62 protein-coding genes and 1 pseudogene (1 of these 63 cut by a window edge) are annotated in these 53765 nt (G+C 64.0%); 26 read left to right on the top strand and 37 right to left on the bottom strand.

Annotated features, from left to right (window positions below; translation table 11 throughout):
* Together hmpA and EEB18_RS02180 are read left to right on the top strand one after the other, a co-directional pair.
* Window positions 1–957 carry the 3' portion of an NO-inducible flavohemoprotein gene (hmpA, locus tag EEB18_RS02185; RefSeq protein WP_187140831.1) on the top strand. The gene continues 255 nt to the left of window position 1, outside the view, so only the last 957 of its 1212 coding nucleotides appear in the window; its start codon lies beyond the left edge, outside the window; its stop codon occupies window positions 955–957.
* A 56-nt stretch (window positions 958–1013) separates the two neighbouring features.
* On the top strand, window positions 1014–1256 hold the full coding sequence (locus tag EEB18_RS02180; protein ID WP_187140832.1) for a hypothetical protein: 243 nt from the start codon (window positions 1014–1016) through the stop codon (window positions 1254–1256).
* A 312-nt stretch (window positions 1257–1568) separates the two neighbouring features.
* On the opposite strand, the gene EEB18_RS02175 is transcribed toward EEB18_RS02180, so the two are convergent.
* Complete coding sequence (locus EEB18_RS02175) at window positions 1569–2015, bottom strand: hypothetical protein (RefSeq protein WP_238586604.1); 447 nt, start codon at window positions 2013–2015, stop codon at window positions 1569–1571.
* Between the two features lie 6 nt (window positions 2016–2021).
* On the opposite strand from EEB18_RS02175, the gene EEB18_RS02170 reads away from it, so the two are divergent.
* Window positions 2022–2141, top strand: a complete 120-nt coding sequence (locus tag EEB18_RS02170) for a DUF1993 domain-containing protein (RefSeq protein WP_238586605.1) — start codon at window positions 2022–2024, stop codon at window positions 2139–2141.
* 7 nt (window positions 2142–2148) lie between these two features.
* Here EEB18_RS02170 and EEB18_RS02165 read toward each other — a convergent pair whose 3' ends face one another.
* The 4 genes and pseudogenes from EEB18_RS02165 to groEL all read right to left on the bottom strand — a co-directional run.
* Entirely contained in the window at window positions 2149–2496 is a 348-nt protein-coding gene (locus tag EEB18_RS02165) for a response regulator (RefSeq protein ID WP_083435721.1), read from the bottom strand.
* 76 nt (window positions 2497–2572) lie between these two features.
* Window positions 2573–3814, bottom strand: coding sequence for a tryptophan synthase subunit beta (trpB, locus tag EEB18_RS02160; RefSeq protein WP_062183733.1), 1242 nt, complete (start codon window positions 3812–3814; stop codon window positions 2573–2575).
* Window positions 3815–3929: 115 nt separating this feature from the next.
* Window positions 3930–4529 carry a GTP cyclohydrolase I FolE gene (folE, locus tag EEB18_RS02155; protein ID WP_187140833.1) on the bottom strand — a complete coding sequence of 200 codons (600 nt, stop codon included), beginning with the start codon at window positions 4527–4529 and terminating at the stop codon, window positions 3930–3932.
* A 281-nt stretch (window positions 4530–4810) separates the two neighbouring features.
* Window positions 4811–4975: pseudogene (gene groEL, locus EEB18_RS02150) on the bottom strand (chaperonin GroEL); the annotation flags it as partial.
* 182 nt (window positions 4976–5157) lie between these two features.
* Here groEL and hemH point away from each other — a divergent pair.
* A complete protein-coding gene (gene hemH / locus EEB18_RS02145; RefSeq protein ID WP_262408070.1) occupies window positions 5158–6147 on the top strand; it encodes a ferrochelatase in 990 nt (329 codons plus the stop codon).
* Window positions 6148–6207: 60 nt separating this feature from the next.
* Here hemH and EEB18_RS02140 read toward each other — a convergent pair whose 3' ends face one another.
* Window positions 6208–6762, bottom strand: a complete 555-nt coding sequence (locus tag EEB18_RS02140; protein ID WP_171013724.1) for a fasciclin domain-containing protein — start codon at window positions 6760–6762, stop codon at window positions 6208–6210.
* 218 nt (window positions 6763–6980) lie between these two features.
* On the opposite strand from EEB18_RS02140, the gene EEB18_RS02135 reads away from it, so the two are divergent.
* A complete protein-coding gene (locus EEB18_RS02135) occupies window positions 6981–7403 on the top strand; it encodes a nuclear transport factor 2 family protein (protein ID WP_187140834.1) in 423 nt (140 codons plus the stop codon).
* The gene (locus EEB18_RS02130) at window positions 7400–7738 is read left to right on the top strand and encodes a putative quinol monooxygenase (RefSeq protein ID WP_056350178.1); all 339 of its coding nucleotides are present in this window, start codon (window positions 7400–7402) and stop codon (window positions 7736–7738) included. The genes EEB18_RS02135 and EEB18_RS02130 overlap by 4 nt, the downstream gene beginning before the upstream one ends.
* 17 nt (window positions 7739–7755) lie before the next feature.
* On the opposite strand, the gene EEB18_RS02125 is transcribed toward EEB18_RS02130, so the two are convergent.
* The 3 genes from EEB18_RS02125 to EEB18_RS02115 all read right to left on the bottom strand — a co-directional run bounded on the left by EEB18_RS02125 (window position 7756) and on the right by EEB18_RS02115 (window position 11891).
* Window positions 7756–9129: a cryptochrome/photolyase family protein gene (locus EEB18_RS02125; protein ID WP_187140835.1), complete on the bottom strand. Its 1374-nt coding sequence runs from the start codon at window positions 9127–9129 to the stop codon at window positions 7756–7758.
* A 258-nt stretch (window positions 9130–9387) separates the two neighbouring features.
* Window positions 9388–10950, bottom strand: coding sequence for a phytoene desaturase (locus EEB18_RS02120; protein ID WP_082545158.1), 1563 nt, complete (start codon window positions 10948–10950; stop codon window positions 9388–9390).
* A complete protein-coding gene (locus tag EEB18_RS02115; RefSeq protein ID WP_056350182.1) occupies window positions 10947–11891 on the bottom strand; it encodes an NAD(P)/FAD-dependent oxidoreductase in 945 nt (314 codons plus the stop codon). The genes EEB18_RS02120 and EEB18_RS02115 overlap by 4 nt, the downstream gene beginning before the upstream one ends.
* A 201-nt stretch (window positions 11892–12092) precedes the next feature.
* Here EEB18_RS02115 and EEB18_RS02110 point away from each other — a divergent pair, with 201 nt between their 5' ends.
* Both EEB18_RS02110 and EEB18_RS02105 read left to right on the top strand, forming a co-directional pair.
* Window positions 12093–12680: a PAS domain-containing protein gene (locus EEB18_RS02110; protein WP_056350184.1), complete on the top strand. Its 588-nt coding sequence runs from the start codon at window positions 12093–12095 to the stop codon at window positions 12678–12680.
* Between the two features lie 100 nt (window positions 12681–12780).
* The gene (locus EEB18_RS02105) at window positions 12781–13506 is read left to right on the top strand and encodes an SDR family NAD(P)-dependent oxidoreductase (RefSeq protein ID WP_056350186.1); all 726 of its coding nucleotides are present in this window, start codon (window positions 12781–12783) and stop codon (window positions 13504–13506) included.
* Between the two features lie 251 nt (window positions 13507–13757).
* On the opposite strand, the gene EEB18_RS02100 is transcribed toward EEB18_RS02105, so the two are convergent.
* Window positions 13758–16265: a PAS domain-containing sensor histidine kinase gene (locus EEB18_RS02100; RefSeq protein ID WP_187140836.1), complete on the bottom strand. Its 2508-nt coding sequence runs from the start codon at window positions 16263–16265 to the stop codon at window positions 13758–13760.
* A gap of 172 nt (window positions 16266–16437) precedes the next feature.
* On the opposite strand from EEB18_RS02100, the gene EEB18_RS02095 reads away from it, so the two are divergent.
* The gene (locus EEB18_RS02095) at window positions 16438–18135 is read left to right on the top strand and encodes a histidine kinase famiy protein (protein WP_187140837.1); all 1698 of its coding nucleotides are present in this window, start codon (window positions 16438–16440) and stop codon (window positions 18133–18135) included.
* Between the two features lie 429 nt (window positions 18136–18564).
* On the opposite strand, the gene EEB18_RS02090 is transcribed toward EEB18_RS02095, so the two are convergent.
* Window positions 18565–19011, bottom strand: coding sequence for a carboxymuconolactone decarboxylase family protein (locus tag EEB18_RS02090; protein WP_056350192.1), 447 nt, complete (start codon window positions 19009–19011; stop codon window positions 18565–18567).
* A 566-nt stretch (window positions 19012–19577) separates the two neighbouring features.
* On the opposite strand from EEB18_RS02090, the gene EEB18_RS02085 reads away from it, so the two are divergent.
* Window positions 19578–19952, top strand: a complete 375-nt coding sequence (locus EEB18_RS02085; RefSeq protein ID WP_056350194.1) for a glycine zipper 2TM domain-containing protein — start codon at window positions 19578–19580, stop codon at window positions 19950–19952.
* Window positions 19953–20041: 89 nt separating this feature from the next.
* Here EEB18_RS02085 and EEB18_RS02080 read toward each other — a convergent pair whose 3' ends face one another.
* The gene (locus EEB18_RS02080; protein ID WP_056350196.1) at window positions 20042–20323 is read right to left on the bottom strand and encodes a DUF1153 domain-containing protein; all 282 of its coding nucleotides are present in this window, start codon (window positions 20321–20323) and stop codon (window positions 20042–20044) included.
* Window positions 20324–20590: 267 nt separating this feature from the next.
* Here EEB18_RS02080 and EEB18_RS02075 point away from each other — a divergent pair, with 267 nt between their 5' ends.
* The 4 genes from EEB18_RS02075 to EEB18_RS02055 all read left to right on the top strand — a co-directional run bounded on the left by EEB18_RS02075 (window position 20591) and on the right by EEB18_RS02055 (window position 25341).
* Complete coding sequence (locus EEB18_RS02075; RefSeq protein ID WP_187669061.1) at window positions 20591–21019, top strand: hypothetical protein; 429 nt, start codon at window positions 20591–20593, stop codon at window positions 21017–21019.
* Between the two features lie 211 nt (window positions 21020–21230).
* Window positions 21231–22355, top strand: a complete 1125-nt coding sequence (locus EEB18_RS22640; protein ID WP_235535727.1) for a hypothetical protein — start codon at window positions 21231–21233, stop codon at window positions 22353–22355.
* 160 nt (window positions 22356–22515) lie between these two features.
* Window positions 22516–24495 (top strand): hypothetical protein, encoded by a 1980-nt coding sequence (locus EEB18_RS02060; protein ID WP_187669060.1) that lies wholly within the window; start codon window positions 22516–22518, stop codon window positions 24493–24495.
* A gap of 180 nt (window positions 24496–24675) precedes the next feature.
* On the top strand, window positions 24676–25341 hold the full coding sequence (locus tag EEB18_RS02055; RefSeq protein ID WP_187140840.1) for a CHAT domain-containing protein: 666 nt from the start codon (window positions 24676–24678) through the stop codon (window positions 25339–25341).
* Window positions 25342–25527: 186 nt separating this feature from the next.
* Here EEB18_RS02055 and EEB18_RS02050 read toward each other — a convergent pair whose 3' ends face one another.
* From EEB18_RS02050 to EEB18_RS02035, 4 genes are all read right to left on the bottom strand, one after another.
* Window positions 25528–25995 carry a hypothetical protein gene (locus tag EEB18_RS02050; protein ID WP_187669059.1) on the bottom strand — a complete coding sequence of 156 codons (468 nt, stop codon included), beginning with the start codon at window positions 25993–25995 and terminating at the stop codon, window positions 25528–25530.
* A gap of 245 nt (window positions 25996–26240) precedes the next feature.
* The gene (locus EEB18_RS02045; protein ID WP_056350205.1) at window positions 26241–26849 is read right to left on the bottom strand and encodes a flavodoxin family protein; all 609 of its coding nucleotides are present in this window, start codon (window positions 26847–26849) and stop codon (window positions 26241–26243) included.
* Between the two features lie 207 nt (window positions 26850–27056).
* Window positions 27057–27848: a BON domain-containing protein gene (locus tag EEB18_RS02040; RefSeq protein WP_082545162.1), complete on the bottom strand. Its 792-nt coding sequence runs from the start codon at window positions 27846–27848 to the stop codon at window positions 27057–27059.
* A gap of 205 nt (window positions 27849–28053) precedes the next feature.
* On the bottom strand, window positions 28054–28977 hold the full coding sequence (locus EEB18_RS02035) for an ATP-grasp fold amidoligase family protein (protein WP_187140841.1): 924 nt from the start codon (window positions 28975–28977) through the stop codon (window positions 28054–28056).
* 588 nt (window positions 28978–29565) lie between these two features.
* On the opposite strand from EEB18_RS02035, the gene EEB18_RS02030 reads away from it, so the two are divergent.
* The 3 genes from EEB18_RS02030 (at window position 29566) to EEB18_RS02020 (ending at window position 31083) form a co-directional block, all read left to right on the top strand.
* Entirely contained in the window at window positions 29566–30384 is an 819-nt protein-coding gene (locus EEB18_RS02030) for a type 1 glutamine amidotransferase domain-containing protein (protein WP_316248983.1), read from the top strand.
* A gap of 153 nt (window positions 30385–30537) precedes the next feature.
* Window positions 30538–30711, top strand: coding sequence for a hypothetical protein (locus EEB18_RS02025; protein WP_187140842.1), 174 nt, complete (start codon window positions 30538–30540; stop codon window positions 30709–30711).
* A 168-nt stretch (window positions 30712–30879) separates the two neighbouring features.
* On the top strand, window positions 30880–31083 hold the full coding sequence (locus EEB18_RS02020) for a hypothetical protein (protein WP_054727962.1): 204 nt from the start codon (window positions 30880–30882) through the stop codon (window positions 31081–31083).
* A gap of 65 nt (window positions 31084–31148) precedes the next feature.
* Here EEB18_RS02020 and EEB18_RS02015 read toward each other — a convergent pair whose 3' ends face one another.
* The 3 genes from EEB18_RS02015 to groES all read right to left on the bottom strand — a co-directional run bounded on the left by EEB18_RS02015 (window position 31149) and on the right by groES (window position 33383).
* The gene (locus EEB18_RS02015) at window positions 31149–31331 is read right to left on the bottom strand and encodes a hypothetical protein (RefSeq protein WP_187140843.1); all 183 of its coding nucleotides are present in this window, start codon (window positions 31329–31331) and stop codon (window positions 31149–31151) included.
* 72 nt (window positions 31332–31403) lie between these two features.
* On the bottom strand, window positions 31404–33023 hold the full coding sequence (groL, locus tag EEB18_RS02010; RefSeq protein ID WP_187140844.1) for a chaperonin GroEL: 1620 nt from the start codon (window positions 33021–33023) through the stop codon (window positions 31404–31406).
* Between the two features lie 45 nt (window positions 33024–33068).
* On the bottom strand, window positions 33069–33383 hold the full coding sequence (gene groES / locus EEB18_RS02005) for a co-chaperone GroES (protein ID WP_187140845.1): 315 nt from the start codon (window positions 33381–33383) through the stop codon (window positions 33069–33071).
* Between the two features lie 260 nt (window positions 33384–33643).
* Between groES and EEB18_RS22635 the strand changes: the two genes are divergently transcribed.
* Together EEB18_RS22635 and EEB18_RS02000 are read left to right on the top strand one after the other, a co-directional pair.
* A complete protein-coding gene (locus tag EEB18_RS22635) occupies window positions 33644–33871 on the top strand; it encodes a hypothetical protein (protein WP_056350214.1) in 228 nt (75 codons plus the stop codon).
* A complete protein-coding gene (locus EEB18_RS02000; protein WP_056350216.1) occupies window positions 33868–34137 on the top strand; it encodes an usg protein in 270 nt (89 codons plus the stop codon). The genes EEB18_RS22635 and EEB18_RS02000 overlap by 4 nt, the downstream gene beginning before the upstream one ends.
* Window positions 34138–34227: 90 nt before the next feature.
* Here the strand turns inward: EEB18_RS02000 and EEB18_RS01995 are convergent, their stop codons facing one another.
* Complete coding sequence (locus EEB18_RS01995; protein ID WP_056350218.1) at window positions 34228–34707, bottom strand: Hsp20 family protein; 480 nt, start codon at window positions 34705–34707, stop codon at window positions 34228–34230.
* A gap of 227 nt (window positions 34708–34934) precedes the next feature.
* The gene (locus tag EEB18_RS01990) at window positions 34935–35120 is read right to left on the bottom strand and encodes a YdcH family protein (RefSeq protein ID WP_054733396.1); all 186 of its coding nucleotides are present in this window, start codon (window positions 35118–35120) and stop codon (window positions 34935–34937) included.
* A gap of 269 nt (window positions 35121–35389) precedes the next feature.
* Here EEB18_RS01990 and EEB18_RS01985 point away from each other — a divergent pair, with 269 nt between their 5' ends.
* Entirely contained in the window at window positions 35390–36343 is a 954-nt protein-coding gene (locus tag EEB18_RS01985) for a class I mannose-6-phosphate isomerase (RefSeq protein ID WP_262408069.1), read from the top strand.
* 130 nt (window positions 36344–36473) lie between these two features.
* Here EEB18_RS01985 and asd read toward each other — a convergent pair whose 3' ends face one another.
* The gene (asd, locus tag EEB18_RS01980; protein WP_262408068.1) at window positions 36474–37196 is read right to left on the bottom strand and encodes an archaetidylserine decarboxylase; all 723 of its coding nucleotides are present in this window, start codon (window positions 37194–37196) and stop codon (window positions 36474–36476) included.
* Window positions 37197–37497: 301 nt separating this feature from the next.
* Window positions 37498–38376, bottom strand: a complete 879-nt coding sequence (locus EEB18_RS01975) for a GNAT family N-acetyltransferase (protein ID WP_187140846.1) — start codon at window positions 38374–38376, stop codon at window positions 37498–37500.
* Between the two features lie 123 nt (window positions 38377–38499).
* Here EEB18_RS01975 and EEB18_RS01970 point away from each other — a divergent pair, with 123 nt between their 5' ends.
* On the top strand, window positions 38500–38742 hold the full coding sequence (locus EEB18_RS01970) for a KTSC domain-containing protein (protein WP_235535728.1): 243 nt from the start codon (window positions 38500–38502) through the stop codon (window positions 38740–38742).
* Between the two features lie 38 nt (window positions 38743–38780).
* Here the strand turns inward: EEB18_RS01970 and EEB18_RS01965 are convergent, their stop codons facing one another.
* The 4 genes from EEB18_RS01965 to ligD all read right to left on the bottom strand — a co-directional run bounded on the left by EEB18_RS01965 (window position 38781) and on the right by ligD (window position 42906).
* A complete protein-coding gene (locus EEB18_RS01965; protein ID WP_054727942.1) occupies window positions 38781–39665 on the bottom strand; it encodes a Ku protein in 885 nt (294 codons plus the stop codon).
* A 183-nt stretch (window positions 39666–39848) separates the two neighbouring features.
* Window positions 39849–40226, bottom strand: coding sequence for a hypothetical protein (locus tag EEB18_RS01960; protein WP_187140847.1), 378 nt, complete (start codon window positions 40224–40226; stop codon window positions 39849–39851).
* Window positions 40223–41026 carry an exodeoxyribonuclease III gene (xth, locus tag EEB18_RS01955; RefSeq protein ID WP_187140848.1) on the bottom strand — a complete coding sequence of 268 codons (804 nt, stop codon included), beginning with the start codon at window positions 41024–41026 and terminating at the stop codon, window positions 40223–40225. Before xth ends, EEB18_RS01960 begins: the two co-directional genes overlap by 4 nt.
* Window positions 41023–42906 carry a DNA ligase D gene (gene ligD, locus EEB18_RS01950; protein ID WP_187140849.1) on the bottom strand — a complete coding sequence of 628 codons (1884 nt, stop codon included), beginning with the start codon at window positions 42904–42906 and terminating at the stop codon, window positions 41023–41025. The genes xth and ligD overlap by 4 nt, the downstream gene beginning before the upstream one ends.
* A gap of 102 nt (window positions 42907–43008) precedes the next feature.
* Here ligD and EEB18_RS01945 point away from each other — a divergent pair, with 102 nt between their 5' ends.
* A complete protein-coding gene (locus tag EEB18_RS01945; protein ID WP_056350231.1) occupies window positions 43009–43272 on the top strand; it encodes a DksA/TraR family C4-type zinc finger protein in 264 nt (87 codons plus the stop codon).
* 30 nt (window positions 43273–43302) lie between these two features.
* On the opposite strand, the gene EEB18_RS01940 is transcribed toward EEB18_RS01945, so the two are convergent.
* Complete coding sequence (locus tag EEB18_RS01940) at window positions 43303–44334, bottom strand: mannose-1-phosphate guanylyltransferase (protein WP_187140850.1); 1032 nt, start codon at window positions 44332–44334, stop codon at window positions 43303–43305.
* Between the two features lie 362 nt (window positions 44335–44696).
* Here EEB18_RS01940 and EEB18_RS01935 point away from each other — a divergent pair, with 362 nt between their 5' ends.
* The gene (locus EEB18_RS01935) at window positions 44697–44921 is read left to right on the top strand and encodes a hypothetical protein (RefSeq protein ID WP_187140851.1); all 225 of its coding nucleotides are present in this window, start codon (window positions 44697–44699) and stop codon (window positions 44919–44921) included.
* A 38-nt stretch (window positions 44922–44959) separates the two neighbouring features.
* Here the strand turns inward: EEB18_RS01935 and EEB18_RS01930 are convergent, their stop codons facing one another.
* Together EEB18_RS01930 and EEB18_RS01925 are read right to left on the bottom strand one after the other, a co-directional pair.
* Complete coding sequence (locus EEB18_RS01930; protein WP_187140858.1) at window positions 44960–45256, bottom strand: plasmid stabilization protein; 297 nt, start codon at window positions 45254–45256, stop codon at window positions 44960–44962.
* 190 nt (window positions 45257–45446) lie between these two features.
* Window positions 45447–46382, bottom strand: coding sequence for an SDR family oxidoreductase (locus tag EEB18_RS01925; protein ID WP_187140852.1), 936 nt, complete (start codon window positions 46380–46382; stop codon window positions 45447–45449).
* Between the two features lie 66 nt (window positions 46383–46448).
* On the opposite strand from EEB18_RS01925, the gene EEB18_RS01920 reads away from it, so the two are divergent.
* The 3 genes from EEB18_RS01920 to EEB18_RS01910 all read left to right on the top strand — a co-directional run bounded on the left by EEB18_RS01920 (window position 46449) and on the right by EEB18_RS01910 (window position 48550).
* A complete protein-coding gene (locus tag EEB18_RS01920; RefSeq protein ID WP_262408067.1) occupies window positions 46449–47240 on the top strand; it encodes an alpha/beta hydrolase in 792 nt (263 codons plus the stop codon).
* 163 nt (window positions 47241–47403) lie between these two features.
* Window positions 47404–48195 carry a DUF1206 domain-containing protein gene (locus tag EEB18_RS01915; protein ID WP_187140426.1) on the top strand — a complete coding sequence of 264 codons (792 nt, stop codon included), beginning with the start codon at window positions 47404–47406 and terminating at the stop codon, window positions 48193–48195.
* Between the two features lie 79 nt (window positions 48196–48274).
* On the top strand, window positions 48275–48550 hold the full coding sequence (locus tag EEB18_RS01910; RefSeq protein WP_054727924.1) for a hypothetical protein: 276 nt from the start codon (window positions 48275–48277) through the stop codon (window positions 48548–48550).
* 131 nt (window positions 48551–48681) lie between these two features.
* On the opposite strand, the gene EEB18_RS01905 is transcribed toward EEB18_RS01910, so the two are convergent.
* From EEB18_RS01905 to EEB18_RS01875, 7 genes are all read right to left on the bottom strand, one after another.
* Entirely contained in the window at window positions 48682–49548 is an 867-nt protein-coding gene (locus EEB18_RS01905) for an alpha/beta fold hydrolase (RefSeq protein ID WP_056350239.1), read from the bottom strand.
* A gap of 26 nt (window positions 49549–49574) precedes the next feature.
* Window positions 49575–50117 carry a PRC-barrel domain-containing protein gene (locus tag EEB18_RS01900; RefSeq protein ID WP_235535730.1) on the bottom strand — a complete coding sequence of 181 codons (543 nt, stop codon included), beginning with the start codon at window positions 50115–50117 and terminating at the stop codon, window positions 49575–49577.
* Between the two features lie 7 nt (window positions 50118–50124).
* Entirely contained in the window at window positions 50125–50607 is a 483-nt protein-coding gene (locus tag EEB18_RS01895) for a GFA family protein (protein ID WP_187140425.1), read from the bottom strand.
* 114 nt (window positions 50608–50721) lie between these two features.
* Window positions 50722–51153, bottom strand: coding sequence for a pyridoxamine 5'-phosphate oxidase family protein (locus EEB18_RS01890; protein WP_056350245.1), 432 nt, complete (start codon window positions 51151–51153; stop codon window positions 50722–50724).
* 91 nt (window positions 51154–51244) lie between these two features.
* Window positions 51245–51784 carry a DUF1543 domain-containing protein gene (locus EEB18_RS01885; RefSeq protein ID WP_056350247.1) on the bottom strand — a complete coding sequence of 180 codons (540 nt, stop codon included), beginning with the start codon at window positions 51782–51784 and terminating at the stop codon, window positions 51245–51247.
* Window positions 51781–53433 carry an FAD/NAD(P)-binding protein gene (locus EEB18_RS01880; RefSeq protein ID WP_187140424.1) on the bottom strand — a complete coding sequence of 551 codons (1653 nt, stop codon included), beginning with the start codon at window positions 53431–53433 and terminating at the stop codon, window positions 51781–51783. Before EEB18_RS01880 ends, EEB18_RS01885 begins: the two co-directional genes overlap by 4 nt.
* A gap of 144 nt (window positions 53434–53577) precedes the next feature.
* Complete coding sequence (locus EEB18_RS01875) at window positions 53578–53754, bottom strand: hypothetical protein (RefSeq protein WP_167346272.1); 177 nt, start codon at window positions 53752–53754, stop codon at window positions 53578–53580.
* Between the last annotated feature and the right edge of the window lie 11 nt (window positions 53755–53765).

Raw genomic sequence — 53765 nt, 5'->3', positions numbered from 1 at the left:
CAGAAGCATGTCGGCCTTCAAATTCACCCCGAACATTATCCGCATGTGGGCGAGGCACTGCTCGGCGCGATCGCTGCGGTGCTGGGTGATGCGGCGACCGAAGAAATCCTCGGTGCCTGGGGTGAGGCCTATTGGTTCCTCGCGAACATATTGATCGCACGCGAGGAACGGATTTACGGAGTCCAGCGCGAGACCGTTGGCGGCTGGAACGGCTGGCGCGAATTTAGGGTCGATGCGGTGATCCGGGAAAGCAGCGTCATAAAATCCTTTGTGCTGCGCCCCGTCGATGGGGCGCCGGTCATGGCTTATAAGCCTGGGCAATATCTGACCTTCTGGTTTGAGGTGCCTGGACATCCGCCGGTCAAGCGCAACTATTCGATCTCGGCGGCGCCCAATGGAGTGACCTATCGCATCTCGGTTAAGCGAGAACCGCAGGGTCTCGCCTCGGGATGGCTTCATGACCAGGCGTTCGTCGGTACGGTGCTCAAGGTCGCAGCGCCGGCCGGCGAATTTTTTCTCGCTGACAAGCCAGAGCTGCCGGTCGTGCTGTTGTCGGGAGGTGTCGGTCTGACCCCTATGATCGCCATGCTTGAAGCGCTTGTTGAAAGCGGCGGCGATATCCCGGTGCACTATATCCATGGCACGCACGACCGCGAGACGCACGCCATGCGCGATCATGTTCGAGAGCTTGCCGCGCGCGGCGTCGCGGTTCGTGTCACCGATTTCCACCAGACGCCATTGGCGGACGAAGTCGCCGGCCAAGACTATGATTGCGCGGGCCTGATTACCGAGGAATGGCTGGTCGACAACACGCCTGTCGGCGACGCGGACTATTATATTTGCGGACCGCGAGCGTTTCTGCGCGCCGCAGTATCGTCTTTATCGCTTGCCGGTGTGCCGTCCGACCATATTCACTACGAATTTTTCGGCCCCGCGGACGAATTGCTCGCGGCATGAGTGGCCTCGATCGTCAGGCGCGCGGTCGATCGGCTTGTTGAGGGGAGGCGGTTTCAATGGAACGCGAGCTTCGCAGGATCGAATGCCGCAGTGACGGTGGCGAAGTGGTTACCGTCGTTGAACTGCAGTTTTTCGACATCCAGAAGACCGCCGCCGGAGACCGTGAATATCCAGGCGCGCGCCGCTTCGCCTTGATGGGCGGCGGCGGCGTGCGTCTGATCGACGCGCGAACCTACGAGGACATCGAGACGGGCGCATGGCTTCATCTTGTCGGCAGCGGCCCCGATCGAACATTCTAAATTCGCGTGCGATGAAGGTGAAATGGAAAGATTTCGACATGGGATTGGTCCCATTTCGTTAGCGGCCCTAGGCACGCAAATCCGGTAGATAGAAAACATTCGGGACCCTTTCTTCGACAAGCTCGGATAGATATGAACCCGGGCATGGGGGCTCGCCTGTCAGCACCGCCGAACGGGAGCCGATCTCTTCCGGCAGTGAAGTTTGGACGGCCGCTTCCCTCAGTTCACCAGGCCAAAGCTGACCGGCCGCAATCGGCCAAGCGGCGCCGCGAGAAGCGCAGTTCGTTCGATGACGGCGAAATGCCGTCGCGCTCATCGTCCGCTGTAAGGCTCATCTCTTCGGGTTCGCGCGCCGATCAGCACCCGGGGCATGTTTCCTCGTTCCTGAACTGTTAGAAAGACGAGGTAGGGAAGCAGGAAACCCGCGCCTCCGAAAAAGGCGATGAGCGCGAGGAGCAGGGCGATCGCACTGAATCCATTCCGCCAAGCCGTCCAAAGCGCAGAGAGGACGAGAAAGCAGAGAAAATCGAGGTTGAACTGCCCGGGCCATCCCAGCTTCGCCACGTCTCCGAAAAAGATCGGTAACAATCCAAGGCCGTGGCGGGAAATGACTACAGCGGTGTAGGCGGCCAGCGCCAGCCAAAGGATGATCAAAAAAGTACGAAACGACCCCATGGACGACAATCTGCCAGGAGAATGCTGCGGCTGCAATCGCGGCTTTGAGTCCGCGACTGGATCATGCCAAATTTCTACTTTCATGCGACGATGGCTTACGCGCCGCTGCGCAACGCAGGTCTTGCCATCGGCAAGATGGATTTCATGCCGCACATGGCCCGTCACCAAGTCGCGCCCGAATACGACCGTCGAGCAGGCTCCGGCCTGTGACCGCGGGCTACCCCGTTATAGCGGCGATTGCCCGTTCGAGCTCGGCAATCCTGAAAGGTTTGCGAAGAACTGGCCGGCCATCAAATTCAGCCGCCATGATCGTCGCATCTCCGCTCGTCGCTATGAAAGCCTTCCCGGCATCGCTCAACGCGGCAGCGACCGCCTCGCTCGTTTTGCCATCGGCAAGGTGAACATCCAATATTGCGAGGTCGAAATCTCGCTTCGCGACGAGATCCAGCGCCTCCGCGACGGTCGCTGCGGCCGCCACGATCTCGTGTTCAAGCACGTCGAGATACCCCTCGAGCATCATCGCCACCAGCGGATCGTCTTCAACAAGAAGCACCCTTATCATCATCCGTCCCTCATAGATCCGAAATCTGTAGCGCCAGTGTCTTCGATTACACGTCCCGTGCCCCTACCTTTCGTCGCGCTCAAAGTTCCACGCCAAGATGCTGGGCCACGGAGAATATGTCCTTGTCCCCGCGTCCGCACATGTTGACGATGATGATACTATCTTTCGGCATCGCCGGCGCGATCCTGACAACCGCGGCGACGGCGTGACTGGGCTCAAGCGCCGGGATGATACCCTCTGTGCTGCAAAGTAGCTGAAAGGCGTCCAGCGCTTCGGCGTCGGTCGCGGAGGTATAGTCCACCCGTCCGATGTCCTTGAGCCATGCATGCTCGGGGCCGATGCCGGGATAATCGAGGCCAGCGCTGATCGAATGGCCTTCGACGATCTGCCCGTCGTCATCCTGCAGCAGATAGGTCTTGTTGCCGTGAAGAATGCCGGGACGCCCGCCGGCCAGTGACGCGGCGTGCGCCTCGTCGAGGCCATGCCCGGCCGCCTCGACGCCGAGCATCTTCACCATCGGGTCGTCGAGGAACGGGTGAAAGAGACCGATCGCATTCGATCCGCCGCCGATCGCGGCGACCAGGAGATCGGGCAGGCGGCCGGTACGGGCCAGCATCTGCGCCCGCGCTTCCCTGCCGATCACGCTCTGGAAATCGCGCACAAGCTCCGGATAGGGGTGGGGACCGGCTGCGGTGCCGATGATGTAGAAGGTGTCCTCGACATGGGCGACCCAGTCGCGCAGCGCCTCGTTCATCGCGTCCTTGAGGGTCGCGGCGCCGGCCGTGACGGGCACGACTTCGGCGCCCAGCAGCTTCATGCGGAAGACATTGGGCGCCTGGCGCGCGATATCGGCGGCGCCCATATAGACGACGCAGGGCAGGCCAAAGCGCGCGCAGACGGTTGCAGTAGCCACCCCGTGCTGGCCCGCGCCCGTTTCCGCGATGATGCGCCTTTTGCCCATTCGGATCGCGAGCAGGATCTGCCCGACGCAGTTGTTGATCTTGTGGGCGCCGGTGTGGTTGAGTTCGTCGCGCTTGAACCAGATTTGCGCGCCGCCGAGCGCGGACGTCAAGCGCGGCGCGAAGTATAGCGGGCTGGGACGGCCGACATAATGTTCGAGCAGATCGTCGAACTCGGCCTGGAAGGCCGGGTCCCGTTTTGCGGCTCGATATTCGCGCTCCAGATCGAGGATGAGGGGCATGAGCGTTTCGGGGACGAAGCGGCCCCCGAATTTCCCGAAATGCCCCCCGTCGTCCGGCTGCCTGCGCAAGCTGTTCGGAAGATGGCCAGGATCGTCGGAGGGTTGCGACCCCTGAGTCATGTCGGCGCAACCCCGGCAGGAAACCGGCGCGAGGCGGCGGCGTGCAGGATCCCGGCGCGCGCCTCACGCCGGCAGATAAATCCCGCGAGACCGGTCCGGATTCTCGACCGGCGCATCAATAGCCCATCAGTGCCAGCACTTCCTTGCGGCTCCGCTGGTCGTCGAGGAAGCAGCCGAGGAGCCGGCTCGTGACCATGCCGACGCCGGGCGTGCGCACGCCGCGCCCGGTCATGCAGCCATGCTGGGCGTCGATCACCACGGCGACGCCGTGCGGACGGAGATTGTCCCAGATGCATCGGGCGACCTCGGCGGTCAGCCGCTCCTGCACCTGCAGCCGGCGTGCATAGCCGTTCAGTACGCGCGCGAGCTTGGAGATGCCGACGACGCGGTCGCGGGGAAGGTAGGCGATCGACGCCTTTCCGGTGATCGGCGCCATATGATGCTCGCAATGCGACTGGAACGGGATGTCGCGCAGCAAGACGATCTCGTCATAGCCGCCCACCTCTGCAAAGGTGCGCGACAGGTGCACCGCCGGATCCTCGTCATAACCCTCGCAATAATTCCTCCAGGCACGTGCGACGCGCTGCGGTGTGTCGAGCAGGCCTTCGCGCTGAGGGTCCTCGCCGACCCAGCGGAGCAGCGTCTCGACCGACGCGAGAACCTCGGGGGGTATCGCGCCGTCAACTGTGGGACTGAAAGGGGGCACGTGAAGCATGGTCCTGGCCTCCTGACGGCGAAGGGTTGGCGGTCCGGGAGGGGAGGAGAGGGAGGTGGACCGTCGGATCGGCGCATGCCCGAGCGCAGCATGGCGTCGCAACATGTCCCTTGGGGCAGATCGTCGGTTGGAAGCGCGTTGGGTGCACGGACCTCGGGCGAGCCCGGAATGCAGAAATGCCGTTCGCTCGCTTGACGAGGCGTGGCACGGTGCGCGGTGGTTGGGTGAATAGGGCGGTACGGAAATGCGGGGGCGGCGGTGGCCCCGCCGCCCCCGGCCTGTCAGAAGGCCATCGCCGGCATCGGCGCGGCCTTCTCCTCCTTCGGCAGTTCGGCGACGAGCGCCTCGGTGGTTATCGGCAGCGACGCGACCGACGCGGCATCCTGCAGCGCGGTGCGAACGACCTTGGCGGGATCGATCACGCCGGCCTTGACGAGGTCCTGATACTCGCATCCAGTCTGCCCCTTGGTGCAGCTTGGCGGCGCGGGAAAAGTCGGAGACATGCGGTCAACATCGCGCGGCACGGTCGCCGCAAGGCGTCCTGTCCGCGGAGATTGCAATGAATGACGAAGGGCCTCTGCTAACGGTCAGAATCGGCGACCGTTACGAAGAAGCGGATCCCGCCCGATTGCCAACGGGTCACCCCGCCGTGCCGGTCGACCGCATCGGCGTGCTTCTCGTAAACCTCGGCACGCCCGACGCGCCGACGAGCGGTGCGGTGCGGCGCTATCTCGCGGAATTTCTCTCCGACCGGCGCGTGGTCGAACTGCCCTCGCTGATCTGGCAGCCGATCCTCCGCGGGATCGTCCTTGCCGTTCGGCCGCGGAAATCCGCGCGTGTCTACCGCGAAATCTGGACGTCAGAGGGCTCGCCGCTCGCGGCGATCACCCGCCGCCAGGCAAGGGCGCTTCAGGCTTCGCTGGGAGGTGATGCGGTGGTCGCGCATGCGATGCGCTACGGCAGCGGCTCGATCTCGGACGGCATCGACGCGCTTCTTGCGGCAGGATGTCGCCGCATTCTCGTTGCGCCTCTTTATCCTCAATATTGCGCCGCGACGACCGCAAGCGTTGGTGATGCGGTCCAGGCGCATATGGCGCGCCTGCGCTGGCAGCCGGCGCTGCGCATCCTTCCTCCTTATTATGATGACGATCGCCATGTCGAGGCGCTGGCGTCGTCGCTCGGACGTGCGATCGGCGGCCTCGCCTTTGTACCCGACACGATCGTCGCGAGCTTCCACGGCATGCCCGAGCGCACTCTGCATCTTGGCGATCCCTATCACTGCATGTGCCTCAAGACCGCGCGTCGGTTGGGCGAGGTCTTGGGGAAGAGTGTCGTTCCGAGCTTTCAGTCGCGCTTCGGCAAGGCCAAGTGGCTGACACCGGCAACCGACATGACGCTCGAAACGCTCGGGCGAGAAGGCCGGTCGGTGGTCGTGATCGCGCCGGGGTTCGCTGCAGATTGCCTCGAGACCCTCGAGGAAATCGCCATCCGCGGCCGCGAGCAGTTCCTTGCCGCCGGCGGACGCCATTTCGCTTATGTGCCCTGTCTGAATGACAGCGATGTCGGGATGGATATGCTCGCCGCGCTGATAAGGAGCGAACTTTCCGGTTGGCTTTGAGGGCTTTTGATTATCGGGGCCGCGCTGCGCCAACAAGTGTCGCGCGGCCCCGATACCGTGTCAGGCGGGAAGCAGCACGCCGTCGATGACGTGGATCACGCCGTTCGACTGAAGAACGTCGGCGGGGCCGATCTTCGCCGTGCCACCCTTGGCGTCGCTCACATACCAGCTGCCATCCTTCTCCCAGACGGTGAGCTTGGCACCCTGCACCGTGGTAAGCATGGCCTTGCCGCCATTGGCTTTGGCCTGCGCGGCAATATCGGTCGCGGTCAGGCGGCCCGGCACGACATGATAGGTAAGGATGCCCGTCAGCATCGCCTTGTTCTCGGGCTTGAGCAGCGTGTCGACGGTGCCGGCGGGAAGCTTGGCAAAGGCAGCGTTGGTGGGCGCAAAGACCGTGAACGGGCCTGCCCCCGAAAGGGTCTCGGCGAGGCCGGCGGCCTTGACCGCCGTGACGAGTGTCGTGTGGTCCTTCGAATTGGCGGCATTTTCGACGATGGTGTTGGTCTCGTACATCGCGGCGCCGCCGACCATCGGGTTCTTGGCGGCTGCAATGCCGCCGGCGAGCGCAAGCGCTGCTGCGGCGAGCGAAAGAGAGATACGGGAAATAGCCATTGGTCATTCCTTTTCGAATGTTCGTCCCGGGGGGATAGGACAGGTACGGATTTAGGCGCGCCGCTCCGCCTCGGCGACCTGTCCTTTGGGGCGGGTTATCCGGCCCGCACTCGGTGGCCCATCGCCGCTAGCGATAACGGCAGTTCTCCCTCCGATCGGCTGCAGGCAAATAGGCGGCAGGCTGGCGATCGACGCAGCCGGGCAAGAAGGGGGCATCCATGCCGTTTGAGGGATCGTTCGAAGACCGGCTGGCGCTTCGCGACCTGCTCGATGCCTACGCCGACGCGGTCAACCGTGCCGACAGCGAAGCCTGGGCGGCGACCTGGGACGAAGGCGGCCGATGGTCGCTTCCCGGGTTCGGGATCTTCGAGGGCAAGGCGAAGATCGTCGACACCTGGCGCGCGGCGATGCGCGCCTTTCCCGACATCGTCTTTCGCGCTTGGCCGGGTTCGATCGAGGTCCATGGCGAGACCGCGGCCATGCGGTCCTACACCGAGGAAATCTTCCTGCGCGACGGCGCCCTTCACCGGACCCTTGGCATCTATGACGACGTCTGCCGCCAAATTGATGGTCGGTGGCTGTTTACAGAGCGGCGGTTTCGACCGTTGCCTCAGCTTTCAGCAAGCGAGGTGCAGGCATGAAGATCCTGATCCAGGCGGTCATCGATATCGATCCCGAGACGCGCGGAGAGGCGCTGGCGGGTGCGCGCGGCTGGATCGAAGGCGCGCTCGCCCAGCCGGGCTGTCTCGCTTACGCCTGGACCCTCGATCCGCATGTGGCGACGCGCATCCACGTGTTCGAGGAATGGGACGGCGAAGCTGCGCTCGCAGCGCATCTCGCCGGGCCGCAATACAGGGGAATGCTGGGGCATATAGGCGCATTTGGCGTGCGCGCGTCGTCGAGCCGCAAATTCGCGGTGTCGCGCGAAGGCCCTGTTTACAACAGCCACGGCGTGGCAAGCGCCGCCTTCGACTAGCTTGGTGGGCCTGCTCGCTAGCTGCGCAGGGCTTCCCAAGCAGCGAGGGCCCGCGCCCTCGCCGCCTCATGACCGATCAGCGGCGCGGGATAGGCGGGCACCCGCGCATCCTGACCATGGGCGGCGGTGATCTCGGCGTCCGACAGATGCGAAAGCTCCGGAACATAAGTGCGGACATAATCGCCCATCGCGAACCGCTCGCTCTGGAGCAGCGGCGACATGATGCGCGAGAAGACCGGCGCGTCGACGCCGGTGCCCGCGACATATTGCCAGTTCATTGCATTCGACCCGAGATCGGCGTCGAGCAGCGTATCCCAGAACCAGCGCTCACCGCGGCGCCAGTCGATCAGCAGATGTTTGACGAGGAAGGAGGCGGCGACCATCCGAACGCGGTTGTGCATCCAGCCCGTGTGCCAGAGCTCGCGCATGCCCGCGTCGACCACCGGGTAGCCGGTCCTTCCCCGGGTCCAGGCGGTGAAGTCCCGGTCGGCTTCGGGGCCGCTCCGCCAGCCGAAATCATCGAAGGTGGGGCGCCCGTTCCGATCGCCATAATCGGGCATCTGGTCGACGAGATTGATGCCATGTTCGCGCCAGCCAAGCTCCGACCGAAAGGTCTCGGCGCCCGCATCGTCGCGCTCGCCGAGCGCATGCCAGATCGACCGGGGGCTGATCTCGCCGAAATGAAGATGCGGCGACAGCCGCGATGTCGCGGGGAGCGAAGGAAAGTCGCGGCGGGCCTTGTAGTCGCCGGCAAGCGGCAGCCAGTCGCGCAGCGCGCGCCAGGCACCTTTCTCGCCCGGGTGCCAGTCGTCAAATCCCGAGGCCCAGTCGGGGCTGGTCGGGGTCAGACCCCAATCGGCGAGATTGTCCGACGTCGGCCAGACGTCGGGAGCCGGAATATGGTTGGGCGCGGCATAGGGAAGGGCGGGCGGCATGCGTCCCAGGTGCGCGCGATACCATGGCGTGAAGACGCGGTAGCGCGCGCCTTGCGCATTGATGATACTCTCGGGCGGCGCAAGATAATTGCCGTCATGGAGCCGCAGCGCAAGCCTGGCGTCCAGCGCGTTTTCGTAGCGCCGCCGCCAAGGCTCGTAGCAGCGGGTCGCGTGAACCCTTGTGCTCCCGGCATCCGCCGCGACGCGTTCGACTATTTCGGCGGCAGGGCCGCGGCGCAGGACGAGCCGGCTGCCGCGTTTGCGAAGGCTCGCATCGAGCGCGGCGAGGCTGTGATGGAGCCACCAGCGCTGCGCGCCGCCGATCGCGCGCGTTTCGGGGCTCTCGTCGTCCAATATGTAGAGCGGAATGACCGGACCTTCGGCGATCGCCGCGAGAAGCGCCGGATGGTCGGTGGTGCGGAGGTCCTGACGGAGCCACAAGATGGCGGGCGGCATGGCGGCGTTTACCTTTTTGGTGGGCTATGGTGCGGGCGAGCGCGGGGTTCCTCATCTGGCAGGCTCCGACCTCCGCAAAAGATGACCTTTCGGGAAGTTCAAGCCATGCAGAACCGCATTGGCGGGCGTGTATATGCGGGGATTGGGCGGTGCGACGTGGCGTCGCACCGCCCGGCGTTGAGCAATCACCGCCCCCCGCCGCGGCCAGGCGTGGGTCGCAAGGCGCTGGCCGCCGGCAGAATCGGAACGTCCGTGCGATCAGCTGGACGAGGCATCTCCTGCCGCTTCATTGGGCCCGGAGACTATCCGGTCGCGAGCGCACGGATCGCGGGCTGCCGCAGTTCTGATGCCGAAGTCGCCGAGAATGAGGCTCGCCGTCGCCTTCGCGCTTGCGACGACCCCCGGAATACCAGCGCCGGGATGCGTGCCCGCGCCGGTAAAATAGAGGTTCTCGATGCGCGCGTCGCGGTTGTGCCCACGAAAATAGGCGCTCTGCAGCAGTGTTGGCGTCAGGCTGAAGGCGCTCCCGAGATGCGCGGCGAGATCCCGCTCGAAGTTCGGCGGCGCATATTGGATTTGCGTGACGATCCGCTCGCCAAGGTCAGGAATCAAGCGCCGTTCGATCTCGGCGATGATGCGCTTCGCCAATTTCGGCCCTTCGACCTCCCAGTCGAGCGGGGCGTGGCCGCGATGGGGAACCGGAGCGAGCGCGTAGAAGCTGCTGTGACCCGCGGGGGCCACGCCCGGATCGCTTGCGCTCGGGTGATGAAGGTAAAGCGAGAAATCCTCGGCGAGCGTCCCGTTCCGGTAGATGTCGTCGAGAAGCCCGCGGTAGCGTGGACCGAACAATATCATATGGTGGGGTATCTCGGGAAAGGCGCCGCGAACCCCCAGATGGAGGACGAAGAGGCTCGGCGACCAGCTCTTGCGCGCAAGGCGCTTCGCCTCGCGCTTGCCGCGCGGATGCGCGAGCAGGTCGCGGTAGCTGTGCATGAGATCGGCGTTCGAGGCGACAAGATCGGCGCGTGCGGTAAACCCGCTCCGCGTTACGATGCCCGTCACCCGGTCGCCCTCGGTTTCGATGCGGGCAACCGGATCGCCGAGCCTCAGCGTACCGCCGAGACGCGCGAACAGCGCGGCCATGCCGGCGACTAGCCGGTTGGTGCCGCCGCGCGCATACCAGATGCCGCCATCCTGCTCGAGCTTGTGGATGAGCGCATAGATGCTGCTCGTCGCCATCGGGTTGCCTCCGACGAGCAGGGTATGGAAGGAGAGCGCCTCGCGCAGCTTCTCGCTCCGAACATAGCTCGCGACGGTTTTATAGACCGAGCGCCAGGCACGGTGCCGCAAAAGAGCGGGCGCCGCCTTCAGCATCGAGCGGAAATCGAGGAAGGGCACGGCGCCGAGCTTCACATAGCCTTCCTCGTAAACCGACGCGGAATAGCTGAGAAAGCGCTCATATCCCGCCACGTCGGCGGGATCGAGCGCGGCGATCTGACGGGCGAGCGCCTCCTTGTCATTGCCATAATCGAAGGTCGATCCGTCGGGCCAGCTCAGCCGGTAAAAGGGCGACACCGGGACGAGGTCGACATCGCGCTCGAGCCGCTGGCCGCTGAGCTCCCAGAGCTCGGCGAGGCAGGCCGGGTCGGTGATCACCGTCGGCCCGGCATCGAAGGTGAAACCATCCTTCTCAAAGACATAGGCGCGGCCGCCTGGCCGGTCGCGCGCTTCGACGAGCAGCGTATCGAGGCCCGCCGACTGGAGACGGATGGCCAGCGCAAGGCCGCCGATGCCGGCTCCGATCACGATCGCGCGCGTCATCGCGGCGCCTCTGCCGCAATCGCCGCGCCGAGTACATGGCCCGACAGCCACGCATATTCGGCAAAGCCGTGATAGAGCCAGTCTCCGCAAGCGCCGAGGCCTATGGCAGGGTTCCAGAGCAGCTTCAGATCCTGTCCCGAGGGCTGCGAGAATAGCCAGCGATGGGCGGCGATATGGCTCGGGGCGGGCAGGTCGCGGCCCGCGACCTTTCCCAGCTCGGCGAGAAGCGCTGGCGCCACGCTCGCGCTGTCGGAGGCGAGGTGCGTCTGCGACCAGGTCCAGTCGGCTTGCACGACCCACCGCTCGCCCGGCGCGCGGCCGGGCTTCGCGCTGTCGCGCGCAGCGGTCACGATGGCACCCGAGCCGCGGAGGAAATCGGGGAGCTCCTCGATCCGCTCCTCAAAGGCGAACATCGCGGTCCAGCATGGGTTATAGCGCGCCGCCATTGCGGCGCGCGCCATCTCGAAATCATGCAGCGACAGAAGCGGAGCCGCCTGTTCGGCCGGAATGGCGATTACTGCCGCATCATATTTGCCGAGCCGTTTTGCCTCGCTGTGTAGCGTCCAGCCGGCACGCGATTTGGTCAGGGCCGTGACCGGTCGCGACAGGCGGACATCGAGATCGCTCGCGAGCGATTTCAGCGGCGCGGTCATTGTCGGCGTGCCGACCCAGCTGTCCGCGCCCGCGGCCGGCCAACGCGCCGCGAGGCCTGCCTTCTCCCAAGCAGCGAGCAGCCTGGTAAAGCCTTCCGAGCGCGCCGTGAAATGCGTGGCGCCATGATCGAATGCGACCCCCGGAGTGCCCGTATCCGCGCGGCGGGTCGCGAGGCGGCCGCCGAGGCCGCGGGATTTGTCAAAGAGTGTCGCCTCAATCCCGGCGTCGTGCAGCCGCCGTGCACAGGCGAGCCCCGCAATGCCGGCTCCGATGATCGCGACCCGCATCAGACCATGGCCTCGCGGTCACCAAGGGGGCTCGCACAATGTCCTACGCCCGCCCGTAGGCATGACTGTGCCGTCAATCTGCTGGGCGTCATACGTAATTTTTCCGGTTCGTCGCAATTGTCATCGACGCAGGCTTGCATGAGCGAGGGGAAGTGTCGCAACATGTCCCTTGGGGCAACTAGGGGAGAGCAGGCAGATACTATGTCATTGAAGACAATGATCGCGGCCAGCCCGATCGCCGCGGTGATCAGCGACCCGCGTCTGCCTGACAATCCGATCGTCGAGTGCAACGCTGCCTTCTCGGCGCTCACCGGCTATGGGTCGGACGAAATTCTTGGACGCAATTGCCGCTTTCTCGCCGGGCAGGGCACCGAGCCCGAACTGACCGAGACCTTGCGCGCCGCCATCCGGGAGCAGAGGCCGGCGCTCGTCGAGATCCTCAACTACCGGAAAGACGGAACGCCCTTCCGCAATGCCGTGCTGGTCGCGCCAATCTTTGGCCCCGGCGGCACTCTCGAATATTTTCTCGGGTCGCAAATCGAGGTCGACGAGGCCGGCGAAGCCGTTGGGGGACGGAGTGCGCGGGCGCGTGCCCAGATAGAGGCACTTTCGCCGCGGCAGCGCGAGGTGCTGAAGCTGATGGCGAGCGGACAGCTCAACAAGCAGATCGCCTTCACGCTTTCCCTGTCGGAGCGGACGATCAAGATGCACCGCGCCGCGCTGCTGCGCGCGCTTGGCGTCGAAACGACGGCCGATGCGATCCGGCTCGCGGTCGAGGCCAGCTTCTAGGCACCGCTCCGACTTCCCTTTGAGGCATATTGGGTATCGAGCCGCCGCCGATTAGAGCCTCTGGAAGCCGGACCGGCTTTGTGGCCGTGAGGAGAGGCATTTGAACGGCAAGCGCGCCTTGGTGATCGGAAGCGGCGGCGGCATCGGCGCCGCGCTTGTCGATCAACTGGCATCGTCTGGTCAATTCGACCGCATCTATGCCGGGAGCAGGCGGCCCCATGCGGCGCGCCAATCCAATGTGACTCAGCTGGCAATCGACATATTGGACGAGGACACGCTGGCCGAGGCAGGTCGACAGATTGCCCAAGAGGGCGCTCTCGACCTGTTGATCGTGGCGACGGGGATCCTGCACCGCGGGACGGACATCCGCCCCGAAAAGAGTCTTCGGCAGCTCAATGTCTCGGCGATGGCAGAGGTCTTTGCGATCAACAGCATCGGGCCCGCACTCGTTGCAAAGCATTTTCTTCCCCTGCTTGCCCGGAGGCGACGGGCGGTCGCCATATTTCTTTCTGCTCGCGTTGGTTCGATTGCGGATAACAGACTTGGCGGATGGCACAGCTACCGCGCTTCCAAGGCGGCGCTCAATGCTCTGGTGCGATGCTTCGCGATAGAGCTCGGCCGCAGCAATCCGGAAGCGATAGTCGCGGCACTGCACCCCGGAACAGTCGACACGCCGCTCTCGGAGCCGTTTCAGGCGCGAGTAGCTGAATCATCGCTCTTTAGTGCGAATAATAGCGCGATGCACATTCTAGGCGTCATCGATCAGCTATCGTCAACGGATAGCGGCGGGTTCTACGGCTGGGATAGAAGGCCTATCCCGTATTGACGAGCCAGCAGGCGCTTCAAGAGGCTCCGCCTCTTTGCCTGTCCGCTTTAGCGAATATTGTGCCAGAAGCAGACCGACGGCAAGCGGCCAAGCGGCGCCGCAAGAAACGCAGTTCGTTCGATGACGGCGAAATGCCGTCGCGCTATATCTGGAAAATCGGAGGCGGCGAGCAGCGAAGCTTATAGCGCACCGTTACACAGCGGCATCAAAACAGCGTTGCGACTGGGCGAGCAACACTTGTGCATGCCAATTCAAACCATGATTTCGCGTATCCGGTGCGCGAGCGCGTCCATCGCAAAAGGCTTGGTAATGAGCGCCATGTTAGGCGCGAGCCTCCCGCTTCCGATGACAGCATTCTCCGCATAGCCCGTGATGAAAAGAATTTTCAGGCTAGGGCAAAGGCTGAGAGCGGCATCGGCTATCTGCCGTCCATTCATGCCGCCGGGAAGACCGACGTCGGTGATCAGGAGATCGATGGCCTCCTTCTCCCGCAGAATCCGCATCGCGCTCGGCCCGTCGAACGCCTCGAGAACCTGATAGCCCAATTCCTCGGCCACTTCGGCGACGAGCATGCGGATCGTCGGCTCGTCGTCGACGACCAGCACATTGCCGCGTGCCGGCCCGGCGCCATCGATCGACGTTGGCGCGGGCGGGTCGGGATCGACCGTGTCGGGCTCCTCAGCGCTCATGTAGCGCGGAAGATAGATGCACATGGTCGTTCCCATCCCGACCTCGCTGTAGATACGAACCTGTCCCCCCGATTGACGCGCAAACCCGTAAATCATCGACAGGCCGAGGCCTGTTCCTTCGCCAAGCGGCTTGGTCGTAAAGAAGGGATCGAAAGCGCGCGCGGCGACCTCGTCGGTCATGCCCGTCCCGGTGTCGGTCACGCAGAGGGACACATATTGGCCGGGTTCGAGATCGCGCTCCCTTGCGCCGCGTCCGTCGAGCCATTTGTTGGCTGTCTCGATCGTGATCCGTCCGCCCTCGGGCATCGCGTCGCGCGCGTTGATGCACAGGTTGAGAATAGCGTTCTCGAGCTGATTGGTGTCCACCAGCGTCGACCACAATCCCGCCTTGCCCACCGTCTCCACCGTGATCGAGGGGCCAACCGTTCGGCGCACCAATTCCTCGATATCGAAGATCAACCGGTTCACGTCGCACGGCTTGGGATCGAGCGTCTGACGGCGCGAGAAGGCGAGAAGGCGGTGCGTGAGCGCAGCGGCGCGCCGGACCGCGCCCTGCGCGGCGACCGAATATTTGTCGATCTCGGCGACGCGCCCCTGAGCGATGCGGATCTGCATCATTTCGAGCGACCCCGAAATGCCGGTCAGCAGATTATTGAAGTCATGCGCGATGCCGCCTGTGAGTTGGCCGACAGCTTCCATCTTCTGCGATTGCCTGAGCGCCTCTTCGGCACGATCGCGCTCGGCGGCAGTCTCTCTGACCTCTTCAACCAGCCGCATGCGCTCCTGTTGAAGCTGGCGCTCCACCGCTTTGCGCGCCGATACATCGAGCATTGCGCCCACCATCCGGATCGGCGCGCCATCCTCACCGCGAATGACATAGCCCCTGTCGAGAATGTCGGCGTAGCTGCCGTCCGCACGGCGAAAGCGATACTCGTCAGTCCAATCGCTCGCGCCTCCGTCGATCACATGATGGATACTCGCATCGATCCGCGCGCGGTCTTCAGCGTGGATCTGCGCAAGCCACCATTCGCCGGTCGGCACAACGTCGTCGGGCCTGTGACCGTAAGCGCTTTCGAGAGCGGCATTCCACGTCACATGATTGGTGCGAAAATCCCAGTCCCAGATCGCATCGTTCGTGGCGCGTCCCGCGAGACGAAGGCGCTCCTCGACCTCGCGCAGCTTGGCGCTGGCCTCGCGGTCGCGCGTAACATCTTGCACGGTGCCGATGAGCCGAACAGGCTCTCGGCCGTCGAAAAATGCGAGGCCTTGCGCACGAATGTGACGAAGAACCCCGTCTTCGATGCCGACCGTGCGATACTCGACATCGAACCGGTGACTTCCATCGGGATCGAGAGCCGCAGCGACGGCGCGGTTTGCGCGCTCGCGATCATCGGGGTGAAGGCCGGCGAGAAATGCGCTTTCGTAGCTGACCGGAACTCCCGGTGACATCCCGAAGAGTGCACGGCACCGGTCATCCCAGGATAGACTCATCCCGCGCGGGCGATAATCATAACGACCAAGCTCGGCGGCGCGTGTCGCGAGCTTGAGTTCTTCGCGACTGGCCTTGAGCGCCGCGTCGCTGCGCGCACGATCGACCGCCTCGCGAATGCGAAGCGCGACATCCTCGACGAGCGCGATTTCGCCCGTCGTCCATGCGTGCGGCGCGTCCTTTTCGACGTAAAGCACCGATTCCAGCACGCCTTCACGTGTCATGGGACAGAGAATCTGTGCCGCAATGTCGTGCCGCGAATGGTCATCGGATTTGTGTCCTGTCGTGACTACGGTGTCACCTTGGGCGAGCTCGCCGTTCGTCGCCCCCTGCAATCGTGAAACCTCGCCGCTGCGCGACGCGCCGTCTTTCGTCCATTCAGACGCGATTCTCATGCCGGCCTCGCCGGCGTTCGAAGCGAATCCGCACCGTGCCGCGCCGAATTGGGTGCCGAGCCGCGTGGCGGCTGCCGCGAGGATCGCCACGGGGTCCGCGAGATCGCGCAGTTCCGTAAGCAGGGCGAGTTGAAAAGCCTGACGCTCAAGCAATTCCTCGCGACTTAGCTGATCGGATCGTGGCATGCGTCTCCCGTTCGCATGGGACGATCCGCCACCGTGGCCGACCCTTGACAATTTCCCCGCGGATGAACGTTATAGGGACGATTTCGTTCCGGTAAGAGCCACGCCACTTTGCAACAAAATCCGCACGGGGGCGTATGGGGTATCACGATGAGCCGCCCGCTAAGCGGGCGAAATGGAGGCTGTTGACCGCGTGACAGATCATGAGGAGCTCGACGCCGGAGCGAGCGGGACCGAACCTTCGGCTGGGGCCACTCTTGGCGATCATCGACGCGAAACCACGCTGACCCATTCTGGCCTCGACGAGCGAAGCAATATCTTCTTCGCCGCAATCGAGATGACCAGGATGCCGATGATCCTGACCGATCCGAACATTGCCGATAATCCGATCGTCTTCGCGAACAAGGCCTTCCTCGATCTGACCGGCTATGAAGAGACCGAGGTTCTCGGGCGGAACTGCCGTTTCCTGCAAGGGCCGCAAACCGATCGCGAGCTTGTCGCGGACCTCCGGTCTGCAGTCGCGAACCGCCAGTCGATCGCCCTCGAGATATTGAACTACAAGCGCGATGGGACGCCGTTCTGGAATGCGGTCTTTATCGGACCGGTTTATGACACTGGCGGCAAGCTTCTGCATTTCTTCGCAAGCCAGCTCGATGTGACGCGGCGGCGAGAGAGCGAACAGGCGTCGCAGCAGGCCCAAAAGATGGAGGCAATCGGTCAGCTCACCGCCGGGCTCGCGCATGATTTCAACAATCTGCTTCAGGTCGTGAACGGCAACCTCGAATTGCTCGGGAGCCGTATCGAGGATGCAAAGCAGCGAGGCTATCTGGCACGCGCGCGGGCCGCAGCGGAGCGTGGCGCCAAGCTCACGGGCCAGCTCCTCGCGTTTGCGCGCAAGACGAGGCTGACGCCCAGGGCTGTCGATGTGAACGATTGCATCAATGGCTTCGCCGACATGCTTGAGGCTTCGCTCGGCGGCCGCATCGAACTGCACCTGTCGCTCCGGCGCGGCCTTCCAAAGGCGGTCGTCGATCCCGAGCAGCTCGAAATGGCGATCCTCAATATTGCGCTAAACGCGCGCGACGCGATGCCGGGAGGCGGCGTCCTGACGATTGCAACGGCGAAGGTCCATCTAAACGGCGATGCACCGGCCCGGGGACTTTCTCCGGGTGACTATATCTCGGTCGAGCTAGTCGACGAGGGCGAAGGCATGGCGCAGCATGTGATCGCGCGGGCGGTGGAGCCGTTTTTCACGACCAAGGCTACCGGAAAGGGGACAGGGCTGGGCCTTGCGATGGCGAGCGGCTTCGTCCTGCAATCGCGGGGGCGGCTCGAAATCGAGAGCGAGGTCGGCAAGGGCACCACCGTACGCATTCTTTTCCCCGTCTCGACATCTGACGATGCCGAATTGCCGGTTGCGGGTCCGAAACAGTCTGTCGAACGCGGCGAGGCCCATATTCTCCTGGTCGAAGACGATGCCGAAGTCCGCGCGCTGGCGCGCGAAAATCTCGAGGATGCTGGTTATCGCGTAACGGTCGCCGAGAATGGTGACGCGGGTCTCGTGGCGCTTGAGCATCTGCTTGCCACAGACATGGTGGATCTTGTGTTCACCGACCTGGTGATGCCCGGAAACCTGGATGGCATTGCGCTCGCGGAAGCAGTCCGGCGGCTCGCGCCTCAAGTGCCGGTGTTGATGACCACGGGCTATAACGAGGACTTAGTCGTCGAAGGACCACTTCGCAGCGAGCGTGACGTGCTGGGCAAACCCTATCGCCGGGCCGACCTGCTCGATCGCATCGCACAGGCGCTGGCGCACAGGGATGAAAATTCTGCTCGGCGACGCCCGTCTGACTTCGGTGCTGCCGAGGAATGATCGTTTCAATCGCCCGGTGGGTAAACGGCCTGTTGCACTTCAGAAACCAAGCCCCCGGTCTCGGTCAGTGCCTCAACGGCTGACGTTGCGACCTCGCACCCAAGCGCACTTGCAGTGTCGCACCTGTAAATTGTCCAGACCGCCGGACCGTCGCTGACCATTCTCGCCAACGAAGCCGGAGCTGCAATCTGCCGCAACGGACCTAATGGCAGCTCCTTGCATTCTGATGCCATCAGCAGACTGTCTCCGGTCGGCCACAACGAACGATTTGCCGAAAAAGAACACCCGCCCGATCGAAATCGGACGGGCGTAAGATAAAGAGCTGAGTTTCCTGAAAGGAAGAGCTCTCTTGGGTCGCATGGCGCGCCTAGCTTCGCTGGTAGACCTGATATTGTACCGCGACGCCAAAAAGGGAGCAGCTCTCGCGCCTCAGGGCTTGACCGCAACCGGAAGACGGAATGGTGCGCCAAGCCTGTTGAAGGCGTTCATCGCCGCGATCGCGATCGTCAGGTCCACGAGGTCTTTCGGCTCGAATGCCTCGGCTGCTGCTGAATAGGCCTCGTCGGAAGCGTGGGTCTCGCTGACACGCGTGACTTCCTCCGCCCAGGCCAAAGCCGCGCGATATTGGTCTGGGAACAGATGCGGGACTTCATGCCACACCGGAAGCAGCGCGATCTTGTCGATCGGCATGGTCTTGAGAAGGTCCCGGGTATGCAGATCGATGCAGTGAGCGCATCCGTTGATCTGCGAGACGCGGAGGAAGACGAGGTGAATCAGTTCTTCAGGCAGGGCCGTGCTGGTGGTGACATAATGGTGCACACCGTAGAGCGCCTTCGCTCCAGCGGGAGCCACTTCGGACCAATTCAACCGGTTCATCTGATCTTCCTTTCTTCCTGAGCCAAAATCGGCGTCACCATGCCTGACGAGCGGGATTCTTCCGCTGTGACATCCCGCGCAAAAAATGCCGGTGGACCGAATGCTGTCGAATGGGATCGGAAGAAAGGTCCGAGATTGATCTAGCGCAGTGTACCGATCAGGCCGCGCCAAGAAACGATGGGCCACGGCACTGTCGTACTGCGACGGAATGTCCGCATATCTGGAATTGGAGTTGAAAGCCGCCCGACCCAATCGGCCATTCCAATCGCCAACCGGCAAGCGCCAAAAAAGACGCCCGCGCGGCCGAAACCGTGCGGGCGTCAGATGAAGATCTCGGTTTCCTGAAAGGACGAGGTCTCCTGGGTCGCACGGCGCAGATAATGTCGAGGGCCGGGTAATTATTGTACCGCTGCGCCAAAAGAGCTGCCCTGGCGCGCATTGGACGACGACCACCGGTTGCTTCAGATAGGAACCGTTCGGTAGGCAATCGGCCGCTCATGCGGTTTGTTCAGCCGGTGTTCGGCTGCGCGCCGCTACGTCCGGTGCCTGATTGAAGGAGACGGGTCATGAAAGAATATATCGCCGCTGCGGTCCTCGCTGCGCTCGCCGTTCCCGCCGGCCCGGCGCTGGCGGATCCGCCGCCCTGGGCGCCGGCGCACGGCAAGCGCGCCAAGGATCGTGGCCTCTATGACGGATATGGGCGCTATTACGAGCCTCGCCGCATTTCGCACAATGATCGCATTTGGCGGAGCAAGGATGGCCGCTACCACTGCCGCCGCGAGAATGGCACGACCGGATTGATCATTGGCGCCGCCGTCGGTGCGCTCGTCGGGCGCGAACTCGATGGCGGGCGTGACCGCACGGTCGGCACGATCATCGGCGCGGCCGGCGGCGGGCTGCTCGGGCGGGCTATCGATCGCGGTGAACTGAAATGCCGCTGATGTGAAAGGACGGCGCGAGAGGGACCAGTCTGCTCGCGCCGTCCCCTTGGACACCGCACGCAGTGGGGGTGCGGGCGGTGACGAAGAATCTATCCGACAGTCTGATCCCGCGGGCGAGGTGCCTTCGTCACGCGCAGACCGGCTATGCCCGCGCGGTCGATAGTGCGGCGCCACGATTCCAGCTCTTCGCCGCTGAGGCGGTATCTTGCGCAGGCGTCGGCCAGCCCGATCAGTCCGCCATCGATCGCGGCAAGCAACTCCGCCTTGCGGCGCGCGACCCAATAGCCTGCCGTCGATGAAGGCAGATCGTCGATTGTCAGCGGCCCGACCGGCCCGGCGACCGATGTCGGCCTCGTCGTAAATTCGAGCACTGCGAACTCTCCATTCGCTCGGCTGCTGCCGTATGAGTGCCCCCCCGCGGCAAAAATGCGGTTTCGAGGTTAACAAAAGGTTGCGGAGAGGCACGAGATGCGCCCAACCGTTCGTCGCTCATGGGAGGCGACGGGCCAAATTGTGTGTCGAAGGAAGCACTGCGACCCTCTCAATGATCGCGGCTATTGCCAGGCTGGGCGGAATGCTGCAGCCTCAATTCTCAAAACGGGGGAAAACAGATGCGAACTGCGAATATGATGGTGGCGTTGGCGCTGATGGCAGTACCGGCGCAGGCTCAGACGGTGCCTGACTTGCCGGCAAATCCGGTCAAGGCGATCGATGGCGAATGGTATGGCGTCGACCACAAGATCAAGCTGTCCGTGGCAAATGGCGTTGTGACTATCGTGGAGAACGACACCGTTGATCCTTACCTCAAGAAGATCGCGGCACCTGCTGGAACCGTCATCGCTCGCATCACGGACGTGGAATCGACCGGACCCAAGTCGGCTCGGTTCGTCGGGCAATGCCTCGAGTTGATCGACACCTCGCGGTCGGACACCATAGCTTGTCCCACGCACGCTTTCGTGCAGTCGGCAGCCTATGACGGCAAGCCTGGATTGACGATCAATTTCTGGACCGCCGCTTTCCTTCGCAAAGGCAATATTCCCGAATATCAATGGCAATATCGCAAGTGAGCGATGAAAGATGCGAAGGCTAGTCGCTGCGCGGCAAACGACAGCGCTCACGTCAAATCCGGCCTGATTTTTGCATGTGAGTTCTCGCCGCAAAACAGGCGAACCAGCTTGCTCCAATGAAAGGTTTCCGATCTTTTTGTTCTGTCGGCCGCGATGCGAGAAGCGGGCGCGGGTGAGGGAACCAGGGCAGTACGATCATGGGGGATCGGTGATGAGAATGGATGCGCCGCAGCCGGGCGGGAAAAAGGCTCACCTTGTGAGGCATCAGGCGAAGCGAGGCGCGACCCATTGCCGGCATGTCATCGCCGGGTTCCTCCTCGCGGTCGTCGGCCCTTCCGTGGAAGTCGGTGCTTCCGTGCCTCCAGCCGTTGACGGCAGCCAGGCCGACAGGGATGCCGCCGCCGCTCGGATCGCAGCGCAAGCGATCGACGCGGGTCACCCCGCCGAAGCGGCGGGCATCCTCGAAACGCTGGTGGCCCCGCGCCATCATATGCTCGCGATCCTGCCTGAGTGGCATCGCGATCTGGCACGCGCTTACGTCGCGCTCGGCTTGCCCGATGGTGCCGAGGGGCAGTATCGGCTAGCATTGGCGGGGGCTTCTGATGACGAAGCCAGGGCGCTCGGCAAAGAGCTTGAAGCGCTTCTTGCGAAAGCTGGGGTTGCCGTTGCCGTGCCGGACACACTGGGTCCGAACGGCGCCAAATATTTCGATCTCCATTGGGTCGACCGCGGCAACGCGACGCTCGATTTCGCGGCCGCCTTCACGCTGCCGCAGGACGATGCCGACGGCGCGGCGTTTACGACGGCGACCTACCGCGCCGACTGCCTTACGCTCAAGTCGCAGCTGCTCGAGGGCGCCGCCTTCTCGAGTTCAGGCGCGAAGCTGCGGTCGTTCGGCGAGGGTGAGGCCGCGAAGCCGGCTAACGACCTTGCAGACCATAGTCTGAGAATGATCTGCCGTCGCGATCCAGCCCGGCAGGTGAAGCATGTGGCCGCAATCGACGGCCGCACGCTGCTCGCGCGCTACCGCGCGCAACGCGCGCAGCGGACCGCTTGGGCGCCATCCGGCAGCGAGAGCGGCGCCCACGAGGCCGTCTGCCGCGCGCATGTGGAAATGTTCGTCGGCCAGCTCGCCGCCGAGGGACAGGTATCGGGGCCGAGCTGGCAGGTGCGCGACTGGTGGAACATCCGGACGGAGGATTTCTCCGAGGAACGCCGCGCCGCGGCCACGTCGGCGGTCACGGCGCTCGCTCGCGCCGATCCGGGCGCCGCACGCGCTTTCCAGCAGGCCTGCGTGCAAGAAGCGCTGACGGGCGGAGCCGTACCCGGAATGTAGCCGTCTGCCGCTGCCTAGCTTGCACATATCGGTTGCGGGTGTTCGAAAACTGCTTTGGCGCCCGAGGCGGCGATCGCGAGGCCGGTAAGGCGCAGCGATCTTGCTTGCGTCCTCCGCGCGCCGCGGTAGGTCGGTCAGGGGTCGCGCTAGGGCAGGGGGCGTGCAATTGATCCGGTGCAAATCATGGTTGCTCTTCGCGGCGCTTGCCTTGGCCGCGCCCGAGGTTTCCGCCAAGCTGTCCGTCGACCCCGTTCCCGCGAGTGCCGAGCTGAACGATGCGCTCGCCGCCAAACGCTATGACGAGGCGATGACTTTGGCACGCCGCGAGCATGAAGCTTGCGTCGCGGGCAAGGGGTCCGATCCTTGCGTCGGACTGCTCGCCTTGCAAAGCGATGCGCTGACCGCCTGGGCGGTGGATCATGGTGATTTCGATCGCGACGAAAAGCGCGAAGGCATGGCCCTTCGCACCGCGCGCCTCCTCCACGCCCAGGTGAACAGGCTAAAGGGCTTCGATGGGCCGATCTTCGCGTCGGCGTTCGGCAACCTCGGCGAGATGCTGTCGCTCTACGGCCGGCCGGTAGAAGGCGAGCAGTATTTGCGGGACGGGCTGCGATACAACATCGTGCGGGCGATGGAGTTCCAGGGAACCGAGCGACTCTCCGATGCGGCGCTCCGCACGTCGCTCCTGCGGTTGACCCGCAACCTTGCGCTGCAGGGCCGCAATGAGGAGGCGCGCGGTTATCTCGCTGCCGCCGACAGCCTGCTCTCGACGTTGGCCATGATGGGCTCCCCCGAAGCTAAACGCGCGCTCCCCGATTTTCTGGCGGTTGCGGCGCTGGTGCCGGGCGAAGCGGCCGGTGGCGCTGCGGATTATATCGAGGCGGCGGCCGGGTATGAATGGGAACGCGAGCACAAAGGTGAGGGATGGGACCCCGATGACTGGGCGGCAGTCCGGGGTCGCCTCGCCCGCGACGAGATCGCTTTTCTCGCGCGGAGCGGGAACATGGCAAAGGCGGTGGCGCGCTTCGATGCCGAGCCGGACCTGCTCCGCGGCGGGCGAGGCGCGTCGCGTCTCGAATTTCTGACCCGGCTCGGCGCTGCGCTCGTCGCTGAGGGGCGCGCTAACGAAGGCGACCCGATTCTCGCCGAGGCAATGCCGGTCGTCGATACGACCTGGGACAGGAGCGACGACCGGCGCATCGATGCGCATGCGGCGCGCGGCGCTGCCATCCTCGCACTCGATCCGGCGCAGCGCGCCGATGCCGCGGCCGAATATCGGCAGGCCGTCTCAGGCGCGGTGGCGCGGGTCGAGGCGGCCGACACAACCGAGGGGCTTGTGCGCGCCGTCCGGCGCTACCGTCCCGTCTTTGAGGGACTGCTCGGCGCCCTTCTTCCCGAAGCGGCGAGCTCGCTCACGCGCGGAGAAGCGTTCGAGGCGGCCCAATGGTCGTCGATCGGCGAGACCGCGGCGACACTCGCCAAGGTTTCGGCACGCACATCGCGCAGCGACGGCCCGGTCGCGGAAAGGGAGCGGTTCCGCGAGGAGGTGCGCGCGAGCGTTGCGTCGCTCAACCGCGAGATCGCGCAATGGCTATCGGTTCCCGGCAGCCCCGATACCGATCGCGAGTTGCTCGGAAGATTCTATTTGCGCGACGTTGATGCCGTGATGGACGAGATGTCGACCGAGGAGATCGCCGCGATCGACCCCGCCTATGATCAGCTCGTCAAGCCTCGGCCGATCGCCGCCGAACGGTTGCAGGCGCTGCTCGACAAGGACGAGGCCGTTCTCTTCTTCCTTTCTGACGAGCGGGGCACGTCGGTCTTTGTTCTGACGCTCTCGGGATTTACATGGCATCGTTCGACCCTGACCCGCGATGCCTTGGCGAAGAGTGTTGAGCGGCTGCGCGGTCAGATCAAGCGCGACCTTCGCGAGCGCTGGGCCGGGAGCGTCGACAATTTCGACGAGCAGCTTGCGCGCAATCTGTATCAGGAGCTCATTGCGCCCATCGAAACGTCCCTCGGCGGCGCAACACGTCTGATGACCGTGACGCCAGGTCCGCTGAGCAGCCTGCCGTTGACCTTGCTCGTCATAGCCGGCGCCGACACGCAGAAGCCGCAATTTCTGATCGATCGTTACTAGATTTCGACGCTGCCGTCGGTTTCAAGCCTTTACTCGTTGCGTTGCCTGCTTCGGCCTGCGGGTGATCGCCCGGCCGGTTGCGGCCCTGGACCCGGACGCAATCGTCCGCCATCGCAGACGATCCTGTTCGCTGCGGGCGATCCGGCGCTCAAGGGTCATCCGGGCGACGACCGCGGTATCGTGGAATATTCGGAACTGTTCCAGCGTGGCATAGCGGACCCGGCCCGGATCATGGCGATGCCTTCGCTTCCAGGTACGCGCCGCGAGATCGAGGGCGTGCGATCGATATTCGATCCCGGACAGACCATTGCTCTTATGGGCTCCGCGGCGACCGAGGGATCGGTCAAGTCGAATCCCGGTCTGGCCGATGCACGCTATGTCCTTTTTTCGACGCACGGTCTGCTGGCGAGCGAGACGGGGCTCGATGGCGAGCCGGGTCTCGTCTTCACGCCGCCATTAGCGGGGGCGCAGTCCGACAGGGACGATGGTCTTCTCACCGCCTCGGAAGCCGCGCAACTGAAGCTCGCAGCGGATATCGTCGTACTGTCGGCGTGCAACACGGCAAGTTCGAACGGCAGCGCCGAAGCGGACGGGCTGTCGGGCTTGGCGCAGTCTTTCTTTTATGCTGGCGCGGGTTCGCTTCTGGTGTCGCACTGGCCGCTCGACGATGAGGCCGGGGCCGAAATCGTCACGCATCTCTTTGCAGGCATCGAAAAGCATCCCGGCGCTCCGGGGGCTGCGTTCCGGCAGGCGATACTGGCGCTTCGCGCAAAAGACGATACCTCGTCTCCGGCGGTTTGGGCGCCGCTCGTGTTTGTCGGGACCACCGACCGGGGCGTGCGGTAGCGGGAGTTCGGGTGCTCGCAGTGCGTTATGAGTTCAGGTCGCCCTCCAAACGTCCGCTGAGAGCAAATTTGGTCTTGAATCCGCCAGTCTGCTACCGGCCAGGTCAAGCGTCGGCGCTGGCTCGCAGCGAACAGGTGGCTGAATGGGATGGCAAGCGGATGCAACAGTCGGCTGCTCAAGAGCGAGTTAGTCTCGTTCCAGAAAAATAGCCTCCGGTATCTCTTGGGCCGGCCACAGAGCGCCATAACTAATCATATTCATCAGAGCGATCTGGTCTTGGTCGAAATGGAACGAGTAATAAGCGTGGACCGTGACGAACGGATTGCACTCATTCTCGGGTGTGGCTTCAATCCCTCGTGCGCGCGCGATCACCAGATCGCCCACTGGCGTGGCTTCCAGCAGTTGAAACGGTTGCGGAGCGGGCCACCGAAAACTGGCCCGTCGCATGCTCTCGGTCGAGCGCTCGATTTCTTCGAACGACCCCGCTTGACCGATCTTCTCAAAAAACCTTTCGACGAGTCTCAAACGTTTTTCTTGCGCCTGCCTATCAAATACAGGGTCTGGGCGAGGCGATGATATCTGACAGGACATTGCCGTTCCCGGCATAAACGTGGCGCACGCCACCGCTGTGATTGCCTTCCGCCTCCCGATCATCGGTCGCTCCCCAAACATATAGTGGAGGATACATACAAAGCCGGTGTCCGCAATCGGTCGCTTCCGGTCGTGGCTATCCGGCGCGCCGCGGATGTCCGCCTCTCTCGGTCTCCCGCCAAAACCGGACCGTTCTTAAATGGCCACAAGCGGTTAACGCGCTAAAGAGCGCTTGCTGATTGTCTTGTCGCATGTGCGGGCCAAGGCAGCAGGATAACGAGGTCGGACGGCTCGCGCGATCGAACTGCTCAGCCAGGATAAGGCGATTCCGTCAATAGTCGGGCAAGATGCGTGGCATTAGCGGCGACCATTTTGGCGGTCTCGGTCACTTTGCTGGGGCGATGCTGAAGGTCCTTGAAATCGACCGAACCCATCGCCTCACCGACCCAGTAGCAGGCGGCCACGGCGGGAATCGTCCATCCCACATCGTTCAGCGCCTGAAAGATTTGCGACGAAGCATTATGCGCGCCGTCTTCGTTGCCGACGATCGCTGCAACAGCCACTTTTGAAAAGCTTGGCATCCGCCCCTTGTCGTCGGTCTCCGACAGGAAGGCATCCATTCGTTCCATCACAAGCTTGGCGACGCTTGATGCTTGACCCATCCAGATCGGTGTGCCGAAGATGAGAATATCGGAGGCGAGGATCGCCTCGCGAATTTTCGGCCATTCGTCGCCAGCACCCTCGTTCGAGGTGACACCCCATTTGATACTGTGCGCGGCGATACGGATGGGCTTGCCGACACGGACGCCTTCCGCCTCGAAATATTCGGTAAGCACCGCAAGCATGGCATCGGTCGAACTCTTGCGGCCACGCGCCGACAGCGAGCAATTGATCGCGGTAGCGGTAATCGGGGCCATATCGTCTCCTTTACCCCGCCGGGGTGAAGCGCGCGCCGGTCGCGGTTGGTTCCGATGTCATACTGGCGGCGTACTCGAAAGACCGTCCGCTCTCGACGCGCCTTGGGCGAGTTCCGACAGGGAATTCATGTTGAAAATATCGGTGCCGCCGAGCGCGAGCAGCAAGAAGGGGCCGCCAAAGCGGCCCCTTCCTGTCGGCTTGCCGGGTCAGTCGAGCTTGGGACTGACGACGCCCGAGCTGTAGCGCAGATTGTTCTGCACATGTTTGACGCCTGTGACGTCGTCGGCGACATCTTCGGCGCGGCGCTTCGACCGGCGATCCTCGACCGTGCCGGAGAGCGTGACTTCGCCATCTGCGACGCTGACCTCGATCTCGGAGGCGTCGATCCAGACATCCTCGGTAAGACGGTCGTTCACGTCCTCGCGGATGCGCTCGTCGGAGCGGATATAGCTTTTGGGACCGCGGCCGCGATGATCGAGTTCCCGGCGACGGCGCGCGTCGCGATCGCCGAACCAAGAAAGCACTTCGTCGCCGGCGCGGTCGAGGAAGCCGCGTTCGTCCGGGTCATAATCGGGGCTGCGCGTCCGCGGATATTTGCCGTAAGGCGAATAGCCCTCGACCGGGAGATAGCCGAACTCGCTCGGCCAGTAGTTACCGCCGCGCGAACGATCCTCGCCTCGGGCTTCGCCGGCAGCATCGTAATAGGCGTCGCGGCGGGGCGTGCTGTCGTAACGGGGCCAATCGGAGCGCTCAGCGCGGCGGACCGGCCGGCGATAGTCGCCCGCGCGCTCATCCTCCCAATTATCGCGGCGATATTCCTGCTCGCGATAGGCGCGGCGCGGGCGGCGCTGCTCGCGCTCGTCTTCCTCGATCGCCACATAAGCGCGCGACGCATCCTCTGCGCGGCCGCGGTTGTAGCGACCCGGCGATGCGCCGGTGTCGGGGCTGCTGTTGTCGCTATAATCCCAGAGCGGGGTGCGGTCGTCGAACCTGTCCATGATCCATCTCCATTTGTTGAGGGTGGCGGGCAGGTTGCCGGGAAGGGAGGCAACCCCCCGTCCCGCCGAACCGACGCATGGAGTGGGGGCAAGTTCCCGAACTGGGCGCAATATGTCGCGCTGCGACGTCAACGCATCGACGAATGTGACCCGATCTCTCCAATGGGCGGCTGGCGTCGCCGGCCTGCCGAATTCTCATGTAGAATCAAATCTGGAAAGGATCATACCCAGTGGGCCGCGCGTGCTTTGCGTCCGGCGAACTGGCTGCTGGGGAACCGGATCTCTCCAGCGCATCTTTCCAAAGCCTTCCCAGCTCAACGTCGATCCAGTCGGCTGCAAACGGATCCAGGCCAGAGCCGGGATAAAGGCAAAACTCGCCGAAAAGCGGTTGGCAGTCGATTTCGTAAAAATCGACCCGAACGAAGGCTAGGTTCCCGGCAAGCGTCTCTGCAGCTTGCAGCATCGCCCCGAGGGAGGAGGGTCTGGAAGGTCGATCGGCGGCAGGCACGAGCTGCCGCCAGTTGCGGTCATGCAATATCCAGCGGTGACGGACACCGCGCCCCAAATGTACTTGGACGTGCGTCGCGACACCGCCAAAGACGTAGATCTTGTAGTCGATGGGGAGAGGACGTGCGCCGCCGAGCAACGGCTCGGCGAAAACGCCACGCGGCACTTTGCGATATGCCCATTCGTCGAGCCAGCGGCCGTACTCCCGGCGCTGCCACCGGCGCGCGGCTCGCTGGACCTGCTTCCAGCGTTCGCAATCCGGAAACGTCTCCAGGATTTGATATTGGTTACACCCATGACGCGCCTTGACGATTGATGGGAGGGCGAACGGAATGAAGCGCGGCAGCATCTGGCCCTGCCAGAGCGTCGGTACGATCCAGTTTGCACCGAGTTGCTCCGAGGCCAAGCGTTTTGCCTCAAGTTTATCCAGCAGCGTCGTTTGCAACGGTGACCGATCATTCAATTTGCGGAGCTGGACGAGCTCGGTGAAGCGCGTCGGATTGAGCAGGTCGGGCAGGCGTCGATGACGCAAGGCGTAGAGAAGGGCAATCCGGTGCGCGGCTATCGAGGAGCCGACATTGCCCACTTTCGCCGGGTCTTCCGAGGCGCGCGAGAGTTTCATGCCATGTCGGTCTCACGGCTGAGCGACGTGTGGCCGCTATCGCGGAAGCTCGGCCGATCGAGGTTTATATCGCGGCAAAGCTGCATACGGATACGAACGACCCGGCACAGAAAACGCTCCCGGCAATATCATCGACCAACCTCCGATCACCTAGGCAGCGCTCAGGCGCTCGGGTGCGACCAACCGGTGAGGAACGCGTGATCGCGCGCGCCGCTGCGGATCGCGTGCAGCATCGCACGTCTCAACCTAGGATCTTCATGAACGGGCAAAGGTAGATTGCTACCGGTCAGCCTATTCGAGCGAAGTGGGGGAAGTTGGGAGGGGAAGACCCCGGCGTGACTATACCCAAACAGAAAAAATGCTGATCGGGTATCCGATGATTTGATTGCAGCATCCGCTTGCCTCAAACATTAGGCGCGTAGCACACTCCGACGGCCAAACTGAGCGATATGTCGTTGAGCCGGATATGCGCACCGATATTCTGACAACGTAGGGGAGCGGCGCGGACGACGATTGGATGCGTACGCCGACGGCAATTCGACTGAGACGTGGGATCGAACAGCCGCGGCGATACGCGAAGCGATGCACATGGCGGCGGCAGACCGAACGATCACCGTCGAAGCCCGTGCGCCGTTGAAATGCAGTTGGCGAAGAAAGGTTGCAAAGATGGGGCGGAAGGTCGCCGCCATTCTGGAATACTGTCGAAGCCGTCCTCGACGCGATCGCGGCCCCAGCATCGGTGCGGCCATTGTCGATAGAGGAGGACGAAGAGCAGCGCGCGCGGGCAAGGTCGGGAACGACGATAGCCGCGGCGCATTGGTCGTTAGACAGCAAAGGAGCTTTCCGATGACCAAGGACAATATACTCGCCGGCTGCAGGATCCTGATCATGGCGACAGATGGCTTCGAACAATCCGAGCTTGAAGTGCCACTTCAGCGTCTGGAGGACGCCGGCGCGGAGGTCGAAATCGCATCGATCGACGATGACGATATCACCGGCTGGGACGAAGACGATTGGGGCGACGAGGTCGAAGTCGATCTCAAGATCGCCGACGTCGACACCGACCGTTATGACGCGCTCGTCCTGCCGGGCGGCCAGATCAATCCCGACTTGCTGCGGGTTGAGGACAAGGCGATCTCGATCATTCGGGCCTTCGCAGGTGCTGGCAAGCCGGTTGCCGCGATTTGCCATGCGCCGTGGCTTCTTGTGGAAGCCGGGCTCGCATCGGGCAAGCGAATGACGAGCTACAAGTCGATCCGCACCGATGTTGCCAATGCCGGCGCGAAGGTGGTCGAAGAGAGCGTCGTGGTCGACGGCAATATCATCACCAGTCGCTGTCCCGACGACCTGCCCGACTTCTGCAATGCGATCGTCGCAGCGGTGGCCGATCGCAAGGCGCGGGCGTAGCTGTGCCGAGCTCAACACGGGACTGTTGAGTTGTGGAAAGGCGATCGCGTGCGGGCACGGCGATTCTTGCGATAAGCTGTTGAAAGCGGCGGGAACTCGCTGCTTTATGGCGCGTCGTTTCCAAGCTTGCCGCCCAGGCAGTTTGGAAAGGGGATGACCCACATGGGACAGAACAACCAGCAGGGCGGCCAAGCCGATCGCAATCCGAACGAGAACCCCGGCCAGCAGGAACAGCAGGATCTGCAGCGTCGCCAGCCCGGTCAGGACAATGACCAGGACCAGGGCAACCAGGCCGGCCGCGACGACGAGAATCGTCAGAACCGCTGACGTCGGAAAGAAGAGTGACGCCGAGGCACCCTCTCGGGACAGGGCCGCACTTCGATGCGGCCCGGCCTTTTCTATTCCCCGGTTGCGCCCATTCCAGGTGCAACCTTCCTAGCACTTTGGCATTCTCCCTTCATCGATCGCGGACAGCGGAATGGGAAGGAGAGGCCCGTGCGAACGATTGAGATATGGCCCGACGAAATCGAGGGCGGCGACACCGAGCGAGAGGGTGTCTTCTACGCGACTATGCGCTTCATCGACAGGGAAGCCGAAACAGCCGTCGTGATCTATCTGCAACCCGAGATCGAGCGAGGCATGATCGCCGATCTTTACGGCTGGGCGCAAAGCCGCGGCATGACCGGTCGAACGAACTGAATAGGAAGCATGGGTTGGCAAGCGGTCGCCCGCCCGGATCGGAGCGCCCCTTGGCGGCCACCTTTTCAATGCGGAGAAGCGGTTCGATGCAAGTCAGTCAGCACGGCGTTCCAGAATGCGATCTCTTCGTCATTGCCCCGGTCGCGCGACCATTGCACCTGCTTGGAGACGATGAAGTCGGCCTGTTTGCCATGCCGCAGCTTGATCTCCGACACACAATTTCGAATGTTATGACCTCCGAACGGCATTGCCGATCTCCTTGATGCTCCGCACAGAAACATGGCAGGTGAGGGCGGCGGTTTCCCGCCGCCCTCGATATGTCAGAAGTCCATCGCCGGCATCGGCGCGGCCTTCTCCTCCTTCGGCAGCTCCGCGACGAGCGCCTCGGTGGTGATCAGCAGCGACGCGACCGACGCGGCATCCTGCAGCGCGGTGCGTACGACCTTGGCGGGATCGATCACCCCCGCCTTGACGAGATCCTGATACTCGCCGGTGGCGGCATTGAAGCCCCAGTTGTAATCGTCGCTCTCGAGGAGCTTGCCGACGATCCACGCGCCGTCCTCGCCGGCATTGTCGGCGATCTGGCGCGCCGGGGCGCGGAGTGCGCGGCGGACGATGTCGATGCCCGACTGCTGGTCGTCGTTTGCGGCCTTGAGGCCTTCGAGCGCTTTCAGCGAGCGCAGCAGCGCGATGCCGCCGCCGGGCAGGATGCCTTCCTCGACCGCCGCGCGGGTCGCGTGGAGCGCGTCGTCGACGCGGTCCTTCTTCTCCTTGACCTCGACCTCGGTCGCGCCGCCGACACGGATCACCGCGACACCGCCCGCGAGCTTGGCGAGCCGCTCCTGAAGCTTCTCGCGGTCGTAGTCGCTGGTCGTGGTCTCGATCTGCTGGCGGATCTGCGCGATGCGGGCGTCGATATCCGACTTCGAGCCGACGCCGTCGACGATCGTCGTATTATCCTTGTCGATGACGACCTTCTTGGCGCGTCCGAGCATGTTGATCGTGACGCTCTCGAGCTTGATCCCAAGCTCCTCGCTGACGACATTGCCGCCGGTGAGTACCGCGATATCCTCGAGCATCGCCTTGCGGCGGTCACCAAAGCCCGGCGCCTTGACCGCTGCGACCTTGAGCCCGCCGCGCAGGCGGTTGACGACGAGCGTCGCGAGCGCGTCGCCCTCGACATCCTCGGCAATGATCAGCAGCGGCCGGCCCGACTGGACGACGCTCTCGAGGAGCGGCAGCATCGCCTGCAGGTTCGAGAGCTTCTTCTCGTGGATGAGGATATAGGGGTCGTCGAGTTCGACCTTCAGCTTCTCGGCATTGGTGATGAAATAGGGGCTGAGATAGCCGCGGTCGAACTGCATGCCCTCGACCGTCTCCAGTTCGGTCGCGAGGCTCTTCGCTTCCTCGACGGTGATCACACCCTCATTACCCACCTTCTCCATCGCTTCCGCGAGGATTTTGCCGACCTCTTCGTCGCCGTTCGCCGAGATCGTCGCGACCTGCGCGATCTCGCTGTTCGCCTCGACCGACTTGGCGTGCGCCTTGAGATCCTCGACGACGGTGGTGACGGCAAGGTCGATGCCGCGCTTGACGTCCATCGGGTTCATCCCCGCGGCGACCGCCTTCGAGCCTTCGCGGACGATCGCCTGCGCGAGCACGGTCGCGGTGGTCGTGCCGTCGCCGGCCTTGTCGTTCTGCTTGCTTGCGACCTCCCGCAGCATCTGCGCGCCCATATTCTCGAACTTGTCGGCAAGCTCGATTTCCTTGGCGACGGTGACGCCGTCCTTGGTGATGCGCGGTGCGCCGAAGCTTTTGTCTATCACGACGTTGCGGCCCTTGGGGCCCAGCGTGACCTTCACTGCATTCGCAAGCGTATCCACGCCGCGCAGCATGCGATCACGCGCGTCCGACGCAAATTTCACTTCCTTGGCAGCCATTTTTACCTCCTTCTTGCTGTCCTTTCAGTGGGTGATGGATGGGCGTTACGCCGCCTGCTTGAGCGCCTCGGCCTGCTCGATGACGCCGAGGATGTCGCTCTCCTTCATGATGAGCAGTTCCTCGCCGTCGATGCGGACCTCGGTGCCCGACCATTTGCCGAACAGGATCCGGTCGCCGGCCTTGACGTCGAGCGCGGTGACCGTGTCGTCCTCGGCGCGGGCGCCCGGGCCGACGGCGACGACTTCGCCCTCCTGCGGCTTTTCCTTGGCGGTGTCGGGGATGATGATGCCGCCCGAGGTCTTCTCCTCGGCTTCGATGCGGCGGACGACCACACGGTCGTGCAAGGGACGGAAATGCATGCATAACCTCCATGTTGCATAACGATATGATAAGCCGGCGCGCCTGTCCGGGACGCGCGGCGCGGATGAGCTAGGAAGCGATTTTTTTCGCTTCAAGAGGTCCGGCAAAAATTTTTTGATGGCTGCGCTGGCGCGAAACTTACGCCCCATATCAGGGGGCTGAACCCTCTTGACTCGACTCGCTTCGCTCCCAAAATTTATCCCTGCGGCGCTTTGCCGCACGACGAGAATGGAAAGGCTACAAGGAAGGAGGCACGAACATGTCCGAGCCATTTTCCCGTTTTCTTCATCCCTTCGACGTGGCGCGTCACCCGAGCCTCGAGCCCGAGGTCAAGCGCGCCCTCCTCGCATCCTGGGCATCGGATCGCTCGGCGGTCCGCAACAAGCCCGCGCTTCGCAAACCCCCGGGGGCGAGGCGAGCGGTGCCAGTCGACGATGTGCTCGCGGCTCTTCGGTCGCTCGATGGCGGCGAGACGCGCGCGCCGTGACCGACCGCGCGCTGATCGCACAGTTGGACGGCTACGGGCTGACGACCGCCGAGATCCATTATTACCGGCCCGATCATCCCTCGCTGCTCCAGCTCTTCGTCTGGCAGGATTATGATCTGCCGCCGGATTTCCCGGTGCTGTTCGACTTTCTTGCCAGGTGGCGGCGGCAGATCGAAGCCGCACTCCACTCGGTGCGGATCGCGCACGATATGCTGATCGGACCCGCCGAGTGGAGTGCGGCAGATATCATTCGCTCGCTCGATTGAGATCGGGGCGGCGGCCGCCACCGTCCGGCGTTTAAATGCAATTTGATATTGAAGGGCGGGGCCAACGCTGAACGGCGGCCCCGCCCGTTGTTACGCTTTTTCGAGCGTCTTTTCGTTCGACGATCCGATCCGGCGCGGCTCGGTGTCGCCGCCGCCGATCTCGATCTTGCGCGGCTTCATCGCCTCGGGGACGACGCGGCTGAGCTCGATCGAGAGCAGCCCGTCGGCGAAGCTCGCGCCGCCGACCTCGATATAGTCGGCGAGCTGGAAGCGGCGCTCGAACGCGCGGCGCGCGATGCCGCGGTGGAGATAGACGAGCTTGGCGTCTTCCTCGGCGGGCTTGCCCGTGACGCTCAGTTGGTTCTGCTGCGCGACGATCTCGATCTCGTCGGGCTTGAAGCCCGGGACCGCCAGCGTGACGCGGAAGCGGTCATCGGCATCGCGCACGATGTCGAAGGCGGGAAAGCCATCGGACGTTTCGCCGCGCTGCCCCTTCTCGAGCAGGTCGAAGAGATGATCGAAGCCCACCGTCGAGCGGCGGTAGGGGGTGAAGTCAAAGTCGGTTCTCATTTCCAAATCCTCCTGATTGAAGCAATTCGGGCATGAGATGCGCCGGGACTCAGAGCCGGCGCTCTCTATGTCCTCAGGACCCGGAAAATCCGGCATCCGGGAAAAAATTAGGAAGCCATTTTTTCGATTTCAAGAGGTCGCGCGCGCGAAGATTCTGGATGCGCCATGTTCCGAAAATCCGCAGCGCCAAAGTGCGGAGCCGCAACGCGCGCGGCTCCGCGATCGGGTCAGGCGACGCGACTGTCGCCGGTATCGCGGCTCCATGCCGCGATCTGGTCCTTGATCGCCAGCTTCAGCTTCTTGAGCCGCGCAATCAGGACTTCGTCGGGCTGGCGGCGCTGCGCCTCCCGATCGATTTCGGCGTCGAGGCGGGCATGCTCGCGCCGCAGATAATCGATATGTTTGCTGGACATCTTCTTCTCCATGCCAAGTTGAGGATGTTGCAGCCCGAGCGGCTGCGGCGTGGATGTAGGAAAGCTATGGTCAGGATTTCAAGGGGTTGAAGTGTCCGCCTGTGGGAGACTGTCGGAAGCTGTGAAGAGCATCGCGCGGCGCCCCGCGGGAAGGCACGACAGGCGGCATTGGGAAGCAAAGATGTAGAGGCGGTCGGCGCGCTACAGCTAAATCGTCACAACATGGGTTAGTCGCTGCAACCCGGCCCGGCGACCATTGTTTCGGTAGCATGCCGATTCGCGAGGAACAGGTTTACCCGCACTTACGGCGCGTCGCCGGCGCCATTTGCGCTGTTCGCCTTCCTGGCCGCGCCTGGGAATATGCGCTGCGCCGGAGCCAACCCGGCATATGCTTCAGAATGGGAGTGATGGATGTGACCATGAAAGCACAGAAGCTTGAGACGATCAGGGTCGAGAAACCCTGGGGCGTCGATCGGCTTCCTCCGCCCTTCGATGCACGGACTGGTGGCCGCGTCGGCGAAATCTGGTTTCGTCCGCCCAAATCCAATCCGCTGCTCGTGAAATATATCTTCACGAGCGAGCGCTTGTCGATCCAGGTCCATCCCGACGACCGGCAGGCGCAGGCGCGCGGACTTCCCGCAGGCAAGGAGGAATGCTGGTACATTCTCGACGCTGAGCCGGATGCGGTGCTCGGAATTGGCACGCTTCGCGCGCTCGGCGAGCGCGAACTCGCCGATACCGCCCGCTCGGGTGCTATCGAGGCGCTCATGGAGTGGCATCCGGTGCGCGCGAACATGTTCTTTCATGTTCCGCCCGGAACCGTCCATGCGATCGGCGCCGGGGTTACACTCGTCGAAATTCAGCAGAATGTCGATGTCACCTATCGTCTCTACGATTACGGCCGCCCGCGCGAGCTGCACCTCGCCGATGGGACGGCGGTCGCGAAGGCCGCGCCAATGTCACGCGATCTCTGCCGCCAAGTCGATATCGCAGAGAGCGCGTTGTTGCTCGACAGCCGTCATCTCGTGGTCGCGCACCTGAACGCCAACGACCTTTCGCCGCTTGCCGATGCGAGGGATGGCGCGATGATCGTCCCCCTCGGCGGCACGGTCGCAACTGACGGCGTGACCGCGCAGGCGGGCGAGTGCCTGTGGGCCGAGGACGTCACTACCATCGAGGCCGGAGCCGGCGCGCGTTTTCTGGCGGGTTGGCACAAGCCTTGACGCCTTGCGCAACCTTGGCGCGTCACCGATGGAGGGCGATCCGCCTGCGCCAACTGGCCTGGCACCGTCCTGCCGCCCGAGACGCCTAGCGAGGCGCGTCGGCTGCCGCGCGTGTTACAAGGTTGATCGGCTATCCGCCCGAGGCTTTTTCTACGGCGCTTCCCATCTCCTCTCCGAGGCGCACCGGCCGTTCGGGAAACCAGTCGGGGTTGAACGCGATCGCTTGCTTCTCGAACAGCATCACGATCGTGGAGCCGAGGAGAAAGCGACCCATCTCGTCGCCCTTGCGCAGCGAGACTTCATCGGGGGCGTAGGACCATGACGATATCTTGCCCGATCGCTTTGCATTCACCACGCCATGCCATGACGTTGCGATGCTGCCGACGATGGTCGCACCTACGAGTATCATCGCAAAATGGCCGTGAGTGGCGGACGCGAACAGGCATATGACCCGCTCGTTGCGCGCGAAAAGGCCGGGCACCCCGCGCGCGGTCGTCGGGTTGACGGAAAAGAGCGAGCCCGGGACGTGGATCATGCGTCTGAGCTCCCCGTCGCACGGCATGTGCAGCCGGTGATAATCCTTGGGCGAAAGATAGAGGTTGGCGAAACTGCCGTCGCGAAACGTCGCGGCGAGGGCAGCGTCGCCGCCCAGTATCGCGGTGGTGGTGAAACGGTGGCCCTTGGCCTGGACGATGTGATGATCGTCGATGGCGCCGAATTGGCTGATGGCACCGTCGACCGGACAGATGAAATCGGCCTCCGCCCGCGGGCGAGCGCCGGCTTTCAGCGGACGCGTGAAGAAGTCGTTGAAGTTTGCATAGCTGCGGATGTCGGGGTTTTCCGCTTCGCTCATGTCGACGCCATATTTGGCGACGAACCATTGGATCAGTCGCGGGGTCAGCCGGCCCGACGACGCGGCAACACGGCCGGCGAATTCGGTCAGCCGCCGCTTCGGCATCGCATGCTGGGCAAGAATTGTCAGGCGCTCGAACATGATATCATCCGTTGGTCGATCCTTCGGAGGGAAAGCCGATCGCCTGGGGAGAGACGACGGCGCCCGCCTCGTTGTTCCGGCGGTGATGCTTTATCCCGATGTCGTGGGGCAAGGGAAGGCGCATGGCCGGTAGCGGAAGATAATCGGGTAGGGGGCGCGCTCAGTCTCGCCGGGCCTTTGGCGCCCCTCCCGCCGAACGGACGAAGCGGTAACTCTTCTGCTCATAGTTCCGCGCGCGCAGGAAGTTGTGGGCGTTGTTGATCATGATGTCGCTCATGATCTCGATCGTGCCGCATCCGCCCTTGGCGAGAGCCGTCTCGGCGGCGGTCAGGAGCGCCCTCCCGATGCCGCGCCGCCGACGCTCGCCGTCGACAAGCAGCAGGGTGACGCGGCCGACGAGGCCGTGCTGCAAGGTCGGAACGACCGCCCAGGCGCAGCATCCGACCAGCCCGCCGGCATCGGCGACGAGAAGCCCGGCCTTGGCGTTGCCGATCGCCTCGATATTCGCGTCGATCGATATGCGCTTGGGCGGCTCGGCAAGCTGGGCGAGCAGACGGGCGAGAGCTTTTCGGTCCTTGCCCGTCGCGGGCCGCAGGCTGAGCTCGGGCTCCGGCAGGGCTTCGGGTTTGACGATCCTCAGCACCGGCTTGGCTTTCGGCGGCGGCGGCGGATCCTGCCGCCTTCGTACAGGCTCGGGTGACGGTGGCGGACGCGTTTTTCCGCGTCGACGTATGGGTACTTGCTCCTCGATAGGTTCGGCGGCTTTGGGTGCCTTCTTGGCAGGCTTCGCCGCGGGTTCACGTTCGGCCGAGAGTTTCCAGCTGTCGGCCGCGCCGCCGCGAAGATAGTGCGCGATGTCGGCGGCGCTTGCCGTGAGCCCTTGTTCGCCGATCCCGAGGAGCGGCTTGCCAGCCGCATCGGTGAGGCCGAACTTCCCATAGTCGCCGGCGCCAGGCGTTCGCTTTCGCGACCGGACGAGTTTCATCCCGCGGTGTTCGGCGATTGCGCGAAGCTCGTCGGCTGTCGGCTCCTTCGCCATCGATCAGGGCCGGAAAGGACGGGCGGGGCGGGTCTGCGGGGACAGGGCTCTCGCCCGGACCGCCGGCGCGCGCTCGCCTGCGCCCTGGCGGGAACCGGTGCGGCTGCGGCGCGCTCTGCCCATATGCGTGCGCGCCGCTTCACCCGCTCGACCATGATCGACCATGTCGCCTATGACGAGGCGGCGTCGGTGCTTTCCATCAGCTTCCGGGGCACCGGCAGATATCTTTATCATGGCGTCCCGCGCGCGATCTACGACGGGCTCTGCGCTGCGGATTCGCTCGGCGCCTATTTCAACGCGCATATCAAGGATCATTTCCGGTGCGAGCGCAACCCGGCGCGCCGGCGGTTCGGTCCCGGTGCCTGAGCGCCCGACTGCGAATGCGGGCATTGTGAAGGTGCAGCTCATGCGCGCTTGCGCGCGGCGGTCTTGGTCGGCGCCTTTTTCGTCGGCGTCTTTTTGGCCGGCGCCTTCTTGGCGCTGGCGGCCTTGGCCTTCCCGCCGCCGTCGCCGATCGATTTCTTGAGCGCCGCCATCAGGTCGACGACGTTCGATCCGCTCGGCGCCTTCTCGTCCTTCCCGTCGTCGAGATTGAGCGTCTTGCCCTTCTTCTTGCGCTCGATAAGCTCCTTCAGCGCCTCGACATAGCGATCGTGAAAGTCGCTCGCGTCGAACTTGCCCGTCTTCTTGTCGATCAGCGTCGTCGCGAGGTCGAGCAGGTCTTCGTCGGGATCGCTGTCGGCAATGTCGCGGAAATAGCTCGCCGCCTTGTTGACCTCGTCGGCATAGCGCAGCGTCTCCATGACGAGACCCCGGCCGCACGCCTTGATGCTGACGACATATTCACGGCCGCGCATCGCGAGCTGGCCGAGACCGACCTTGCCCGTGCGGCGCAGCGCCTCGCGCAGCACGATGAACGCTTCCTCGGCAAGGTCGTCGGCGGGGACGACATAATAGGGCTTCTCGAAATAGATCTCGTCGATATCCTCGGCCTCGACGAACTGGGTGAGCTCGAGCGTCTTCTTGCTCTCGAGCTTGACCCCTTCGATCTCCTCGTCGTCGAGCAGCACATATTGGTCCTTGGCATATTGGAATCCCTTGACGATCTCGTCGACGTCGACCGGGCCGACGCCGGGGACGACCTTTTCATATTTGATGCGCTTGCCGGTCGGCTCGTGGATCTGGTTGAACGCGATCGTCGCCCCGCTCTTCGTCGCCGAATAGATCTCGACCGGGATCGAAACGAGCGCCAGGCGGATCTGGCCTTTCCAATAAGGGCGCGCAGCCATCGTCACTCACTCCTTTGCCAATGCTCCTTCAATGCGCGCGGTCGCCGAGCGTTCCGCGCCGGCGATGGGAAGGGAAGCCCGATCGCCGCAACGGGATCGAAAGCGGGAGCTGGAAATGGCCGGACAGTCGCGAACGCGCGCGCCTGCCGTTTTCGCGGCCCGCGACTTGCCGATCCGAGCTTGTCAGACGGTCCAGCGCGCGGGCGCGAGCGCGATGGCGATCGGAGGATGCACCCGCTGCCATTTCGTTGCGGCGAGCACGTCGTTGCTCTCCTTCGCCTCGCGGCCCGGCCCAAGCGACCAGGTGATATGATAATGGCTGCCGTCGCCGCGATCGGTGGTGCCGCCGATGCGCACGACGAGCGCCTGGACGCCCGCGCCGTCGTCGACTTCGCCGACGATCTCGCCCGCGTGCGCGGCGGGTAGGGGCGTGTCCTCGGCGGTCCCGAAGCGGAGCGTCACATGGTCGGCAACCAGCTCGGCATAGCGCGGTTCGAACCGTTCAAGCAGCTGGTCGCTCTCGGCTGGTGGCAGCTTCCAGCCGGCGATGGTGCGCGTCATGACGCCTTGCGCTTTCGCTTTGTGGAGCCCGCGCCAAGTTCGATCCAGGCGGGCGCATGGTCGCTCGTCTTGTCGAGCGCCCGCGGGCGGGTGTCGACGCCGGCTGCCTCGAGCCGCTTCGCCGCGGGCTTGTTCAGCAGCAGATGGTCGATGCGGATGCCGGCATTGCGTTCGAACGAGCGCCGCCAATAGGCCCAGAAGCTGTAGATGCGCTCATCGGGATGCAGGTGGCGGATCGCATCGGTCCAGCCCTGGTCGAGGATGCGGCGATAGGCGGCTTTGGCTTCGGGCGCGAAGAGCGCGTCCTTCTTCCAATTCTCGGGTTTGTACACATCGAGGTCGGTGGGAATGACGTTGAAGTCGCCGCAAATGACGACGGGGGCGTCGAGATCGAAGAGCGTTGTCAGATGCGCGTCGAGACGCGCCATCCACTGCATCTTGTAATCGAACTTCGGACCCGGCCAGGGATTGCCGTTCGGAAGATAGAGGCCGGCGACGAGGATGCCGCCGACCGCCGCTTCGATGTAGCGGCTCTGCTCGTCGCCGGGATCGCCGGGGAGGCCGCGGCGCGTTTCGTGGATTTCGCCGACGCGGCTCAGCATCGCGACGCCGTTCCAGCGGCTCTGGCCGTGCCAGATCACGTCATAGCCCGCGTCGCGGATCGCCTTCTCGGGGAATTTCTCCTGAGGGGCTTTCAATTCCTGCAGGCAAACGATGTCGGGCTCGGCCTGCGCGAGCCAGCCGAGCAGAATGTCGAGGCGGCCGGCGATGCCGTTCACATTATAGGTCGCGATCTTCACAGGTCGGGCAGCGTCTGGTCGGCGCGGCCCCAGCCTTGCAGGGCCTTGAGGCCGGCGCGCTTCAGAAGCTCCTTCGCGTCGGTGATGCGGAAATGCGACGGCTTGTCGATCGTCTCCATTTCCTTCCAGCTGATGGGCGCGGCGACCGGCGCGCCCTCGCGGGCGCGCGCCGAATAGGGCATCACCGCAGTCGCGCCGCGCTGGTTGCGGAGATAATCGACGAAGATCCGGCCCTTGCGCTGCGCCTTGGGGAGGGCGGCGGTGAAGCGGTCGGGATCCATTTGCGCGACGGCGCGGGCGAGCCGGTGCGCGAAGTCCTTGACCTCGGGCCATTCGGCGCGCGGCACGAGCGGGGCGATCACATGGACGCCCTTGCCGCCGGTTAGCATCGGGAAGGTCTCGAGGCCCATCTGCTTCAGGATGTCGCGGAACTGGAAGGCGGCGCTGCGCACCGCCTCGAAATCGAGACCGACGTCGGGATCGAGATCGAAGACGAGCCGATCGGCCTTCTCGACATCCTCGATGCGCGCGCCCCAGCCATGGAATTCGATCGTGCCCATCTGGACGCAGGTCATCAGGCCCTCGGGCGTGTCCATGTAGAGATAGGGCTGGTTGTCGCCATCCTTCTCCTCGATCGCGACCTGCTTCACCGAATCGCCGAAGCTTCCGGCATCATGTTTCTGGAAGAAGCATTTCTTGGCGCGGCCCTGCGGACAGCGCACGAGGCTGATCGGGCGCGAACCCGCCCACAGCAGCATGATCGGCGCGAGTGCGGCATAATATTCTGCAAGCTCGCCCTTGGTGAGCCCCGCCTCGGGAAAGATGACGCGGTCGGAGTTGCTGATCGGAACGGGGAAGATGCTCGTCGCCACCGCAACCTTTTCTTCGCTCTCTACGACCACGGCCTCCGGCTTCTTGTCTTCGCGAAGTCCGAGATAGCTCGGGTGGCGGAGCGTGCCCTCGTTTGTCATCTCGGTAAAAGCGATCTCGGCGACGAGCTTCGGCTCGATCCAGTGCGCGCCGCGCGTCTCGGTGCGGGGCGCCTTCACCGTCGGCTCCTTTCGTTCGAGCGGCTTCATCATCGCCTGGAGGCGGAAGAGCTCCTCGGTATCGAATCCGGTCCCGACCTTGCCCGCGTAGCGCAGCGCGCCCTTCTCATGCACGCCGAGCATGAGCGAGCGGAACGCGCGCGACTTGTCGGAAGGCGTCCAGCCGACGATGACGAACTCCTGCCGCTTGATGCACTTCGCCTTGAGCCAGCTTCCCGCGCGCGAGCCGACATAGCGCGCGTCGGCCTTCTTCGAGATGACTCCTTCGAGACCTGCGGCGCAGAAGCTTTCGAGCAGCTTCTCGCCGCTGCCCTCGATATGGTCCGAGAAGCGGATATGCCTGGAGGCCTTGGGAAGGATTTTGGCGAGATGCGCCTTGCGGTCGAGGAGGGGGAGGGGGGTCAGATCCTCGCCGTCGAGCTCGAGGAGATCGAACGCGAAATAGTCGATGCTGTCCGGGGTGGCCTTGAGGGCGTTTTGCAACGACTGGAAGCGCGAGCGGCCTTCAGCATCGAGCACGACCGCTTCGCCGTCGATCAACGCACTGTCCACCTTCAACTTTACGGCCTCGGCGAGGAGCGGCGCGAAGCGCTCCGACCAGTCGAGACCCGAGCGCGTATAGGCGCGGGCCTCGCCGCCGCCGACCGCGATCAGCAGGCGGTAGCCGTCATATTTCATCTCGTGAACCCAGCCCCTGCCGGCGGGAACGCTGTCGACGAGCGTCGCCAGCTGGACCGGACGAAAGGGCGGGGGAGCCGCAGCCTTTCGTTCGCCGCGCTTCGAAGAGGGGGCGCGGTCTGCAGGGCTCGGTGCGGCGGTCTTTCTGGCCATGGACTCAAGACCATCCGGCGCCGCGATCGTTCCCGGTGGCGGGGCAACTTGCCCGCCCCGCCATGCGTTCCCATTTTCGTCCCCGAGATAGGGAGCTTCAACATGGCGAATGGCTGGGCGCGCGACGGCGCCGTTCAGGAGCAGATCGACGACACGGTGAGCGATGCCGTCAAGGAGGCGCGCCTGCGGCTGCTGTCCGGCAAGGGCGCGGACTATTGCGACGATTGCGGCGAGCGGATTCCGGAGGCGCGGCGAAAGGCCTTGCCCGCGAGCCGTACCTGCATCGGGTGCCAGACGCTTCGCGACGCCGAACGCCGTCCGGCCGGTTTCAACCGCCGGGGAAGCAAGGACAGTCAGCTGCGCTGACCCTTTGGGAAAGCGAGCCGGGGCATGACTTCAGGCGCGCGCCTTGGCTGCGGCCCGGACCTCCTGCGATCGGTCGAGCGCGATAACGAGGATATCGTCGCCGTCGACGATGACGCCGACATTGTCCATGCCGACGAGCGACACGCGTTTTCCGGGCGCGCGGACGAGGCAATTGTGGCTGTCGTGTGCGAAAAGATCGTCGCTGCAAGCATTACCGGCTGCGTCGGCACCTGCGAGCGCGTGCACCGCCTGCCAGCTGCCTAGGTCCGACCAGCCCATCGACACGGGGACGACCGCGACGCGGGCGTCTTTCTCCATCACGGCAGAGTCGATCGAATCTGACGGCGCCTGTTCGAACGGCGCGCTTGCCGCGTGCAGGGCATCGCCATCGTGCAGCGCATTGGCGACCGCGGCTTCCGCCGCGCGATATATGGCCGGGCAATGCGTGAGCATCGCCTCGCGCATGCGACCGGCCCGGAAGAGGAAGATGCCGGCGTTCCAGCTGTAGCCACCCTCGCGAAGCATCGCTTCGGCATCGGCGAGCGGCGGCTTCTCGACGAAGCGGGCGACGGCAAATCCCACGTTGCCGAGCGGTGCGCCGCTGGCGATGTAGCCGAAGCCGATGTCGGGCCGATCGGGGGCGATGCCGAATGTGACCAGCCAGTCGTCGCGCGCCAGATCGGCGGCTTTGGCGATGGCGCCCCGGAATGCGGCTACATCGGCGATGACATGATCGCTCGGCATGACGAGCAGCAGAACGTCATCGGCCGACGAAGCGACCGCGAGCGCGATGGCGGCGGCGGTGTTGCGCGCCGCAGGCTCGACGATCAGCCGAAGATCGCGACCCTCGGATTGCTCGCGCACCATCGCGACATGCTCGTCGCCGCACACGATGAGCGGCGCCGAAAAGCCGGCTCCGGTTGCCCGATCGAGCGTGCGGGCGAACAGGCTCTCCTTTCCGATGATATCCAGGAACTGTTTGGCACGCGCGCCGCGGGAAGCGGGCCAGAGCCGCGTACCCGCGCCGCCGCAAAGAATGACGGGCTGGATCGTCGCAGACATAGGATCAACCTTCCAGGGTCGGGGCGGAGGCGCGCGAACTCGACCCGATCGCAGCGCGCCGAGACTCTCCGCCGTTTTCGAAATTTGCGACCGGCTGGACCATGTCCGCACGAACGCCGCGCAAGCGAGCGAGTTGCCCCTGTTTCCGCGAAAAGGCTCGAAATACCGGGCGGATTAACGCAGGTTATACCGAATTCTCGCATGGGTGGTCCGGATCGAACGCGGCCAGCGTGTCCTGTTGCGCCAGGAAATTGCGAAGTCGGCGAGAAGAATGCTTCAACGACGAAGGTTGGGGAGGCTTGCCGGTCGGACTTTACCTCCGCCTGATGCAGCCCGCCGGGGCGCCGGGGCGTTGAACAGGCATGAACCAGAGCGACACATTTCTGATGCTGGCCGGGCAAGAGCTGAAATTCCTCTCCGATCTCATCGCGAGGATCGATCAAGGCCGTCTTGATCCTGTCGGCCTCGACCGGGAGGCCGCGATCCTCCTCCTGCGCGAGGTAGCGGCGGAGCGCCGAAGCCTTGTCGATCGGCTGAAATCTTATGATGGTGACGGCAGCGCTGCCTGGACCGGAACTCCCGTGTAGGGGCCCTATATTCGGCCGCAGCTCGACCCGCGCCGCATCTACCCCTTGGTATTTCGTCGGCGCGTTTCCCAACCCTTTTTCGCAGCCGCCGATCGCTTTTCGCTGCTCTTGCCCGCACCGCTTTTGCGACCACCTTTTCTCGAGGCTTCATGGGTATCGGGCTGGCCACGGCCGGAACCCGACTTGTTGCCGCCGCCCGACTCCTTGTTCACCGTTGCCCATGCGCGGCTCTCCGCTTCCTTCTTGCCGACGCCGCGCTTCTCATAACTTTCTTCGATATGCTCGGCCTTGCGCTTTTGCTTGTCGGTGTAGCTCGATTTGTCCCCACGGGGCATGACAATTCTCCCTATCCGGCCCCCTTTGGTCAACCAACGGAACATCTTGGGGTTCCGCTAAAGACGCTAATCCGTGGCATGCAAGACCTCGCTTCCGGAGACGGACACGAGCGCGCTGGCCGTGTCGGCACCGCGTGACAATCGTTGCGAGCGGCGGCGGCGCCCAGCTATGATTGCCGCTCGGCGCGGTCTATCCGTTGACGACCGTTCCGCCGTTCGGGTGGAGGACCTGGCCCGACATGTAGCTGCTGTCGTCGCACGCAAGAAAGAGGAAGCTCGGTGCGACCTCGTTGGGCTCTCCCGGTCGTTTCATCGGCGTGGTCTCGCCAAAACTTTCGACTTTTTCGACGGGCGCTCCGCCGCGTGGATTGAGCGGGGTCCAGATCGGGCCGGGGGCGACCGCATTCACCCTGATGCCCTTCTCGATCAGATTCTCGCTGAGCGAGCGCGTGAAGGCGGTAATGGCGCCCTTGGTCGCACTATAGTCGAGCAGACCACCGCTCCCCTGATACATGGTAACGCTCGTGCAATTGATGATCGCCGCGCCTTTCTTGAGATGCGGCAGCGCAGCCTGCACAATATAGAACATGCCGAAGATATTGGTGGCGAAGGTGCGCTGCAGCTGCTCCGGGCTGATGTCGCGAATATCGTCCGCCGGATGCTGTTCGCCCGCATTGTTGACGAGAACATCGATGCGCTTCAGCTTGCTCACGACCTTGTCGACGATAGTCTTTCCGGCGCTGGTTTTGCCCACGTCGGCCTTGACGAGGATCGCGGTGCGCCCTTCGGCGCCTACGAGCGAAGCCGTTTCCTCGGCATCGGCCTTGTTGCTCTTGTAAACGATGGCGATGTCCGCACCTTCGCGGGCGAACAATACGGCTACCGCGCGTCCGATCCCGCTGTCGCCGCCGGTCACGATCGCGACCTTGTCCTTGAGCCGGTCGGAACCGGCATAGCGCGGCTCCCATTTTGGCGCGCGGTCGAGATCGGATTCCCGGTCTTTCGGCGGCGTGCGGATCGTCTTCGTATCGCCGACCTCCTTCCGCAGTTTCCTTGCCGCCGTCTGTTTTCCGAGCTTCTCGGACGCGGTTTCTCCGACCTTTCCGGCCTCTGATTTGCGTGCCATTGCCGACTCCTCCTGTTCTGCCTGTCATCGACAAACCGGCGGGTCCTACACTTGGTTGCGGAGCACTTGGCTCATGCCGAGCTGCGCTGCGGCGGTGGTCTGGAAATGCGCGGCCGACTTTCTACCTATGCAGCGTCGCAATCCTTACCGCCCGGGCGCGCGCCCTGCGCCGCCGAAGCTGAGAGAAGAAGTTTGTCGAAGATCGTGAACGGTGCCAGCCTGCAACCTCGCTCCGGAGGCGCCCCCAAAAACATCGTGCTGCTGCTCCACGGCTTCGGGTCGAGCGGCTCCGACATGATTTCGCTGGCGCCGCAGTGGCAGGAGGCCTTGCCAGACACGCTGTTTCTTGCGCCGCATGCACCGCAGCGATGTTCGATAATGGGCGGGGGCTACCAATGGTGGGGGCTGTCGGGTTTCGCCCCGGCGGCGCTGGCTGCAGGCGCTGCGTCGGCAGCGCCGGCGATCGACGCGTTCATCGATCGCAAGCTCGCGCAATATGACCTCAGCGAGGCCGATCTCGCCCTTGTGGGTTTCAGCCAGGGCACGATGATGGCGCTTCAGGTCGGCCTTCGCCGCCCCCGCGCCGTTGCCGCTATCGTCGGCTATTCGGGCATGCTCGCGGGCGCGGCCGATCTCGCGCATCATGTTCCGTCGAAACCGCCAGTCCTGCTGGTGCACGGCACGGCCGACCCCGTCGTGCCGATCGCGGCGCTGCACATGTCCGAGAGCCAGTTGAAGCGGCTCGGCGTCGAGGTCGAGACGCATATCTCCTACGGCGTCGCGCACAGCGTCGACCCGGTCGGACTGCGGACCGGCCGCGACTTCGTGACCGGCGCCTTTGCGAAAAGCTGCGGCTGAACCGCGCAGCTTCGTCACAGCGGCATCGGGCGCACGGGCGTCGGCGAGCGACGCGGGGTGGCCGGGAAGGGAGAGGGGGCACCCGCGGCGGGGTGGGAGCCGCGCGGAACTGTCGGGTGCAGCGGGCGTTGGCCTGATGGGTCAACATTCGGGGACAGGCATTATGAACAGGTTGCGGCGGCTCGAGACATTTGCGCGAACGGGGTGGTTCGCGCGCGGCGTCGTCTATTGCTTGCTGGCATGGATAGCGCTCACCGGTTCGTCGGCCGACGACGCCAGTCCGCAAGCCGTGTTCCGCTCGGTCCGCGATATGCCCGCTGGCTCGATCCTTCTTGCTCTTCTCGCGATGGGTCTGGCGCTTTACGGCGCCTATCGCCTGTACGGGGCGGCGCTCGACAGCGAAAACAAGGGAACCGGTGCGAAGGGCGTCGCTGTGCGGATAGGTTATGCCGCGAGCGGCGTCGCCCATTTCATTCTCGCCTGGGCGGCGCTTCGCCTTGCCTCAGGCGGCGGCGCCGAAGACGGCCGCGAGAAAGAGGCGGCGGGCATGCTGCTCGACCTGCCGCTTGGCGGCCTGCTCCTCGGGCTCGTCGGCGCCGCCTTCCTCGCGGCGGCCGGGCAGCAGGCGGTCAAGGCCTGGACCACCGATTTTGCGAAGGATCTCGATGCGGCAGCACCTGCATGGACCGTGCCCGTCGGGCGGGCGGGGCTTGCTGCGCGCGCGGTCGTGTTCGCGGTCATCGGCGCCTCGCTCGTGCGCGGCGGCTGGTTCGGCGCTGCCCGCGAGGTCAAGGGCCTCGGCGACGCGCTCTCGGCGCTCACCGACAATCCGCCGCTCTATCTGCTCGTTGCCGCCGGGCTGTTCCTGTTCGGCGTACACAGCTTCGTCGAGGCCCGCTGGCGGCGGCTTCGCGATGAAGATATGATCGCTCGGATCATGGCAGCGCGACGCTGACGATGCCCATTGCGCAGGCCCGCGGAACCCTGTGGGCTTCGCCGCGTTAGCAGGGCAGTCATCAACAGGGAGAGTCTCGATGAAAAAGCTGTTTGTAACCCTCGCCGCAACCTCGGCCCTCGCGCTCGGCGCCTGCCAGAGCCCCGCCGCCGACAAGGTCGAGGATCAGGCCGAAGCGAAGGCCGAGGCGATCGACGATCAGGCCGACGCGATGCCCGAAGGTCCCGCCAAAGAGGCAATGGAGCAGAAGGCCGATGTCGTCGAAGAGCAAGGCGAAGAAAAGGCCAACGCGATGGACGACAATGGCGAGATCGCTCCGTCCGAAACCGGCGTCGGAGACACCCAGAAGAAATAAGACTGCCTTCCCTAAGGGCAGGGTGAAGGGCGCCGGTTCCGGCGCCCTTTATCGTTGCGGTGGCCCGGCTCAGGCTGCTGGCAGTTGGCGCCGCTGGGATAAGGCAAGGGAACGCGGTTCGGCGTCGCTTCTCAGCACAGCGTCCGATCGAGAAAGTCCCTGATCAGCGGGACAACCTCGTCGAGGTTGGTTTCGAGAAGCCAATGGCCGCCGTCTAGCAGATGCAGCTCGGCCGCGGGGAGATCGCGCAAATAGGCGCGCGCAGACTTCTCGGGCATATAGAAATCCTGCGGACCCCAGACGATGAGCGTCGGCGGGTGGTGCTCGCGCAGATAGCGTCGATGCGCGCCGAACCACGAGCGATTGGCCTTGAGGCCCCCGATAAGGTCGATCGCGATTTCGCGGCGCCGCGGGTTGATCAGTGACCAGTGCAGTTTCCAGAGGTCCGGCGGAATGCGCGGCACGAGATCGGGCCGCACGTCGTTCAGAAACTCCTCCCGAAAAACATCCTCGCTGATTGCCTTGCCGATCTCGGCGCGCATCTCGGGTTCGGGAAGCGACCAGCTCTTCTCTATCTCGGCATATTTGTCGCCCAGCGCATCCTCATAGGGAATGTCCCCATTCTGGATGATCTGCGCGAGGATGCGTTCAGGCCGCATGATCGCGAGACGCGCGCCGATCGGCGATCCGAAATCGTGAAGATAGAGCACAAAGCGCTCGACGCCGAGCGCACGCACGAACCCGTCGAGAAGCTGCGCATAGCCGTCGAAGCTATAGTCGAAATGCTCGGGCGTATCGCTGTAGCCCATGCCCGGATAGTCGGGCGCGAGCAGCCGCCACCGATCGCCAAGCCGCGGCAGGAGATTGCGAAACTCGAACGACGAACAGGGATAGCCATGCGGCAGCAGCAGCACCGGAGCGTCGGGCGGTCCTGCCTCCCTGTAAAAGATATCAACTCCGCCGACATCGATCCGCCGATGGAGGGTTTCTCCGTTCAAGTCGATGCTCCTCGCGCGTCACGATCTCAAGGGGCTGGCAGTTTCACTTCGGGCAGCGCATCGAGGTCGGCCTTGGTCATGCTCGTCTGAAGATCGGTGTCGTCGCCACGTACGATAGGCTTGAGGCCCTGCACCGGGACATGAACATAGCGGTCGGGACCGACGCCATCGAGCTCGACGAGGAGACGGTCCACCTTGTCGTCGGCGCCGCGCAGCACCTGCGATACGTCTCCGAGATCCTTCCCGTCCGCGCCGACGATTTCGGCATCGAGGAGTTGTGCCTCGCTGAGGCCGAGCGCCGCAGGGAGGGGGCCGGCGACCGTGGCGCTGGTCTCGGCTGCACGTTCCATCCTGTCCTCGGCAGCTTCCTGTTTGCTGTCGCAAGCGGCGAGAAAAAGTGCGGCGCCGGCACCGAGGATGAGGATGCGCATGTCTTGTCCTTTCAGTAGCGGATCGAGCTCCGGTTCTACGCGGCGGAACTCGAAATCGTCATGATCTGACCAGGAAACGCCCCGCTGCAAAAGCGGTTGCGATTTTGCCACGTGCGGCTCCTGGGGCGCGGTCTTCATTTACGCCTCAGCCCGCCTCCGTGACCCCCTCGTCGAGCCCCCGCGTCTTCGGTCGCAGCGCCTTGTAGCTCGGAAGGAACGCCATCATCGGCATCCAGCTCGGCGCCTCGGCGGTATAAAGGTGGAAGGCTGGTGCAATCTCTTCGGGATCGTCCAGCGTCCCCGCCGCAATATCGATCTCATCGGCCTGGTGGCGCACATGGATCGTTAGCGGCGAGCCGCACGTCCGGCAGAAGCTGCGCGTGCCGAAGCTGGTCGATGCGAAGCGTCCGATATGCTCTTCGCCCGCAACGATGCGGTACCGGTCGAGATGGACCGTCGTAAAGACCATGCCGCCCGACCCCGAGACATGCTGACAGACACGGCAGTGACACCAGCCGCTATCAATTGGCTTTTCTTCGAGGCGGTACCGAACCGCGCCGCAAGCGCAGCCCCCTTCGAACGCAACCTCTCCGGCGCTTGCATTGTCGCTGTCGGAAGCGTTCGGCATGGAGCTCGCCTTTCTCGCGGCGCGGGTATCGGAGAGGGTAATGGCAGACCGATGGGGTGGTGGCTTCTCTTTGTCCTTCACCGACCGGGAACCGTGGCGGCATGTCTTTCCTTGTCAGAGCTGAACTTCGCCCTCATCCTCCCCGTCCCAATAATGCGCGCGGGTGCCCGAGACCTTGATGAGGACGATCCCGGGCGTCTCGATACCGTCCGGCCACCAGCGTTCGAGTCCTTTCGTCCAATGTTCGGCGAATGCGGCCTTGTCGCGGATGAGCGTTGCGTGACCCTCGACGGCGAGGAAGAAGGGCCGCATGCCGAGCAGGCCCGATTTGCCTTGATAGCTCAGATTGACGTTCGGGTTGGCCGCGATATCGGCGACCATGAGGGACGTCTCGTCGGTGAAGAACCAGGCGTCGCCGTCATAATCGACTTCGCGATTGTTGCTCATCGGCCGCGACCCGATGGCGCCGCCCGCCGTGTGCGTGGCGAGCATCGCGAAGTCGATATCCTTCATCTTCTCGGAAAGCTGTTCGATCGTCATGGTCATGGGAGGAGCCTTTTGTCTGGAGCGTCTGTATCTGCATCAATGCGCCGCGAAGGCGGGAGTTGCGGAGGGGGGCTGCGCCTCGCGGCTTGGGTCAGGGGCCGGTCGCGGCGGTCCGGCTTTGCTGGCGCGGCGCGCGGATCGGGCGATATTCGCAGGTGATCGCGAGCTCGCGCCGCGGGGCGGGCACGAGATGGATGTGGAGCCGGGCTTCGGCGGCGACCGCGTCGAGTGCAAAGGCCTGCTCGGCCTCGTACATCTCGTCGCGGTGCGGCTGCACCCACTGCCGCACCGATGCGAGCGCGCGCGACTTCGCCCGCGCGAGCGTGTCCGCGACGATGAAAAGATTGCGGTGGCGCTCGAGAAATTCGCCCCGGACATAGCCGCCTAGATTGACATAATAGAGCCGTTCGGGACCCTCGAAGGGCGCGGTCTTCAAAACTATGTCATAGCCATCGGCGTGATCGATCTCGGCCCAGCAGTCGATATGGAGGCTGCCCGGCGTGCCCCACCATTGGCGGCGGAGCGCATCATAAGTGTCGGTGATCGTGGGCGCGGCGACGAAGCGCATGTCGTGCAGCTCGATATTGGCGCCGGCCATCTCGCCTCCGACATATATGGCGAAGAGCTTCACGCGGCCTTCTCCTCAGCGGTCGCCTCGCCGATCGCGGCTGTGAGCTGTTCTCCGACCACCAGGCCCATTTCGTGCGAGCTTGTTATTCCCTGGATGAAAGGGTGGCGGCCGAGCAGGAAGGGCAGGCTGAGGCAGTAGAGGCGGGATTCCGGGATATCCTCTGCAATCGGGTGGAAGGCATCGTCGATCGCGATGCCCCGCGCCTCCGCCTTGCCGGCGCCAGGGGATGCATCGCGAACTATCCCCTGTTGGCGCAGCGAGGGGAATGGAAAGGCTGCGGCGCCGAGTGGGCGCTGGCCCATCGCCTCGATAAACACCTCAAAATGCCGATGCTCGCCGCCCAGGATCAGGGACGCGCCTGCCTCTTCGCCGCTCGTGTCTATGCGGTAATCGTCGCCGATCGCCATGACATCGAGCCTCCCGGCGCGGTGGAGCGCGATCAGCCGCCGGATCGATTTGTGGGGAACGGTGGCATAATCGTCGACGAACACCGGCTTGAAGTAACGGACGAAGCGGCGGTAGTCCGTTCCCTCCAGATATGGCACGAGAAGCGCGAGAGTTTCGTGCATGCGCAGGATAGCGTAACGCCAGGCGACTGTGTGCCTAGCGGCATAGTCGTGCTGCGCTTCGGCGAGATTGGCCTCGGCCCACGCGAATGGGTCGCTCGCTGCGCGCCTTGCAAAATAGGCTTCGCAGAAGCCCTCGAGGTCGAGGTTCTCCAGGCCGATGCCCGCGGCGTAAGGGGGATCGGCAGCGGCAAGCTCCGCCTTGAACAGTGCGAAGGCGGCATCGAGCAGCTGGTCTTCTTCGCTCGCGACGAGACGCGTGATCGCCTCCTCGGTACAGATGGCGAGCGGCTCATAGGGAAGCGGCGCATAGAAATCGGCTTCGGGGAGCAGACCCTTCCTCGACATCATCGTCATGTGGAATGCATCAGTGGCGGATGCCGGACGATAATGCGTCTCGCCGTCCCGGGTTTCGTCAAACGAGCCATGGATGTTGGCGAGCGCGATACAGGCGTCGATGGCCGTGAGCGAGCTGCCCCGAATGCCGATATCGCAGGGCGGTACCGTGGCCAGAGCCGAGGCGGGCCAGGGGCTGAGGAAATAGCCCGGCCGAACCTCGGGCTCGGAGGGCCATTGGTGGCCCGTCGCGAGGACGACATGATCGAAAGCCTCGTCGGCGAGTTCGCCCGACCTCGTGCGAACCTTGAGTATCATCGCGCCCGACGTGCTGACCGCGTCCTCGACGCGGCATCGCGTGCGCAGCTCAACCTCGATACCGCGCGCGCGCGCCATGTCGATAACGGCGTCGAACTGGTCGCGGAAATATTCGCCGAGCGCGACCCGCGGATAGAAGGTCCGTTCGCCGATCGCATCGGGATCGATGCCGAGATCGGCGAGGCGCTCCGGCGGCTGACGTATCAGCCAGTCGCACAGCGTCTCGGCAAGCGGCGGGATTTCGATGCTGGCGATATTCGCCAGCATGGCGGGGTCGTTCCAGCCGGGGCGATAGGGCGTTCCGCGGCCCGCGCTCGCTTGCGCTTCATACACGGCAAGACGGAAGGGCGAGGGGTGATGGGCGAGAAGCGCATGCAGCGTGTAGAGCGTGGTCGGGCCGGCTCCGACAAAGGCTATGCGGGGTGTCATGTTGCGACAATGCTCCGGGCGCGCAGAAGTTCGGCCGACTTGCTCTGGGTCAATGCGAATTCTCCTCAGCTGCTCCGGGGCGCCCAGCCAAAAAAAGGGTCCGCATGCGCGGACCCGAAGGGGGCCATCAACTTGGCGGGAGGATTAGTTTTCGGTGCCGGGCGTACCCGTCTTCGGCGGCTTGCCGTCTTCGATGCGGCCTTCGTTGCGAAGGTCGCGGCCTTCCTGCGCCTTGCGCTTGGCCTCGGGGCTGTCGCCGTTTTCGAAGGCTTCTTCCTTCACATAGCCGGCAGCTTCCTTGATCTGTCCCTTAACGCTCATGATACTCTCCA

Source organism: Sphingopyxis sp. OPL5 (genome assembly GCF_003797775.2).
GTDB lineage: Bacteria > Pseudomonadota > Alphaproteobacteria > Sphingomonadales > Sphingomonadaceae > Sphingopyxis.
Note: the sequence above shows the minus strand (reverse complement) of the source record. Positions and strands in the feature narration are given on the sequence as shown.

Excerpts from the sequence above, each read along its gene's own strand:
- EEB18_RS02135 (WP_187140834.1), top strand. The coding sequence starts at position 6,981 with ATGCCGTTTGAGGGATCGTTCGAAGACCGGCTGGCGCTTCGCGACCTG.
- EEB18_RS02025 (WP_187140842.1), top strand. The coding sequence starts at position 30,538 with ATGACCCACATGGGACAGAACAACCAGCAGGGCGGCCAAGCCGATCGC.
- EEB18_RS01960 (WP_187140847.1), bottom strand. The coding sequence starts at position 40,226 with ATGACGCGCACCATCGCCGGCTGGAAGCTGCCACCAGCCGAGAGCGAC.
- groES (WP_187140845.1), bottom strand. The coding sequence starts at position 33,383 with ATGCATTTCCGTCCCTTGCACGACCGTGTGGTCGTCCGCCGCATCGAA.
- EEB18_RS01990 (WP_054733396.1), bottom strand. The coding sequence starts at position 35,120 with ATGTCCAGCAAACATATCGATTATCTGCGGCGCGAGCATGCCCGCCTC.
- EEB18_RS02180 (WP_187140832.1), top strand. The coding sequence starts at position 1,014 with ATGGAACGCGAGCTTCGCAGGATCGAATGCCGCAGTGACGGTGGCGAA.
- EEB18_RS01900 (WP_235535730.1), bottom strand. The coding sequence starts at position 50,117 with ATGAAGACCGCGCCCCAGGAGCCGCACGTGGCAAAATCGCAACCGCTT.
- EEB18_RS02125 (WP_187140835.1), bottom strand. The coding sequence starts at position 9,129 with ATGCCGCCCGCCATCTTGTGGCTCCGTCAGGACCTCCGCACCACCGAC.
- EEB18_RS02170 (WP_238586605.1), top strand. The coding sequence starts at position 2,022 with ATGGCTTACGCGCCGCTGCGCAACGCAGGTCTTGCCATCGGCAAGATG.
- EEB18_RS01975 (WP_187140846.1), bottom strand. The coding sequence starts at position 38,376 with ATGGCGAAGGAGCCGACAGCCGACGAGCTTCGCGCAATCGCCGAACAC.
- EEB18_RS02015 (WP_187140843.1), bottom strand. The coding sequence starts at position 31,331 with ATGCCGTTCGGAGGTCATAACATTCGAAATTGTGTGTCGGAGATCAAG.
- EEB18_RS01935 (WP_187140851.1), top strand. The coding sequence starts at position 44,697 with ATGAACCAGAGCGACACATTTCTGATGCTGGCCGGGCAAGAGCTGAAA.
- EEB18_RS02045 (WP_056350205.1), bottom strand. The coding sequence starts at position 26,849 with ATGGCCCCGATTACCGCTACCGCGATCAATTGCTCGCTGTCGGCGCGT.
- EEB18_RS22640 (WP_235535727.1), top strand. The coding sequence starts at position 21,231 with ATGAGAATGGATGCGCCGCAGCCGGGCGGGAAAAAGGCTCACCTTGTG.
- EEB18_RS02030 (WP_316248983.1), top strand. The coding sequence starts at position 29,566 with ATGGCGGCGGCAGACCGAACGATCACCGTCGAAGCCCGTGCGCCGTTG.
- folE (WP_187140833.1), bottom strand. The coding sequence starts at position 4,529 with ATGCTTCACGTGCCCCCTTTCAGTCCCACAGTTGACGGCGCGATACCC.
- EEB18_RS02085 (WP_056350194.1), top strand. The coding sequence starts at position 19,578 with ATGAAAGAATATATCGCCGCTGCGGTCCTCGCTGCGCTCGCCGTTCCC.
- EEB18_RS02165 (WP_083435721.1), bottom strand. The coding sequence starts at position 2,496 with ATGATGATAAGGGTGCTTCTTGTTGAAGACGATCCGCTGGTGGCGATG.
- EEB18_RS02035 (WP_187140841.1), bottom strand. The coding sequence starts at position 28,977 with ATGAAACTCTCGCGCGCCTCGGAAGACCCGGCGAAAGTGGGCAATGTC.
- EEB18_RS02095 (WP_187140837.1), top strand. The coding sequence starts at position 16,438 with ATGGAGGCTGTTGACCGCGTGACAGATCATGAGGAGCTCGACGCCGGA.
- EEB18_RS02115 (WP_056350182.1), bottom strand. The coding sequence starts at position 11,891 with ATGCGGGTCGCGATCATCGGAGCCGGCATTGCGGGGCTCGCCTGTGCA.
- EEB18_RS01880 (WP_187140424.1), bottom strand. The coding sequence starts at position 53,433 with ATGACACCCCGCATAGCCTTTGTCGGAGCCGGCCCGACCACGCTCTAC.
- EEB18_RS02110 (WP_056350184.1), top strand. The coding sequence starts at position 12,093 with ATGTCATTGAAGACAATGATCGCGGCCAGCCCGATCGCCGCGGTGATC.
- EEB18_RS01910 (WP_054727924.1), top strand. The coding sequence starts at position 48,275 with ATGAAAAAGCTGTTTGTAACCCTCGCCGCAACCTCGGCCCTCGCGCTC.
- asd (WP_262408068.1), bottom strand. The coding sequence starts at position 37,196 with ATGAGCGAAGCGGAAAACCCCGACATCCGCAGCTATGCAAACTTCAAC.
- EEB18_RS02050 (WP_187669059.1), bottom strand. The coding sequence starts at position 25,995 with ATGATCGGGAGGCGGAAGGCAATCACAGCGGTGGCGTGCGCCACGTTT.
- EEB18_RS02120 (WP_082545158.1), bottom strand. The coding sequence starts at position 10,950 with ATGACGCGCGCGATCGTGATCGGAGCCGGCATCGGCGGCCTTGCGCTG.
- EEB18_RS02100 (WP_187140836.1), bottom strand. The coding sequence starts at position 16,265 with ATGCCACGATCCGATCAGCTAAGTCGCGAGGAATTGCTTGAGCGTCAG.
- EEB18_RS02175 (WP_238586604.1), bottom strand. The coding sequence starts at position 2,015 with ATGAAAGTAGAAATTTGGCATGATCCAGTCGCGGACTCAAAGCCGCGA.
- EEB18_RS01875 (WP_167346272.1), bottom strand. The coding sequence starts at position 53,754 with ATGAGCGTTAAGGGACAGATCAAGGAAGCTGCCGGCTATGTGAAGGAA.
- EEB18_RS02040 (WP_082545162.1), bottom strand. The coding sequence starts at position 27,848 with ATGGACAGGTTCGACGACCGCACCCCGCTCTGGGATTATAGCGACAAC.
- EEB18_RS01915 (WP_187140426.1), top strand. The coding sequence starts at position 47,404 with ATGAACAGGTTGCGGCGGCTCGAGACATTTGCGCGAACGGGGTGGTTC.
- EEB18_RS01925 (WP_187140852.1), bottom strand. The coding sequence starts at position 46,382 with ATGGCACGCAAATCAGAGGCCGGAAAGGTCGGAGAAACCGCGTCCGAG.
- EEB18_RS01965 (WP_054727942.1), bottom strand. The coding sequence starts at position 39,665 with ATGGCTGCGCGCCCTTATTGGAAAGGCCAGATCCGCCTGGCGCTCGTT.
- EEB18_RS01970 (WP_235535728.1), top strand. The coding sequence starts at position 38,500 with ATGCGTGCGCGCCGCTTCACCCGCTCGACCATGATCGACCATGTCGCC.
- groL (WP_187140844.1), bottom strand. The coding sequence starts at position 33,023 with ATGGCTGCCAAGGAAGTGAAATTTGCGTCGGACGCGCGTGATCGCATG.
- EEB18_RS01895 (WP_187140425.1), bottom strand. The coding sequence starts at position 50,607 with ATGCCGAACGCTTCCGACAGCGACAATGCAAGCGCCGGAGAGGTTGCG.
- EEB18_RS01890 (WP_056350245.1), bottom strand. The coding sequence starts at position 51,153 with ATGACCATGACGATCGAACAGCTTTCCGAGAAGATGAAGGATATCGAC.
- EEB18_RS01940 (WP_187140850.1), bottom strand. The coding sequence starts at position 44,334 with ATGTCTGCGACGATCCAGCCCGTCATTCTTTGCGGCGGCGCGGGTACG.
- ligD (WP_187140849.1), bottom strand. The coding sequence starts at position 42,906 with ATGGCCAGAAAGACCGCCGCACCGAGCCCTGCAGACCGCGCCCCCTCT.
- EEB18_RS02140 (WP_171013724.1), bottom strand. The coding sequence starts at position 6,762 with ATGGCTATTTCCCGTATCTCTCTTTCGCTCGCCGCAGCAGCGCTTGCG.
- EEB18_RS22635 (WP_056350214.1), top strand. The coding sequence starts at position 33,644 with ATGTCCGAGCCATTTTCCCGTTTTCTTCATCCCTTCGACGTGGCGCGT.
- EEB18_RS01985 (WP_262408069.1), top strand. The coding sequence starts at position 35,390 with ATGCCGATTCGCGAGGAACAGGTTTACCCGCACTTACGGCGCGTCGCC.
- trpB (WP_062183733.1), bottom strand. The coding sequence starts at position 3,814 with ATGACTCAGGGGTCGCAACCCTCCGACGATCCTGGCCATCTTCCGAAC.
- EEB18_RS01930 (WP_187140858.1), bottom strand. The coding sequence starts at position 45,256 with ATGCCCCGTGGGGACAAATCGAGCTACACCGACAAGCAAAAGCGCAAG.
- EEB18_RS01945 (WP_056350231.1), top strand. The coding sequence starts at position 43,009 with ATGGCGAATGGCTGGGCGCGCGACGGCGCCGTTCAGGAGCAGATCGAC.
- EEB18_RS01995 (WP_056350218.1), bottom strand. The coding sequence starts at position 34,707 with ATGAGAACCGACTTTGACTTCACCCCCTACCGCCGCTCGACGGTGGGC.
- EEB18_RS02090 (WP_056350192.1), bottom strand. The coding sequence starts at position 19,011 with ATGAACCGGTTGAATTGGTCCGAAGTGGCTCCCGCTGGAGCGAAGGCG.
- EEB18_RS02130 (WP_056350178.1), top strand. The coding sequence starts at position 7,400 with ATGAAGATCCTGATCCAGGCGGTCATCGATATCGATCCCGAGACGCGC.